The sequence below is a fragment of the Pseudomonas sp. GW822-FHT03F04 genome (assembly GCF_058801405.1).
Genome location: NZ_JBXANF010000004.1, coordinates 450174 through 507251 on the forward strand (window position 1 = coordinate 450174; position 57078 = coordinate 507251).

A 57078-nucleotide genomic window follows, 5' to 3' on the forward strand; every position below is an offset into this window, starting at 1 on the left:
CAGAGCAGCCCGGTGGTGGCGCCGCTGGCCAGGTCGAACGCCGGGGTCACCAGCACCAGGCCGACACTGACCAGCGCCACCAGAATGATTTCGTTGGCACGGATGCGTTCGCGGAAGATCAACCCTTCGAGGATGACCGTGAAGGCCGGGAAACTGGCGAAACCCAGGGTGGCCACCGCGACGCCGGCCACCTTCACGGCAATGAAGAAGCTCACCCAGTGACCGGCCAGCAGCACACCGCTCAGGGCCAGTCGTCGCCAGTCCACGGCTTGCAGTTTTTGCCAGCCGTGCTGGCTGGCGAAACGGGCAAAGAACGCCAGCGCAAGAACGGCAAAGGCGGCCCGTCCAAAGACGATGACCGCCGGCGTTGCGGCGGCGAGTTTGCCGAAGACGCCGGTCAGGCCGAACATCAATGCGCCGATATGCAGGGCGCCGAGGGCAGTGCGGGGAGTCATTGCAGTCCTTTTTTCAAACACCATTTCAGGCACACATTGAAGCGTGTAGCGGCCGAAAAGTCTGTCGGCAGACTATCGACTTTTGTCGTCAGCCTCGCGTCGCAATTGTGTAGGAGAGGTACCGAATTCACGCAGGACGGCGGCCGAGAACGCACTTTGCGATCCATAACCTACACGGCTGGCCACTTCCCCGATGGCTAGCGTGGTTTCCCGCAACAGCGTGACGGCCTTATGCAGCCGTCGACTGCGAATGTAATCCATGGGTGTCTGCCCGCATTCGGCGACGAACCGCGCATGCAATCGGGCGCTGGATAGTCCGGCGACACGCGCCAGATCCGCGACCTGCAGCGGGTAGGCCGCGTACTGCTCGATGTGCGCATCGAGGGCCGCGTAGGGCAGGCGACGGGCGCAGACCTCGGCAGGTTGCGCGTGATTCAGGCTCGCCAGCAACAGCACCGCACCCTGTTGCGCAATCAGCGGATCGTCCACCGGGCTGTTCGCCAGCCAATTGACCAGTTGGCCCTGGCCGGCATCCAGCGACAGCCGCGCGGCGTTGTCCAGCAGGCGGCGGCTGGCGTCGGCGTGATCGCCCAGTGAGCGTGACAACCATTGATCGTCCGGCACGTCCAGCACCAGACAACGGCTGCCCTTGGGGCTGCCGCACGCGTGATGCGCGCCGGAGGGAATCACCACGAAGCTCTGCTGCAATACCTGGCTGCCATGCCCTTCGACCTCGAAATCCAGTGCACCCGACAGGCCGAACACCAGTTGCGCGTGGTCGTGACTGTGGACGATCAGGTCGTGGGTGTAATGGCGCAGGGTCAGGATCGGTGGCATGGCGGTCTCCGGGCGAGCTGCCAGTCTACACCGGCGCAGGGGCGACGCGTTTGTCACAAGACTGACGCACGCCTGTCATGGTCGATTAACCGGGCTCGCGCACAGTGGCGAAAACATCGCAGAGGGTTGCCCATGACCAGCGCCGAGCTCGCCAGACCCAGCCGTAAACAAAGGGTTCGCACCTTGTGGATTTCCGACGTGCATCTGGGCACGCGGGATTGCCAGGCCGAGCATCTGTCGCAATTTCTCAAGGGCTATCACGCCGACAAGATCTACCTGGTCGGTGACATCATCGACGGCTGGAAACTGCGCGGCGGCATGTACTGGCCCCAGGCGCACACCAACGTGATCCGCCGCTTGCTGACCATGAGCAAGCGCGGCACCGAGGTGATCTACGTCACCGGCAACCATGACGAATTCCTGCGTCGCTATTCGAAACTGATCCTGGGCAACATCCAGTTGGTCGACGAAGCGGTGCACGTCACGGCCGATGGCCGGCATTTGCTGGTGATCCACGGCGACCAGTTCGACGTGATCACCCGTTATCACCGCTGGCTGGCGTTCCTTGGCGATTCGGCCTACGAATTCACCCTGACCCTCAATCGCTGGCTCAATCACTGGCGGGCGAAATACGGTTACGGCTATTGGTCGCTGTCGGCCTATCTCAAGCACAAGGTGAAGACCGCAGTGAGCTTCATCAGCGACTTCGAAGAAGCCATCGCTCACGAGTGCGTGAAGCGCGAATTGCACGGCGTGGTCTGCGGGCACATTCACCATGCCGAGATCCGCAAGGTCGGCGAGGTGGATTACCTCAATTGCGGTGACTGGGTGGAGTCGTGCACGGCGCTGATCGAACACTGGGACGGCACGATCGAGCTGTATCGCCTGGCGGATGCGCAGGCGCGGGAGGCCGAACTGAAAGCGGCCAAGGTTGCCGAGTTGGCCTGAGTTTTCAAATCAGCTCAGGCCGGGGCGTGTTCTTCCATCGCGGCCTTGTAGATGGAGTTCTTCGGCCGGGCGAACAGGCGCTCCATCATCGGTTCGAAGAAGCTCAGCGGCAGTGTGTCGTAATCCGGGTCGAATGCCGCCGCGTCGTATTTCGCGCAGAATTCCGCGGTCGCCTGATACTGCGGATGACCGCTGAACTGCTCGCGCAGGTGCCGATCCATGCCCAGGTGATGGAAGAAGTAGTAGCCCTGGAAGATCCCGTGCTTTTCCACCATCCACAGGTTCTCGGCGCTGACGAACGGCTTGAGAATGGCGGCGGCGATGTCCGGGTGATTGTAGGAGCCCAGCGTGTCGCCGATGTCGTGGAGCAGGGCGCAGACCACGTATTCCTCGTCACGCCCATCGCGCCAGGCGCGGGTGGCGGTTTGCAGCGAGTGGGTCAGGCGATCCACCGGAAACCCGCCGAAATCACCTTCGAGCAATTTCAGGTGCGCCATGATCCGGCCCGGCAGTTGACGGGCGTAGGCGCTGAAGTCCGCCGCGATGATCGCCCAGTCTTCCTGCGTGCCGTCCTTCATATGGGTGAAACGGGCATTGGCATTCATCGGCAATCCTCTTGGTCAGGGTTTCTAGAACGCCACGCGGCCCAGGATCATGTCGCGGTACATGACGAAATCCCCCAGCAGGCTGTAGAGCGGATGCTGGAATGTCGCCGGCCGGTTCTTCTCGAAAAAGAAATGGCCGACCCAGGCGAAGCTGTAGCCGGCCAGCGGCAGGGCCAGCAACAGCAGCCAGGCGCCCTTGGCGATGGTCATCGCGAGAATGAAGATCACCAGCGTCGTCCCGATGAAATGCAGGCGACGGCAGGTGCTGTTGCTGTGTTCGCTGAGGTAATACGGATAGAACTCGGCGAAGCTGTTGAAAGGCTTGATGGTTTCCACGACCGCGATCTCTGTGGTTATTGTTCTGATTGCAAGTTGTTCGGTGGGTAGCTTATTTGAGTCTAGAGTGATCATTGGCGTCGGCCAGTGACAATCGGCGCCACTTTACTATCCTTGGGAAATCGGCCGTAGTATGCGGCTCACCATGTCATCCAAGAAAAAACGCCATGAGCGAACGAACGACATCTGCAAGCTGGGCGATGGGGATTGTCAAAGCACTGGAAATGGACGGCCTGGATTGCCGGGTTCTGTTCAAACAGCTGGGGCTCGACTACGCGGCGCTGGAGGATCCGGACGCACGCTTCCCGCAGGATTCCATGACCCGACTCTGGCAACGGGCGGTCGAGCTGTCCGGCAATCCCGCCATCGGTCTGAACATGGGCAAGGTGGTGCGACCGGCGTCGTTCCATGTGGCGGGCTACGCGCTGATGTCCAGCAACACCCTGGCCGAAGGCTTTCAGCGACTGGTGCGTTATCAGCGGATCATTGCCGAAAGTGCCGACTTGAGTTTTCGCCTGCTCGACGAAGGTTATGCGCTGATTCTGACGGTGCACGGCGATCATCTGCCGCCGACCCGGCAAAGTGCCGAAGCCTCGCTGGCCTGCGCGCTGGCGCTGTGCGGCTGGCTGACCGGGCGCACGCTGCACCCGCGCAAAGTGCTGGTGCAGGGCGACGAACCCGATGATCTTCAACCCTACAAACAAGCCTTCCATGCTCCGCTGGTGTTCAACGCGCCGTATGACGCGCTGATCTTCGAACGCGCCGACATGGAGGCGCCGCTGCCCACCGCCAACGAGGCGATGGCGCTGCTGCACGACCGGTTTGCCGGGGAATATCTGGCGCGGTTTTCCGAAAGCCGCGTGACCCACAAAGCGCGCCAGGTGTTGTGCCGTCTGTTGCCTCAGGGCGAGCCCAAGCGCGATACGGTGGCGCAGACCCTGCACTTGTCGCAGCGCACCTTGCAACGGCGTTTGCAGGAGGAGGGCACCAGTTTTCAGCAGTTGCTCGACGACACGCGCCGAGAACTCGCCGAGCAATACCTGGCGCAGCCGAGCATGACCTTGCTGGAGATTGCCTATCTGCTGGGGTTTGCCGATCCGAGCAATTTCTTCCGTGCCTTCCGCCGCTGGTTCGACACCACGCCCGGCGATTACCGGGCGCGGTTGCTGGAGGCGCCAAACGCGATCAGTGACGCCAGAACGCCGGAATACACAGCACAAACACCGTAATGATCTCCAGTCGGCCGAGCAGCATGCCGAACGACAGAATCCACTTGGCCGCATCCGGCAGGCTGGCGAAGTTGCCGGCCGGGCCGATGGTTTCGCCCAGCCCCGGGCCGACGCCGGACACGGTGCTGGCGGCGCCGGTCAACGCGGTCATCCAGTCCACGCCCAGCAGCGACAGCAGCAGGGCGATCACGCAGATGGTGATGGCGAAGAAGAACGAGAACGTCAGGATCGACCGGACGATTTCCTCGTCGAGGCGATGTCCGTTGTACTTCTGCTTGATCACCGCCCGTGGGTGAATCAGTTGGTTAAGGTTGGCTTTCAGCAGGATGTAGGCGACCTGGAAACGGAAGATCTTGATCCCGCCCGCCGTCGAGCCGGAGCAGCCACCGACGAAGCCCAGGTAGAAGAACAGCATCAGCGAGAAATTGCCCCACAGGCTGTAATCCCCCAATGCGAATCCGGTGGTGGTGACCACTGACGTCACGTTCAGCGCCACATGGCGAAGGGCGTCCAGCCAATGCAGGTTGGTGGTCCACCAGTACCACGTGCCGAGCACCAGCCAGGTCACCAGCAACATGCCGAGCAAACCCTGCACCTGCTGATCCTTGATCAGCGCCCGACGGTTGCCGCGCAGCGTCGCCACGTACAGGGTGAACGGCAGGCTGCCGAGGATCATCACCACCACTGCCACCCAGTGCACCGCTGGTTGCGTCCACTTGGCCAGGGATTGGTCGGAGGTCGAGAAACCGCCGGTGGAGATCGCCGACATCGCGTGGTTGATCGCATCGAACGGGCTCATGCCCGCCCACCAGAACGCCAGACTGCCGAGAATGGTGATGCCCACGTAAGCCGCCACGATCAGCCGCGCCACCATGTGCGAGCGGGGCATGACCTTTTCCGAGCGGTCCGAGGATTCGGTCTGGAACAGGCGCATGCCGCCGATGCGCAGCAGCGGCAGAATCGCCACCGCCATGCCGATGAAGCCGATGCCGCCGAGCCAGTGCAGCAGCGAACGCCACATCAGGATGCCCGGGGACATGGTGTCCAGCCCGCTCAATACGGTCGAACCGGTGGCGGTGATGCCGGACATGCTTTCGAAGAACGAGTCGGTGTAGCTGATGTGCTGGGTCAGCAAAAACGGCAGCGCGGCGAAGATGCACACCACTAGCCAACTGGTGACGGTCAGCAGGTACATGTCGCGGGGACGCAGGTGAATGTGTTCCGGGCGCCCGGGAATTACCAGCGCAAGGCCGGCGAGGAAGGTGATCATGCTCGCCCAGAGGAACGACGGCAGATCGCCGGTGCGGTCGAAAATCACCAGGGTGGCCATGGGCACGACCATGGCGATGGCCAGGGTGATCAGGAAGATGCCGATGATGAAACCAATGATCCGTAAGGTCGGCAACGCCATGAAGTCCGCTCGGGCTGATGTGGGAAAGGCGCCATTCTACCTGCGGGGCAAGGCATGTAAACCGACGCGGCCGGATCACTTGCAGCTAGAATAGCCGGACATTTTTTTCAGGAGGTGGCCGATGCAGGCTCTCGACGCTTTGCTCAACCGTGTTTCCGTTCCACGACTGATCGATCCGGCCCCCACCGCCGAACAGCGCGAAGTGCTGTTTGCCGCCGCGACCCGTGCACCGGATCACGGGCATTTGCAGCCGTATCGCTTCCTGACCGTCGAAGGCGCGGCGCGTGAGCAGATGGGCGAGTTGCTGGCCGAAGCGGCGCAGATGCAGGAAGGCGAAGTCACCGAAGCGATGATCGACAAGGCGCGCAACGGCCCGCTGCGGGCGCCACTGGTGGTCGTGGTCATCGCCAAATTGCAGGATCACGTCAAATACCCGAAGGCCGAGCAGTTGCTGGCGGCGGGCTGTGCGGCGCACGGGATTCTGCTGGCGGCCTACGCGCAGGGGATTGGTGCGGTGTGGCGTACGGGTGATCTGGCGTACTCGAAGCATGTCGCCAAGGGTTTGGGGCTGACGGATGGCGAAGAGGTGATTGCGTTCCTGTACCTCGGCACCCCGCAGAAAGAACCGCGAGTGGCCGAGAAGGTTGATCTGGCGGAGTTTGTCAGTGCCTGGCCGGGTAAGGCCTGACACTGAGGATCATCAGGGCTGTACAACGGCCCCCGGTTCCAGCGGCAATTCAAGACTGGCCACAAACCCGCCCTGCGGGTGATTGGCCAGCACCAGCGTCCCGCCATGGCGTTCCGCCGCTCTCCGGGCGATCGCCAGGCCCAGGCCATGCCCGGCCGCAGTCTGCCCCGGTGCCCGATAAAACGGTTCGCCCAACTGATTCAAATGTTCGGCTTGCACCCCCGGCCCGTGGTCGCGCACGCTGACCACGATCCGCTCGCCCTGACGTGAAGCCTGCATTTCGATCGACTGCCCCACCGGGTTGAAGCGCTGGGCATTGCGCAGCAGGTTGTCCACGGCGCGCTCGATCATGGTCGGCCACCCCGTCATGTTGAGCTGCGGTTCGGCCTCCAGGCGGACGGTCTGCTCGGGCGAGCCGAGTTGTGCGTCCTTTTGCAGAGAGCCCAGCAGAGCATTCAGGTCCACGGCTTCGGCACTGGCGTTGTCGGCGTCGACCCGCGCCAGCACCAGGATTTCACTGATCAACGCTTCCAGCCGATCGCACTCGCGGGTCAGGCGTGGCCAGAGTTTTTCCCGTTCTTCCGGGCTCGCCCGTTCAGCCAGTGCCAGTGCGATGCGCAGACGCGCCAGCGGTGAGCGCAGCTCGTGGGACACGTCGCGCAGCAACTGGCGCTGACTGCCGATCAGGCTTTGCAGGCGTGCGCCCATGCGGTTGAAATCGTTGGCGAGCACGCCGAACTCATCGCGACGGTTGGCCAGTTTCGCCAGGCTGTTCTGCTGATAGGTGGTCTGCCCCAGATCGTGCACCGCGCCGCGCAAACGGCTGAGCGGACGGGTGATGGAGAAGGTCACCAGCAGGCTGAACAGGGTCAGCACCACCAATGCGATACCCAGCGCACTCAATGGCCAGAGCAGGCTTTCGCGGTGCCAGGCATCGAGTTCCGGGTGCGGGATGCGGTAGATAAAGAGGTAGGTGTCGCCGCTTTTTTCGCTGGTGAATTCATCGGTCAGCCGTCGCCATGGCAGGCGTCGGTCGTCGTTGTTCTGCCGTGCTTCGAAGGCGGCCGCGCGACGGGGGAAGGTGCCGCGCACCACCGGGTCGCCGCTTTCGTTCAGCACTTGCACGTCGATGTGATATTGGCGTTTGCGTTGTTCGAGGATGTCCTGGGCGGCGTCTTCGCCTTGGGTTTCGTAGGTCTGCGTCCAGTCGGCGGCCAGGGTGTTCAGGCCCGGATGGCGGCTGAGGATCCATGCGTCCTGGTTGAGCATGTGCCCCAGCAGAATGGAAAGCCCTGCAACCAGAGCGATGGCCAGCCAGAAGCTCGCGAGAATACGCCAGAACAATGAACGCACGGAAAGTCCTCAAACAAAGAAAACCCAACGGCGGTGAGCCGTTGGGTTGGGGCGTGACGCTAGAACATTATTGCGCCTTTTGCGGCTGTTGCGCTTTCCAGGCCTTGAATTCAGCCCATTCGGCGCGACGCTCGGCCTGTTTCTTCTGGATCTCGTCGAATTTCTTCTGTTGATCCGGCTTCAGCACGGCGCGGACATCGGATTCGGCTTTCTTGTGGTTGGCCGCCATCTCGTCCTTCATGGCTTTCTGGTCGGCTGGCGAGAGTTTCTCCAGGTATTTCTCGACCGTCTGCTTACGTTCGTGCATCTGTTCGCCCATGATCTTGCGGATCTGCTCGCGCTGTTCACGGGACAGGTCCAACTGGCTGTACGGGCCTTTGCCGTGCATGCCGTGCATCTGACCGCCGTGGCGCCAGCCACCGTCCGGCCCACCCATCGGGCCACCATCCTGCGGCACGGCCATGGCGACGGTTGGCAGAGCGGCAGCGAACATCAGAGCGATAAGAGTCTTGCGCATGGTGTATCTCCTTGTCTCGTTCCCGGTACGTTCCGGATGAGTCCAGATTACGGAGATCAAGGTCAGCGGCGGTCAGCGCTGGGTAAAGCTTGGGTAAAGACGCTTTGTCATCAAACTGACAAAGCGTCCGGGTGCGGGGATTCAGAGGCTGTAATAGTAGCCGCGGCTGCGCAGGGCGACGATGCGCGGGCGGCCGTCGGCGTGGGGGCCGATCTTCTTGCGCAGGTTGCTGACGTGCATGTCCAGGCTGCGGTCGTACAGAGTCAGCTTGCGGCCGAGGGCGATCTGCGCCAGTTCCTGTTTGTCCAGCGGCTCGCCGGGTTGCTTGAGCAGGGCTTCGAGCAGGCGGCTTTCGGAAACGGTGAGGGTGAATTCCTTCTCGTCGATGCTGACCACGCCACGCACCGGGCTGAAACTCAAATCACCCAACTCAAGTTGGGTCGAGACGGCGGCCGGGTGACTGCGGCGCAGCACAGCGCGCAGGCGCGCGGTGAGCTCGCGCGGGTCGCACGGTTTGGCCAGGTAATCGTCGGCACCCAGTTCCAGGCCGAGGATGCGATCCAGCGGCTCGCCGCGAGCCGAGAGCATCAGCACCGGCAGGTCGGGGTGGTCGTTGCGCAGTTGCTTGAGCAGTTCCAGACCGCTGCCGTCAGGCAGCATCACGTCCAGCACCACGGCGGCAGGCGCGGTCTCGGCCAGTGCCTTGCGGGCGCTCTGGCCGTCGTGACACGCACGGACCTGAAAGCCTTCCTGGCTCAGCCAACTGCTCAGGAGCTCACACAGCTCCTCGTCATCATCAATCAGTAACAGCTCGCTCATGACTCACTCAATTTAGCCATTGTCGACGTTTTCGACTTGCACCACTGGCAAAGATACCGCAGAGCAGGGCCAATAGCGCTACCCCGGCACCGGTGACGAACCATTGCTGCTGTTCGGTCAGCAGGCGCGGCAGCGGGCTGGCCTGGGCTTCCTTGAGTTGCAGCTTCAGGCGCTGGTTCTCTTGGCGCAACCGGGCAAGCTGGGCGCTTTCGCGGGTGTTGTCGGCATCTTGCAGTTGTTTGCTCAGTTCTTCCCGTTGCTGCTCGCTGGCCTTCAGGCGCTGCTGCAACTCGGTGATCTGGCTGCCGGCGCTCAACGAAAGCGGCGTGGAGTTGCCGCTTTCGGTGGTTTCTACACCATGGGCGGGCGCCACGATCGACAACGTGACCAACATCAGACACAACGGACCCTTGCGCATCGCGACTCCTGTTACCAAATGGATATTGGGCAGGTTGTCGGCCGGCAAACGAGAATAATGAGCGATTGAGAACACGATGAACCGACAAGGTTCATCGCGTGGGGACACGGTCGGGGGAAAGTTACGGCAGGACTTGCTTGAACGGCTTCACGACAACATTGGCGTAGACACCGGCGGCGATGTACGGATCGGCATCGGCCCAGGCTTGCGCAGCGCTCAGGGAGTCGAATTCGGCGACGATCAGGCTGCCGGTGAAACCCGCAGCGCCCGGATCATTGCTGTCGACGGCCGGGTGCGGGCCGGCCAGGACGATGCGGCCTTCGCCCTTGAGCACTTGCAGGCGTTCAAGGTGGGCCGGGCGGGCGGCGAGGCGCGCGTCCAGGGAGTTGGCGACGTCGGTGGCAATGATTGCGTAGAGCATGTCAGTCCTCGGTTTTTGGCGTTGTGGTATCGGCGTCGTGCAGGTGACGGGACAGGTAGATGCCCTGAGCGACCAGGAACAGCACGGTCAGGCCCAGGCTGCCGAACACCTTGAAGTCCACCCAATAGTCCTGGAAGGTGAACGCGACGAACAGGTTGGCGGCGCCGCAAAACAGGAAGAAGCCGATCCAGGCGATGTTCAGGCGCGTCCAGATCGGTTCCGGCAGCGTCACTGCGTGCCCCATGATGCGCTTGATCAGCAGGCGGTCACCGATGAAATGGCTGCCGAGGAAGGCCAGGGCGAACAGCCAGTTGACCACCGGGGCTTTCCACTTCAGGAAGGTTTCGCTGTGGAAGGCCAGGGTCAGGCTGCCGAACACGAGGCAGGCGATCAGGGTCAGCCACTGGCTCTTTTCCAGCTTGCGCTGCTTGATGAAGATCGCGCCATAGACCACCAGAGAGCTGATGATCAGCACGGCGGTGGCGCTGTAAATGCCGCCAACCGTCAACTCATGACCGGCGACGTCGACGGTGCGTGGATCGAGTTTGTAGACGATGAAGAACAGCAGAAGCGGGATGAAATCGATGAATTGTTTCACAGTGAGAGCCAGAAGCTGGATGTGGCGGCATAATAACAAACATATGGGCGCGCGATAGCGCCAGCTGATTTGAGGTTACACATCCCCGTGAATGTTGATTTGCACTGCCACAGCACGGCCTCCGATGGCGCCCTGGCGCCTGCGGCACTGGTTGCGCGTGCGTTCGAGAACGGCGTGCGAGTCCTGGCCCTGACCGATCACGATACCCTCGAAGGCCTGGCCGAGGCGCGCATCGCGGCCACGGAACTGGGGATGCAACTGGTCAACGGCGTCGAGCTTTCCTGCACCTGGGGCGGCGCGACCATTCATGTGCTGGGCTACGGTTTCGACGTCAACGCCGCGCCATTGGTCGAGGCGATTGCGAAGCTGCACGATGGCCGCTGGCTACGGTCTGAAGAAATAAGCCGCAAGCTCGCCCTCAAGGGCATGCCGAATGCGCTCGACGGCGCACGGCAGATCCAGCAGGAACTGGGCGACAGCGGCAACGCGCCGGCCCGTCCGCATTTCGCCGACTGGATGGTGCGTGAAGGTTTCGTCAAGGATCGCGCCGAGGCGTTCCGCAAATGGCTCGGCGCCGGCAAACTGGGGGACGTCAAGCAACACTGGCCGACCCTCGAAGACACCGTCGGCACGCTGCGTGCCGCCGGGGCGTGGGTCAGCCTGGCGCATCCCTGGCACTACGATTTCACTCGCAGCAAGCGCCGAAAGCTGATTGCCGACTATATTCAAGCGGGCGGGCATGCGATCGAAGTGGTCAACGGTCATCAGCCTGCGGAACAGGTGGGCAGCCTTGCAATCCTTGCCCGTGAGTTCGGTCTGCTGGTCAGCGCCGGCAGTGATTTCCATGGCCCTGGTGGCTGGTCCGAGATCGGCCAGTACCGGCCGGTGCCGGAGGACCTTCCACCCCTGTGGTGTCGGTTCAAACATGACACAGTTATTGCCGCCGTCTGAACAGGTAGAGAATGTGAGTCAATTTTTCCAGATCCATCCGGAAAACCCGCAAGCGCGCCTGATCAAACAGGCGGTCGAAATCATCCGCAAAGGCGGGGTGGTGGTCTATCCAACGGACTCTTCCTACGCAATCGGTTGCCAGATCGGCGACAAGAACGGCATCGAGCGCGTTCGACGCCTGCGTCAGCTCGACGAAAAGCACAACTTCGCGCTGATCTGCAGCGACCTGTCGCAACTGGGCAATTACGCCAAGATCGACACCGGCACCTTCCGTATTCTCAAGGCTCATTTGCCGGGGCCTTACACGTTCATTCTCAATGCCACCCGCGAAGTGCCACGGCTGTTGCTGCACCCGAAGAAGCGCACCATCGGCCTGCGGGTGCCGAGCCATCCGATCGCTTTGGCGTTGCTTGCCGAACTGGGCGAGCCGCTGATGAGCGTGACCCTGATCATGCCGGGCGATGAAGACCCGCTGAGCGATCCGTACGAAATGCGCCAGTTGCTCGAGCATCAAGTGGACCTGATCATCGACGGCGGTTTCGGCGGCATCAAGGCCTCCACCGTGATTGACCTGACCGGCGACGATCCGGAAGTGGTCCGCGTCGGTTGCGGCGATCCGGCTCCGTTCATGGTCGAGGCCTGAATGTCCGCAGTGGAAACCGTTGATCCCCAGGCCGGTGCCCAGCAGGAACTGCCGTTTGCCATGGTCTATGGCCAGGCCGTCACGGAAATGCCGCTGGACCTGTACATCCCGCCGGACGCCCTGGAAGTCTTCCTCGAAGCCTTCGAAGGCCCGCTCGATCTGCTGCTGTACCTGATCCGCAAACAGAACATCAACATCCTCGACATCCCGGTGGCGGAAATCACCCGCCAGTACATGGGCTATGTCGAGTTGATGCAGTCGGTGCGCCTGGAACTGGCCGCCGAGTATCTGGTGATGGCGGCGATGCTGGCCGAGATCAAGTCGCGGATGCTGCTGCCCCGGGTCGAAACCGTCGAAGAGGAAGAGGACGACCCGCGCGCCGAACTGATCCGTCGTCTGCAGGAATACGAACGCTTCAAGGCCGCTGCCGAAGGCATCGACGGCCTGAGCCGGGTCGGTCGCGATGTGATCGTGCCCAAGCTCGACGCCCCGGAAGCCCGGGCGCGCAAGCTGTTGCCGGACGTGGCGCTGGAAGAAATATTGATGTCCATGGCCGAAGTGCTGCGCCGTGGCGACATGTTCGAAAGCCATCAGGTCAGCCGCGAGGCACTGTCCACCCGCGAACGCATGAGCGACGTGCTGGAACGGCTCAAGGGTGCCGGATTTGTGCCGTTCGTCGAGCTGTTCACCGCCGAGGAAGGTCGGCTCGGTGTGGTGGTGACCTTCATGGCGATCCTTGAACTGGTCAAGGAATCCTTGGTCGAGCTGGTGCAGAATGAGCCGTTCGCCGCGATCCACGTGCGAGCCCGAGCCGAATAACGAGTCCCGATATGAACCTGAGTGAACCCCGCGAGCTGGCGCCCCTGCTTGAAGCCTTTCTGTTGGCCTCGGGAAAGCCGCAAACCCTTGAACGCCTGTACGAGTTGTTCGAGGAAGGCGAACGGCCGGAACCGCCGGTCTTCAAGAAGGCACTGACCCTGCTCGGCAAGTCCTGCGAGGGGCGGGCGTTCGAGCTCGTGGAGGTTGCCTCCGGCTATCGCCTGCAGATTCGCGAGAAGTTCGCGCCATGGGTCGGCCGCCTGTGGGAAGAGCGCCCGCAGCGTTATTCCCGGGCCCTGCTGGAAACCATGGCGTTGATTGCCTATCGCCAGCCGATCACCCGTGGCGAGATCGAAGACGTGCGTGGCGTGGCGGTCAACACCAACATCGTCAAGACGCTGATGGAGCGTGAGTGGATCCGCATCGTTGGTTACCGCGATGTGCCGGGCAAACCGGCGATGTTCGCCACCACCAAGCTGTTTCTCGATCACTTCAACCTCAAGAGCCTCGACGAGTTGCCACCGCTGGCCGAACTGCGCGAGATCGAGCCGGATCCGGTGCTCGACTTCGACGACGCTCCAGTGCCGCCGGGCTTGCAGGAACTGGCCGATGCCAGCGCCGAGCCGGAAGAGCCGAAGGAGGAAACCAGTTTCCACACGCTGCTGCTGGAACTGGACAGCATGGAGGAGGGGATCAAGACCGACTTCGACGATTTGCTGCGTGACGTCGCGGATGGCGAGTCGATGCCGTCGGGGTTTGAGTCCGACCTGATTGAACCGCCAGTCGATGTGGAGCCTGAGGTAGAGCCAGAGGACGATTTTGAGCCTGAATCGGAATTTGAGCCTGAGCCCGAGCAGGAAGACGATGTGCTCGGTGTTGCCGAAGCCCGGGAGAAACTGCTGGCCGCCGTCGCCCGGCTTGAACAGCCCGCTCCAGATCCGGAACCAGAACTGAGCGAAGAAGAAGCCGAAGCCCGCGCCCTGGCCGAAGCCATCGAAGCCGAGCGCCGCGAGTTCGAAGATTGAGCATGAGCTCAGCCAAGGACCCGTGCATCAGCCTCTGCAAGTTCAGCGACGACGTCTGCCTTGGCTGCGGTCGCAGCAAGCGCGAGATCAGGGCCTGGAAGAAACTCGACAAGGACGACAAGCGCACGGTGCTCGCCGAAGCTTCGCTGCGCCTGATCAAGCTCGGTGCCACCGGTCGGCGGAAAAAGAAATAACCTTGCCTCGATCGACTAGTCTCTGATGCGCGAACGAACACATCCGCGTATGATTCGCGACCCTTCGGCGATCCCTTCGCCCGAAAACCCAGATTTCAACGTTTCAGCGGGCTCAATCCTGAGCCGCTGAACAGACCACACCGGGAGGTGCCCAGATGAGTGACAACCAGAAAGACGACCAGGAAATCGGCCCAGCAGGCGAAAAACTGCAGAAAGTCCTCGCCCGTATCGGCGTCGGCTCGCGCCGTGACGTGGAAGCGTGGATCAGCCAGGGCCGGATCAAGGTCAACGGCAAAGACGCCACCCTCGGCCTGCGCGTCGACATGCACGATGCAATCACCATTGATGGCAAGGTCATCAAGCGTGAAGAGGCTGCCGAGTCGGTCCGCCGCGTGATCATGTACAACAAGCCCGATGGCGAGATCTGCACCCGTGACGACCCGGAAGGCCGTCCGACCGTGTTCGACAAGTTGCCGCGTCCGAAAGAAGGGCGCTGGATCAACATCGGTCGTCTCGACATCAACACCACCGGCCTGCTGATGTTCACCACCGACGGTGAGCTGGCCAACCGCCTGATGCACCCGTCCTACGAGATGGACCGTGAGTACGCGGTCCGTGTTCGCGGCGAAGTCGATGACGAGATGATTGAACGTCTGAAGGCCGGCGTTGTGCTGGAAGACGGCCCGGCGCGTTTCACCGACATCAAACAGGCACCGGGTGGCGAAGGCTTCAACCACTGGTATCACTGCGTGGTGATGGAAGGTCGCAACCGTGAAGTGCGTCGTCTGTGGGAATCCCAGGGTCTGGTGGTCAGCCGCCTGAAGCGCGTGCGTTTCGGTCCGGTGTTCCTCAACTCCGACCTGCCGATGGGCCGCTGGCGCGAAATGAGCCAGTACGAAGTCGATATTCTGAGTGCTGAAGTCGGCCTGACCCCGGTGGCCATGCCGCAACTGAACGCCAAGAGCAAAGACAAGCTCGACCGCATGCAGCGCAAGTCGTCGCGCCCGATGGCCCGTACCGAGCGCGTGCGCACCTTGCGTCCGGCCAATGGCGCACCGGCGGCTGCCGGCCCGCGTCAAGTGCGTGAGCCACAGATCGAAGGCGAGCGTCCAGGTCGCAAGCCTGCAGCACGTGACGGCGAGCGCGCTCCGCGTCCGGCCAATGGCCGTACCGAGCGTGGCGAGCGGGGTGCTCCGGCCGGTCGCGGTACGCCGGTGGCGGATCGTCCAGCCGACACCAAGCGCCCGGCCAAGCCGGCGCCGAAGCGTCCAGGCATCAAACTGGCTGATGATGACAAGCCGTCGGGCAAGCGCCGTGGCGCACCGGCCGGTTCCGGCCAGCGTCCGGGTTTCGGTCGCAAGAAGCCTGAATGATCGTTTTCAGCGCTGAATGAAAAAACGCCAACCTTCGGGTTGGCGTTTTTTTTTGGATTTTTTATTTCTTTTTTTCAGCGGTTTTTTCTTATTTGAAAACAAAAAACCTGAAGCACTTTCAAATAGTTAGCGAGCTAACAGCCACGGGCGGACCCCTTCTCGATTCGTCTGCTGTGGAAACTTTACGTTACGCGCTGTCAGCAAATATTTACGGAAAAAGCCCCGGAGTCCCGTGGATCGTGCGCCTTTGCAAGGCTGTAAGGAAAACCTGCCGAAGCCCTGTCGATATGGGCCGGCGCAGGGCTCTGGCGTGCTTGTTTCAGGCTCGTTTGAGAGGTGAGATGCGCCCCATGCCTGTCGTGCAGGTGCATAACAAGAAGGAGGCGCAATGAACGCCGATATCCATTTTCACTTCTCTACGTGGGACGGATTTTTCATCGTCCACGCCGATGGCCTGCAAAGGCCTGACTCAATTTTTGCAGCCGCCCGAGCCTCTCGGGGCGGACACACGCAATCCCGGCAACCGACACGCTGATCCAGCGGGGTCTGGCAGCAGGGGGTTAGCGGTGTACAATGCGCCGCGTTTTAACTGTGACCCTCTGCGTAATCGCGCATACCTCAAGGCTATCCGCCTTGTTCACTCCGTCGCGTCACGAGCGTGTCGGGTTCGATTTCGTCACAGATAAAAACAAACAGGTGACGCATGACCGTTGTAAAAAAGCTGAATTCCTGGTGCCTGCGCTGGGGTTTGATCAAGGTTGGTTGAAATCGCAACCTTGCAGCAACGTCTACTGAACATCATCAAACCTTGCGTGAGACCTTTTTCATGAGTGGACAAAACTCGCAATCAGGCGAGCTGAAACGCGGCCTGAAAAATCGCCATATTCAACTGATCGCCCTTGGTGGCGCGATCGGTACCGGATTGTTCCTCGGCTCGGCCGGGGTGCTGAAATCCGCCGGCCCGTCGATGATCCTCGGCTATGCCATCTGCGGCTTCATCGCTTTCATGATCATGCGCCAGCTCGGCGAGATGATCGTCGAAGAGCCGGTGGCCGGCTCCTTCAGCCACTTTGCGCACAAGTACTGGGGCGGCTTCGCCGGTTTTCTGTCGGGCTGGAACTGCTGGATCCTGTACATCCTGGTGGGCATGTCGGAGCTGACTGCGGTCGGCAAGTACATCCACTACTGGGCGCCGGAGATCCCGAGCTGGGTCACCGCCGCCGCGTTCTTCGTGCTGATCAACGCGATCAACCTGGCCAACGTCAAAGTCTTCGGTGAGGCCGAATTCTGGTTCGCGATCATCAAGGTCGTGGCGATCGTCGGCATGATTGCCCTGGGCAGCTATCTGCTGGTCAGCGGCCATGGCGGCCCGCAGGCTTCGGTCAGCAACCTGTGGTCCCACGGCGGCTTCTTCCCGAACGGCGTCAGCGGTCTGGTGATGGCCATGGCGATCATCATGTTCTCCTTCGGCGGCCTGGAAATGCTCGGTTTCACCGCCGCCGAAGCCGACAAGCCGAAAACCGTGATCCCGAAAGCGATCAATCAGGTGATCTACCGGATCCTGATTTTCTACATCGGCGCACTGGTGATCCTGCTGTCGCTGACCCCATGGGACAGCCTGCTGGAAACCCTCAATGCGTCGGGCGACTCCTACAGCGGCAGCCCGTTCGTGCAAGTGTTCTCGATGCTCGGCAGCAGCACCGCCGCGCACATCCTCAACTTCGTGGTGTTGACCGCCGCGCTGTCGGTGTACAACAGCGGCACCTACTGCAACAGCCGCATGTTGCTGGGCATGGCTGAGCAGGGCGATGCGCCGAAAGGCCTGGCGAAGATCGACAAGCGTGGCGTGCCGGTACGTTCGATCCTGGCGTCGGCGGCGGTAACGCTGGTGGCCGTGTTGCTCAACTACCTGATCCCGCAACACGCGCTGGAACTGCTGATGTCGCTGGTAGTTGCAACGCTGGTGATCAACTGGGCGATGATCAGCTTCTCGCACTTCAAGTTCCGCCAGCACATGAACAAGACCAACCAGAAGCCGCTGTTCAAGGCGCTGTGGTATCCGTACGGCAACTACATCTGCCTGGCGTTCGTCGCGTTCATTCTGGGTGTGATGTTGCTGATCCCGGGCATCCAGATCTCGGTGTATGCGATTCCGGTGTGGGTCGTGTTCATGTGGGTCTGCTACGTGATCAAGAACAAGCGTGGTGCGCAGCAAGCGCTGTCTGCAGCAGGCGCTTCCAAATAAGCGACTCTGCAGAAACAACAAACCCGGCCAAGTGCCGGGTTTTTTGTGTTTGCAGATTCTGGAGGCTTTTCCGAGTTACGAGCCACTCCAGCTGCTATGCGTAGTCAGCGATGGGATACAGCGTGCACAGCGCTTCGGTCTGTAGGCGGAATTGCTCCCTCAGCGTGGGCTCCAGCGTGTAGTCCTGCTCGCCGAGCGGCGTCACGTTGTCCAGAATCCGGCACATCAGATCGACAATCTGCCGGCATCCCCGGGCGTCGATGTGGCGTTGCGCGATGGAGCCGGTGCCGATGCGCAGCCCACTGGTCACGAGGGATGATCGGGTCTCGCCGGGGACGCGGTGTTTGTTGACGATGATCCCGCAGTGCTCCAGCACTGACTCCGCAATGGCGCCGGTGATACCGCTGCGCAACCGAAGCAGAATCGCGTGGTTCTCACTGCGCCCGCCCACGACCTCGTAGTCATGTGCTTGAAACGCACTGGCGAGTTCATCGGCCGTGCTCCGGATCCGCGCCATGTAGGCGTCGAACTCTGCCGACCTGGCATAGCCCAGTGCCGCCGCCTTGGCCGCGATCATGTTGACGGCCGGCGCGCCCTGCATTCCGGGAAACACGGCTTGATCAAGGGCACGACTGAAGGTCGTCCTCAGGCCGGGTACCTTGGTGTTCGCGTCCCGGCCGGAAAGGATCAGGCCGCCGCGGGGGCCCATGAGTTGCTTGTGCGTGCAGGTCGTGGTGACGTGTGCAACGTTGATCGGGCTCGGATGTCGCCCGGTGGCAACCAGTCCGGCGATGTGCGAAATATCAGCGAGCAGTATCGCTCCGGCCTCATCGGCAATCTCACGGAATCGTTCGAAGTCCACAACCTGTGAATAGGCGGTGGCGCAGCACATGATGATGCGCGGGCGGTGGTCGAGGGCCAGTCGGCGTACGTTGTCGTAATCGATCAGGCCGTCGGCGGTCGTGCCGTACTGGATCGCCTTGTAGTGGTCGCCCGAAAACGCGGCGGTGCTGCCGTGGGTGAGATGACCTCCGTGTTCGACGGCCATTCCCAGTAGCGTATCTCCCGGCTCAAGCAGGCCGGTGAGCACCTGGTAGTTGGCGTTCGACGCCGAGTGTGACTGCACGTTGGCGTACTGGGCGTCGAACAGCTCCCGGGCTCTTCGGATGGCCAGCGACTCGACCCGGGTGACGTTCTCACACCCGGCGTTATAGCGCCTGCCGGGCATGCCCTCGGCCGTCACGTTGACCAGCGCCGACGCCGATGCCACCAAGGTGCGAGGCTTGACTGCGCAAGAGGAGGAGACCAGCGAGAGAGTCCGGTGTTGACGCGTGACTTCAGCGTCGAGGATCTGTGCGAGTTCGGCGTCTTCCGCCCGAAGATCCGCCAGGCCACGTCGCAATAAGTCGGCCTGGTTCGTAAGCTGTTCGGTATTGACTGGCATTGTCTGTATTCCTTCCCTGTTTGTTGCGCGCAACGAACAACCGCGCGTCTTCCCTGGTCTTGCGTGTGCGTACCTGCATCCATGTTCTGCCAAGCGCCATACAGGCCGATCCGTGTTCTGGCGGCGATGCGCGCAAAACTAAAGCCTGTTTAAACAGCCGGTTTTCATGACATCTGCTCATAACCGTGAGGAGAGAATCGCCGGATGCATCATAGATTTTTTGCTTGGGAACGCCACAAGATTAATCAGAAAAATGAACATTGTTCAAATAAAATGATTCTTTTTGTCCCCCTGAAGGGTGTAAAACTGCAGCTCGGCAGGCGTGACTTTTCAGGTGTCACGGGTGACGACAAGGAGAACTAACAAGTCAGTACAGATTTTGCTGACCTGGACTATGCGGTGTCGTTTAGTCACTCAAGGAGGGAGGATGCTATGATCGCGCGCGGCTTTGATACGGATAAAACTGTAATGACCCACTTGACTTGAGTGATCCATGAGTGAGCGCTCGGGGTGTGATGTCAATTACAGTTATAAATGGATGGTAAGCACTTCATGCACAGAAGAGAAAGATCGGAGAATCTGAAAAACAACATCAAGTACTTGATTAAAAGTCGTGGGGAGACGCAGCTGTCCTTGTGCAACTCCAGTGGCCTGACCCGAACCACCATCTATAATATTCTCGAAGGGAAGGTGGTCAACGTACAGCAGTCCACGGTTCGCAAGATTTCTGATTTTTTCGGCGTTTCCTATGAGGAAATAGAAACGATCGATTTTGAAGAGAAGGAGATAATAGAAAGCAGTATTTCTCCGCAGGGCAATATGAACCCGGCGGCAGTGCCTATCATAAAAGAGAGCCTGGTTATCCAGAGTCTGGATAAAAGGATAGGCGAGTTGGCCACGATTTACCCGTTGACTTACTATTTCGGCACCTCCTTCAACTTGATAGGTGTGCTGCTGGAGAACGAGATCAATGGTTTACATGAGCCAGGCGATCTATTGATCGTGCAGAAAGGCTCGTCGACCGGCGACAGGGAAAAGCTGGTGTATGACAAGATCACAAACAAGCTGCTTATAACCAAAGAGATCAGCGTTGCTACGGATCGCATTTGTGTTGTCGGGGATATAATCGAGGAACGATTTAATGGGTTGTAGTGTTGAAATGGAAAACAGCAAGTACAAGCTATTGGGGTTTGAAAATGGAAAAAGCCTGGCCGTCATCATGGTCATCGCGACCGGCAAGATTATTAAAATAAAACTGAGTGAAGTGTTGAATAGTGAGATTATGGATAATCTGAACAAGATAGAAGTCAAAAACCTGTACAAGAAGTTTTATTCCCAGGGAGAGACGCTCACCGCCTATGATCTGAACGATCGTCATGAGAGTTCCTGGATGATCTATATCATTCTGAACCTCATGTTGTTTACGCTGTACATCTTTACCAGTATCGCCGCGACCAAACCGATCTATCTGGAATACTTTGACATTATCGTAACGCCGGGTACCTTTCTTTATCCGTTGACCTTTCTGATCGTCGATTTGTTGAATGAGACGTTCGGTCTCAGGCTTGCGCGAAAAGCGATACTTTTTGCTTTTATCAGCAACGCGGCCATCATCATTTTGCTGGCCATCACGACACATCTCCCCGGGCTGCCGGGCTGGAAGCTCGATGGGCCTTACAATGACGTTATCAGCCAGTTGTCTTCTGTCCTGGTAGCCTCTTCTGTTTCATTTCTGGTTTCCGAAAATATCAACTCGTATCTGTTGTGCAAAATCAAGGAGCTCACGAACTCCAGGTTCCTGTTTTTGCGCGTGTTTTTAAGTACGTTGTTTGCGGTGATCATCGACAGCTTTCTTTTCTGCTTCATCGCATTTTATGGCGCGATGGAAACCAGCGCGATACTGAACATGATCTACGTCCAGATTGCGATAAAGGTAGGCTTCGCTTTCTTTAATGTCTTGCCTGCCTACGGGGCAAGGGCATTGTTCAAAAAGTACCTGACTGGCGGTCAGACGCAATAATGCAGGATGGCGCTCACCGGGTGTGTTGTTGCTGTCATGCCGGGTGAGCGCTTGATGTGTCGTTATATACTCAGTTCAGATTCAGTTTTGCTTTCAGGCTGTGCGCAACCTGATCTTTGTTGTTCAGGAACTCGTTGAGGCCTTTGGCACGAAGATTACAGGCATCGCAATTGGAGCAGCCGTTACCTTTGATGCCGTTGTAGCAGGTCAGTGTCTGGTCGCGAATGAACTCCAGCCGGTTATGGTAATCGGCCAGCGCCCAGGTTTCCGCTTTGTTCAGCCACATCAGCGGAGTGTCCAGGGTCAATTTGTAATCCATACCCAGTTCAAGGGCTTTGTTCAGTGCCTTTACAAAGTCATCTCGGCAATCCGGGTAGCCAGAGAAGTCTGTTTCACAAACACCGGTAATGACGGTCTTGGCCTGAACCTGGTACGCATATATGGAAGCCAGGGTCAAAAACAGGATATTTCTGCCCGGCACAAATGTACTCGGCAGGCTTTCTCCTGAACTATTGATGGTCGGGACTGGAATGTTGTCGCGCGTCAGGCTGCTGATGGCCAGTTCATTCAGCAGCGACACGTCCATGGTCTTGTGTACGGTCACACCAAGTTCTTTTGCGAGTTGCTGTGCAACTTCAATTTCTGCACGATGGCGCTGGCCATAGTCAAACGTGATGCAGTGGATTTCATCGTAGTGGGTCAAGGCATGGATCAAACAGGTTGTTGAATCCTGCCCGCCGCTAAAAACGATAACTGCTTTATTGCTCATGGTTATGCTTCCTGCATTGATCGAGTAAGTGCAATGTTTAAACAATAATCGAGGAGGTTCTTGTCTCGGTTGCTCATTGCCGTGGCGATATTCTACGTAGTACGGCGCTCGTTGGCACTGATTAATGCCCCCATGTTGACGGGGCATTTCTCCCGGGTGTTTTCCCGTTTCGCCTCCCCGTGTCGCCTGATAGTCGCCGTGTATAGTGAAAGGGCGCGACACTGAAAGCACACCAAGGTCATGCTGACCGTAGCCGCTACAGGTACGGCGAAACAGGCTCTACGATGAGAATGCAATGCTGAAGATTTCCAATAACGTGCATCTGCCGGATGCCGAGATCGAACTGACTGCCATCCGCGCCCAAGGGGCCGGCGGGCAGAACGTCAACAAGGTCTCCAGCGCCGTGCACCTGCGCTTTGATATTCCCGCCTCGTCCTTGCCCGAGTTCTACAAGGAGCGGCTGTTGGCGCTTCGCGACACTCGCATCACCAGCGACGGCGTGTTGATCATCAAGGCTCAGCAATACCGCACGCAGGAACAGAATCGCGCCGATGCACTGGAGCGTCTGACCGAACTGATTCTCAGCGCCACCAAGATCGAAAAGAAGCGCCGTCCAACCAAGCCGACGCTGGGGTCGAAGAAGCGTCGGCTGGAGTCGAAGACCAAGCGCGGCAGCATCAAGGCCGGGCGCGGCAAGGTGGATTTCTAGTCTTCGCGGTACTTCGACGTGTGGCGGTACAGATAGACGCTCAACGCCAGGCCGCTCAGCGCGGCGATCGCGGCGAACAGGAAGATCGAGGCAAAACCGAAGCCCGCCGCAATCGCTCCGGCCAGCGGCCCGGTGATCCCCAACGACAAGTCGATGAACAGCGAGTAGGCGCCAACCGCCGCGCCACGGCTGGAAGCCGGCACCAGGTTCACCGCTTCCACGCCCAGCGCCGGGAACACCAGCGAGAAGCCGAAACCGCTCAGCGCCGCACCCGCCAATGCCCAGTGCGCATCCGGCGCCAGCCATAGCAATAGCAGCCCCAGTGTTTCCACCGACAGGCAGGCAATCGCCACGCGAAAACCGCCGAGACGGTTGATCAGGTTGCCGAACAGTAGTCGCGCGCCGATGAAGCTGGCACCGAACAGGCTCAGGCACAGCACCGCGTTATCCCAATGCTGGGTGGCGTAATACAACGTGATGAAGGTAGCGATGGTGCCGAAACCGATCGAGCCCAGCGCCAGTCCGCAGCCATGGGGAAAGACGCGACCCAGCACATGCATGAACGGCAAGCGCTCGCCAGCGACAATCGGCGCGGCGGTTTTCGGCCAGGCCAGCAGCAGGCCCAGCGCTGCAAGCAACAGAATGCTCACGCCCATGCTCCAGAGGCCGAAACGGCTGACCAGCCACACGCCCAGCGGCGCACCGATCGCCAGCGCGCCGTAACTGGCGATGCCGTTCCACGAGATGACTTTGGCGGTGTTGGCCGCCCCGACGCGGCCGATGCCCCAGCCGATGGATCCGGAGCCGACAAGACTTTCCGCGCTGCCGAGCACCAGACGGCCGATGAACAGGCTGATCAGGCTGATCACCGGCAGATTCGGGGTCCAGGCCGAAATCAGCATGAACACACCGCTCAAGCCACAACCAGCCAGACCAATCATCACCGCGCGTTTGCTGCCCTTGTTGTCGATGATCTTGCCGGCATACGGACGGCTGAGCAGGGTGGCGAGGTATTGCACGCTGATCACCAGGCCGGCGATGACCGCGCCGAAGCCCAGGTCGCTGTGCACGTAGCCGGGCAGCACGGCCAACGGAATGCCGATATTCAGGTAGCCGATGAAGGTGAACAGGACGATGGAAACGACTTGCAGCGTGACCGCCAGGGGGCGCTGGGGTTCTGGCATAGAGGACGACATGGGTAACGATCCACGGGGAGAGCAGAATAGATAGGCTGCTCATGATACCGGCGTGGACGATGCTGCGGCGGGGAAAAGTAAAACTATTTGGCCGGGGCGACCAGTTGCGTGGTGACCAGTGCGGCGAGGGCATTTTCTTCGCTGCCGAAACGGGCGAGCAGGGCGGCTTGCTTCTCGGGCGAGAGGCGGCTCCAGATCTCGATCATCTTCTCGGTGGCGCCGATGAGGATTTCAGCCTGTTGTTCGTTAAAGGATTCGTCGGTCATGGCAGGCTCGGGCTTCAGGCAGTGTGGAAAGCGCATGTTAGCGCTTTCCACACGGTCTGTACGGCGGGTGTTACTTACTCTTTGCTGTCGGCCGGACGGCTTTCGGCGGCTTCTTTCGGCTCGGGCTGTTGGGCACCGGCTTGTTGCGTGGTCGTCTGCTCAGGTACGTGCAGGCTTGGGAAGGGGAGATTGGGAATCTCGTGCATGGTTGCGCTCCTCGCTAAGTCTGTTGATAGATCTGGTAGATCCGCGCTTTCAGAAAGCCTGCGAAGGATACAGCAGTAAAAATGACAAACAGATTTTTAATTCCGCTTGTTGCGACGGGCGGGATTGTCTAGACAAGTGCGACAGGGTGACGCAGGGCAAATGCGGGAGCGGCGGTGTGCCCGCCGCCCCTGACATTCGTTTATTTGCAGACGCTAGCGATCGCTTCGGCCAGCAGATCCAGACGTGTCGCATCAATCCCGGCGACGTTGGCCCGGCCCGAGCTGACCATGTACACGCTGTGATGCTCGCGCAGGTTTTTCACTTGTTCCGGCGACAGGCCGGTGTAGGAAAACATCCCGCGTTGCACGCCAATGTGCGCAAAGCGCTCGCGCAGACCGTGCGGTTCCAGCGCTTCCACCAGACCGCTGCGCAACTGGGCGATGCGCAGACGCATGGCTTCCACTTCGTCGGCCCAGCGGCGTTTCAGCTCCGGGTCGGCGAGGATCGTGGCGACCACAGCCGCGCCGTGATCCGGCGGCGTCGACCACAGGTTGCGGGCGATGTGCGCCAGCTGGCTGCGGATGTCGATGAGCTTGTCAGCGGTTTTCGCGCAGACGATCAGCGCACCGGTACGGTCGCGGTACAGGCCGAAGTTCTTCGAGCAGGAACTGGTGATCAGCAGCTCAGGCAACTCGGCGGCGAACAACCGGGTTGACCATGCATCCTGCTCCAGACCGTCGCCAAAGCCCTGGTAGGCGAAGTCGATCAGCGGCAGCAGATTGCGGCTGCGCACCACGTCCAGCACCCGGTGCCAGTCGTCGTGACTCAGGTCGAAACCGGTCGGGTTGTGGCAGCACGCGTGCAGCAGCACCACATCGCCTTTCGGCACTTCGTTGAGCACGGCGAGCATCGCATCGACGTCGAGGCGGTTGTCGCTGCCGACGTACGGGTAATGACTGATTTTGACCCCGGCCGCCGCGAAAATCGTTTCGTGGATTGGCCAGGTCGGGTTGCTCAGCCATACGCCTTTGCCCGGCAGGCATTGCGCGATGAAATCCGCTGCCAGACGCAGGGCACCGGTGCCGCCCGGGGTCTGGGTAGCTCCGGCGCGTTGCTGGGTGATCAGTGCCGAATCGGCACCCAGCACCAGCTCATTGATGACCTTGCCGAACAGCGGATTGCCGTGACCACCGATGTAGGTCTTGGTGTCCTGGCTTTCGACCAGACGCGCCTCGGCGATTTTCACCGCTTCGGGAATCGGCGTCAGGCCCTGGGCGTCCTTGTAGACGCCCACGCCGAGGTCGAACTTGCGCGGGTTGGAATCCTGCGCGTAGGCCTCCATCAGGCCGAGGATCGGGTCGCCGGGCACCCGGCCGATGGCGTCGAAGTGCATTACTTGCGTCCTTCTGCGGTCTTGGCCACTTCGTCAGTGCGCGCGGCCATGATGAAGTCGTTGCGGTGCAGGCCTTTGATCGAGTGGCTCCACCAGGTCACGGTGACTTTGCCCCACTCGGTCAGCAGGCCCGGGTGATGACCTTCGGCCTCGGAGATCTCGCCGACGGCGTTAGTGAAGGCCAGCGCGTGCTTGAAATTCTTGAACAGGAAGACTTTTTCCAGCTGCATGATGCTGTCACGCACTTCGATGTTCCAGTCAGGGATCTGCTTGATCAGGATCGGCAGTTCTTCATCGCTGACTTGTGGGGCATCGGCACGGCACGCTTCGCAATGGGCTTGGTTCAAAGTGGACATGGTTTGATTCCTGAGATCGGATGTCTTTTTTATAAGAGCTGTTACGGTCGTCAATGTCGTCACGCTAAACCAAAGCCGCGACGACTGACAGACTCACTTGTAAGTAAAAGCCACGGTTCACGCAGCTTTTGGTTTCGGCGGAAATTTTGGCGCGTGCAGACCCAGCTGCATGCCTTGCTTGACCATGCCCATGATGTCTTCGTGGGCGAGGTCGAACAGGCGCTTGAGGTTCGGCAGGACAAAGTACAGCGGTTGCAGGATGTCGATGCGATACGGCGTGCGCATGGCTTCCAGCGGATCGAAGGCCTGATGTTCAGGTTCGTCCGACAGCGAGTAAACAGTTTCCTTCGGCGAGGACAGGATGCCGCCGCCGTAGATGCGTTTACCTTGCGGGGTGTCGACCAGGCCGAACTCGATGGTCATCCAGTACAGGCGCGCCAGATAAACGCGCTCTTCCTTGGTCGCTTGCAGGCCGAGCTTGCCGTAGGTGTGGGTGAATTCGGCGAACCACGGGTTGGTCAGCAGCGGGCAGTGACCAAAGATCTCGTGGAAAATGTCCGGCTCTTGCAGGTAGTCCAGTTCTTCACGGGTGCGAATGAATGTGGCCACCGGAAACTGCTTGCTGGCGAGCAATTCGAAAAAGGTCTGGAACGGAATCAGCGCCGGGACGCGGGCGACCTGCCAACCGGTGGTCTCGCCGAGCACCTTGTTGATCTCGCCCAGTTGCGGGATGCGGTCGTGGGGCAGACCGAGTTTTTCGATACCGTCCAGGTATTCCTGGCACGCCCGACCCTCGATCACTTTCAACTGGCGGGTGATCAGCGTGTTCCACACCGCGTGTTCTTCGGCGGGGTAGTCGATAAAACCTTGCGCATCGGGCTCGCGGGCCACGTATTGCGTCTGCTTCATACTGCTCTCCTGCGAGGGGAATTCGTTCTTGTTATGTCCTGCTATGGACTGAGAAATACCCCAGAGCGTGCCGTGTTGCAGCAGGTTGATGACCGGCCGAGTAGGAAAAGTCTCTTTAAATCGTAAAATTATCGTTACGCTTTGTGCGATAAGTCGTGATTACGGTGATTGGCGGGTTTGAAATGGCCGGTGTCTGTCACATAATCTTGACGACTATCTTGCGGGCGGCAGAGAAAAATCCGCCCCTCTACCTGTTTCGGGCCTTTATATGCGTATCAAAGTCCACTGCCAGAACCGCATCGGCATCCTGCGCGACATCCTCAATCTGCTGGTGGAGTACGGGATCAACGTTGCCCGCGGCGAGGTCGGCGGTGAGCATGGCAATGCGATCTATCTGCATTGCCCGAACCTGATCAATTTGCAGTTCCAGGCGTTGCGGCCCAAATTCGAAGCCATCGCCGGGGTGTTCGGCGTCAAGCGGGTAGGGCTGATGCCCAGCGAACGCCGACACATGGAACTGAATGCGTTGCTCGGTGCGTTGGAGTTTCCGGTGCTGTCGATCGACATGGGCGGCTCGATCGTTGCCGCCAACCGTGCGGCGGCGCAGTTGCTCGGCGTGCGGGTCGACGAAGTGCCGGGGATTCCACTGTCGCGTTACGCCGAGGATTTCGACTTGCCGGAACTGGTGCGCGCCAACAAATCGCGAATCAACGGCATGCGGGTCAAGGTCAAGGGCGACATCTTTCTGGCCGACATCGCGCCGCTGCAATCGGAGCACGACGACAGCGAGGCCATGGCCGGTGCGGTACTGACGCTGCATCGGGCGGATCGGGTCGGCGAGCGCATCTACAACGTGCGCAAGCAGGAGTTGCGTGGCTTCGACAGTATCTTTCAAAGCTCGAAAGTGATGGCGGCGGTGGTGCGTGAAGCCCGGCGCATGGCGCCGCTCGATGCGCCTCTTCTAATTGAAGGCGAAACCGGCACCGGTAAAGAGTTGCTGGCTCGGGCTTGTCACCTGGCGAGTCCGCGCGGCCAGTCGCCATTGATGGCGCTCAACTGCGCGGGGCTGCCGGAATCGATGGCCGAGACCGAGTTGTTCGGCTACGGCCCCGGGGCCTTCGAAGGGGCGCGGGCTGAAGGCAAGCTCGGGCTGCTGGAGCTGACGGCGGGCGGCACGTTGTTCCTCGATGGTGTCGGCGAAATGAGCCCACGCTTACAGGTGAAATTGCTGCGCTTCCTGCAGGACGGTTGCTTCCGTCGTGTGGGCAGTGATGAAGAGGTTTACCTGGATGTGCGCGTGATCTGCGCCACCCAGGTCGACCTGTCCGAGTTGTGCGCCCGTGGCGAGTTTCGCCAGGATTTGTACCATCGCTTAAACGTGCTTTCGTTGCACATCCCGCCACTGCGCGAATGCCTCGACGGTTTGACGCCGTTGGTGGAGCACTTCCTCGATCAGGCCAGTCGGCAGATCGGTTGCCCGTTGCCGAAGCTGGCGCCGGCGGCGATGGATCGGCTCAGTCATTACCACTGGCCGGGCAACGTGCGACAACTGGAGAACGTGCTGTTCCAGGCGGTTTCGCTGTGTGATGGCGGGACGGTCAAGGCCGAGCATATTCGTCTGCCGGACTATGGCGTGCGTCAGCCGCTTGGCGATTTCTCGCTGGAGGGCGGGCTCGACGAGATTGTCGGGCGCTTCGAGAAAGCAGTGCTTGAGCGACTGTATTCCGAACATCCGAGCAGTCGGCAGCTGGGCAAGCGACTGGGCGTCTCGCACACCACGATTGCCAACAAGCTGCGTGAGTATGAGGTGGGCAAGACCGAGTCTTGATCCCTGCGCGATCACTCCTGCGCAAGGCACGGGGTGATCGCGCCTCACCATTGCCGCCAAGCGGCATGACACCGCCGGTTTTTCGACTTCGATACATTTCCCCAAACCCTGCTGAATCCCTCAAGTCCTTTGTTTATCGGGTCCTCGACCGCCAGAAAAAAGTTGGTCTGCAAATTGCTTGTGGCTCAGCAGTACAGCGGTGGGCGGCAAACGTCCGGCATGCAGAGGAAAGAGTGTGGACAAGTACCTTTATGTGGCAATGACCGGCGCCAGCCAGAACGCACTGGCGCAAAAGGCTCATGCCAACAACCTGGCGAACATCTCCACCAATGGTTTTCAGCGCGACCTGGAACAGGCGCGTTCGATGCCGGTGTTCGGTGACAGCTTTCCGGCGCGTGCGTTTGCCATGAGCGAACGGCCCGCCACCGACTTCACCGCAGGTTCCCTGGTGGAGACCGGTCGCGACCTCGACGTCGCCGTGACCGGCAACGGTTTCATTGCCGTGCAGAACCCCAATGGCGGCGAAAGCTACGTGCGCACCGGCAGCCTCAATATCGACGCCCTGGGCGTGCTGCGTGCCGGTAACGGCATGCCGGTCATGGGCAACGGCGGGCCGATTGCCGTGCCGCCGCAGCAGCAGGTGGAAGTCGGTGAAGACGGCACCATCAGTATTCGTGCGATGGGCGAAGGCCCGCGCGTCATGGCCGAAGTCGACCGGATCAAACTGGTCAATCCGGACATCAAGAACATGAACAAGGGCCTGGACGGTTCGATCTACACCAAGGACGGCCAGCCTGCGCCGGCCGATGCCAACGTCAAACTGGTGTCGGGTTTCCTGGAGTCGAGCAACGTCAATGCCGTGGAAGAAATGACGTCGGTGCTGGCCCTGGCCAAGCAGTTCGAGTTGCACGTCAAGATGATGAACACCGCCAAAGACGACGACCAGGCCATGGCTCGGGTCTTGCAGATCAGCTAATTATCAGAACGTCGCGCCGTAAAACAGGCGCACGAGGAGAATCGAATGCTTCCGGCTCTATGGGTTGCCAAAACCGGTCTGTCCGCCCAGGACACCAACCTGACCACCATTTCCAACAACCTGGCGAACGTGTCGACCACGGGTTTCAAACGTGACCGCGCCGAGTTCCAGGACCTGCTGTATCAGATCAAGCGTCAGCCTGGCGCCCAGTCGACCCAGGACAGCGAACTGCCGTCGGGTCTGCAAGTGGGTACCGGTGTGCGCATCGTCGGCACCCAGAAGAACTTCACCGCCGGTAGCCTGCAAACCACCGAGCAGCCGCTGGACATGGCCCTCGACGGCCGTGGTTTCTTCCAGATCCTGCAACCGGACGGCACCACGTCCTACACCCGTGACGGTACTTTCCACCTCGACTCCAATGGCCAGATCGTCAACGCCAGCGGTTTCGCTCTGGAGCCGGCGATTGTCATCCCGAACAATGCCCAGACCTTCACCGTCGGCCGTGACGGCACCGTGTCGATCACCGTTGCCGGCAACGCCGCCTCGCAAGTGATCGGCAACCTGCAAACCGCCGACTTCATCAACCCGGCCGGTCTGCAAGCCGTGGGCAACAACCTGTTCCTGGAAACCGCCGCTTCCGGCGCGCCGCAAATCGGCACTCCGGGCCTGAACGGTTTCGGCACCACCCTGCAGAACACTCTGGAAACCTCCAACGTCAGCACCGTGGAAGAGATGGTCAACATGATCACCACTCAGCGCGCTTACGAGATGAACTCCAAGGTGATCTCCACCGCCGACCAGATGCTCTCGTTCGTAACGCAGAATCTGTAATCAAGTCTATGAGGCGGCCATGAGGCCGCCTGCAACACCGTGAGGTAAGGGTCATGAAACGCTTCGTATCTGTTCTGGCATTGGGTGGGGTGGTCTCGCTCGCGGGCTGCGTCGCTCCGACGCCCAAGCCCAATGACCCTTACTACGCCCCGGTGTTGCCGCGGACGCCGTTGCCGGCGGCCGCCAACAACGGCTCGATCTATCAGGCCGGTTTCGAACAGAACCTGTACAGCGACCGCAAGGCGTTCCGGGTCGGTGACATCATCACCATCACCCTGAACGAGAAGACTCAGGCCAGCAAGAACGCCAACTCGCAAGTGGCCAAGAACAGCAAGACCGGCATCGGCCTGACTTCGTTGTTCGGCGGCAGCGGCACCACCAACAACCCGTTGGGCGGTAACGATCTGAGCCTGGACGTCGGCTACAGCGGCGACCGTGCGACCAAGGGCGACAGCAAGGCGGCCCAGGGCAACACCCTGACCGGTTCGATCACCGTGACCGTCGCCGACGTGCTGCCCAACGGCATCATCGCTGTGCGCGGCGAGAAGTGGATGACCCTCAACACCGGTGATGAGCTGGTGCGGATCGCCGGTCTTGTTCGTGCCGATGACATCGCCACCGACAACACCGTGTCGTCGACCCGGGTCGCCGATGCGCGCATCACCTACTCGGGCACCGGTTCGTTCGCCGATGCGAGTCAGCCAGGCTGGTTCGACCGTTTCTTCCTCAGCCCGCTGTTCCCTTTCTAGGTGGCTACGTTGAATTTCAAGAGCCTCATGCTCGCTGCGGCGTTGATGTCCGCAGCCTTTGGTGCCCACGCCGAGCGGCTGAAAGATATCGCCAGCATCTCTGGCGTGCGTTCCAACCAGTTGATCGGCTACGGCCTGGTGGTCGGGCTTAACGGCACCGGCGACCAGACGACGCAAACCCCGTTCACCCTGCAGACCTTCAACAACATGCTCTCGCAGTTCGGCATCAAAGTGCCGCCGGGATCGGGCAACGTGCAGTTGAAAAACGTCGCGGCGGTATCGGTGAGTGCCGATCTGCCGGCGTTCGCCAAACCGGGTCAGCAGGTCGACATCACCGTTTCGTCCATCGGTAACTCCAAGAGCCTGCGTGGCGGCACCCTGTTGCTGACCCCGCTCAAGGGTATCGACGGCAACGTCTACGCCATCGCTCAGGGCAACCTGGTGGTGGGTGGTTTCGATGCTGAAGGTCGTGACGGTTCGAAGATCACCGTCAACGTTCCGTCGGCCGGTCGCATCCCGGGTGGTGCTTCGGTCGAGCGTTCGGTGCCGAGCGGCTTCAACCAAGGCAACAGCCTGACGCTGAACCTCAACCGTTCCGACTTCACCACCGCCAAGCGCATCGTCGACAAGATCAACGACATGCTCGGCCCTGGCGTTGCCCAGGCCATCGACGGTGGTTCGATCCGCGTCACTGCGCCGCTCGATCCGAGCCAGCGTGTCGACTATCTGTCGATCCTGGAAAACCTCGAAGTCGACCCGGGCCAGGCCGTGGCGAAAGTCATCATCAACTCGCGTACCGGCACCATCGTCATCGGCCAGAACGTGAAAGTTTCGCCGGCCGCCGTGACCCACGGCAGCTTGACCGTGACCATTACCGAAGACCCGATCGTCAGCCAGCCGGGCCCGCTGTCCAATGGTCAGACAGCCGTGGTGCCGCGCTCGCGGGTGAATGCTCAGCAGGAAGCCAAGCCGATGTTCAAGTTCGGCCCGGGCACCACCCTCGACGAAATCGTGCGTGCGGTGAACCAGGTCGGCGCGGCGCCGGGTGACCTGATGGCCATTCTCGAAGCACTGAAGCAGGCCGGCGCGTTGCAAGCCGACCTGATCGTGATCTGAGGACGGCACTCATGGATATGCGCAAAAGCGGTCTGGTCAGCAGCAGCGATTCGGGTTCGTACTCCGACCTCAATCGTCTGAACCAGCTCAAGGTCGGCGACAAGAACAGCGACGGGAACATGCGCAAGGTGGCGCAGGAATTCGAATCGCTGTTCCTCGGTGAAATGCTCAAGTCGATGCGCTCGGCCACTGAAGCGCTGGGTCAGGACAACCCGCTCAACACGCCGGCAGCCAAGCAATATCAGGAAATGTACGACCAGCAACTGGCGGTGTCTCTGTCCCGCGAGGGCGGTGGTATCGGTCTGGCTGACGTGCTGATGAAGCAGATGTCGAAGAACAAACCGATGGCACCGGGCGAGGCCGCCGCCGCGTCCGCTGCCAAGCAGCAGGAAGCCCTGGCCAAGGCCGCTGCGGTGGAAACGCCGATTGCCGCCGGCACCTTGGCTACCAACGGTCCGCTGTCGCGCCTCAATGGCGAACGTCCGTTGTGGGCCTCGCGTTCGGTGCATGCGCCGAACACCCAGCTGACCCATCGCAACGACATGGAAATGATCAACCAGCGTCGCCTGGCACTGCCGCCGAAACTGGCTGATCGTTTGCTCGCCGGTCTGGTGCCTTCGGCCACGCCGACGGCGGCCACTCAATTGCCGCAACGCGCCGCGACGGCCGCTGCCACCGGTTCCGGTCCGCTGTACAACGGCGACTGGCTGGCCCGCGCCGAGGCGGACAAGGCCTCTGGCGGGCAGATGCAGATTTACGGTCGCGCCATGGCGCAGATTCCGCTGGCGCCAGCGAAGAAGGCGTTCAGCAACGCCGACGAATTCGTCAATACGATGCTGCCGATGGCCAAGGAAGCGGCGGCGCGCATCGGTGTCGATCCGCGTTACCTGGTGGCTCAGGCCGCACTCGAAACCGGCTATGGCAAGTCGGTCATGCGCGCCCAGGACGGCACTAGCAGTCACAACCTGTTCGGCATCAAGGCCAGCAGCAACTGGCAGGGCGATTCGGCCCGTGCGATCACCAGCGAGTTCCGCAACGGGCAGATGGTCAAGGAGACGGCGGAGTTCCGTTCCTACGCCTCGTACAAGGACAGCTTCCACGATCTGGTGACTTTGCTGCAGAGCAATAATCGCTATCAAGATGTGCTGAAGTCGGCCGATAACCCAGAACAGTTTGTACGCGAGTTGCAAAAGGCCGGTTACGCAACCGACCCGAACTACGCAAGCAAGATTTCGCAGATTGCCAGGCAGATGACGGTAAATCAGAACTACGCTGCGGCCGGCGTTTCAACAACGCCTTTATAAACACAAGGTAAGGTTTGAATCATGAGTTTGCTCAATATCGGGATGTCGGGGTTGGCCGCGAGTTCGTCCTCTCTGGCTGTGACAGGTAACAACATTGCCAACGTCGACACCGCCGGTTATTCACGCCAGCAAACCGTGCAGGGCACCAAGTCCTCGCAGCAGTTCGGCAACGTCTTCATCGGCACGGGCACGACCCTGGCCGACGTGCGCCGGGTGTACAACTCTTACCTCGAAACACAACTGCACACCGCCACCTCGCTCAACAGCGAAGCGGCCGCGTACGGTGCCCAGGCGACCGCGCTGGACGCCTCGCTGTCCGACACCAACACGGGCCTGACCGGTGTGCTGCAGAAATTCTTCACCTCGATGCAGGGTGTAGCGACCTCGGCGACCGACGACACTTCCCGTCAGTCGGTACTGACCGGTGCGCAGGCCCTGACCAGCCGCTTCAACGCGCTGGCCAAACAGCTGAACGATCAGAACACCACGATCAACGGCAACCTGTCGGACATGACGTCCCAGGTGAACAAGCTGGCCACCGCGATTGCCAACCTGAACCAGAAGATCGGTGAGGTTTCCACCAGCGGCGGCCAGCCGAACGATCTGCTCGACAGCCGTAACGAAGCCGTGCGTCAGCTCTCCGAGTTGACCGGTGCGCAAGTCGTCGAGCGCGGCAGCAGTTTCGACGTCTACGTCGGCAGCGGTCAGCCACTGGTCATCGGCAACACCACCAACACCCTGAGCACCGTGCCGAGCAAGGACGACCCTTCGCGCATGGGCATCCAGATGGATCGCGGCTCAAGCACCCTCGACATCACCTCGGTGATGAGCGGCGGTGAAATCGGTGGTCTGCTGACCTATCGCAATGAAGTGCTCAACCCTTCGCTCAACGAGCTGGGCCGTGTAGCACTGGTCATTGCCGACCAGATGAATCGCCAGCAAGCCCAGGGCATCGACAAGAACGGTGACTTCGGCGCGGCCATTTTCAACGACATCAACAGTGCCGCACTGATCAGCCAGCGCAGCATTGCCCAGTCGACCAACAGTGCAGGTTCCGGCAACCTTGATGTCACCATCAAGGACACCGGCAAGCTGACCACCAGCGACTACCAGGTCACCTTCACCAGCGCGACCAACTACTCGGTCAAGCGCTCGGACGGTACCGACATGGGTTCGTTCAGCACCACGACCACGCCACCGCCAGTGATCGACGGCTTCACCCTGGCCCTCAATGGCGGTGCGTTGAGCGCCGGCGACACCTTCAAGGTGACCCCGACCCGTAACGCCGGCAGCACCATCCAGACCGTGCTCACCGATCCGAAGAAAATCGCGGCGGCAGCACCGTTGACCGGTGTGGCCAGTGCCAACAATTCCGGCACCTACACGCAGCCGACGCTGATCGACACCCTCGACATCACCAACCCGGCCTCCCAGGCCGAGCTGCAGAATGCGCTCAAGTACTCGACGCCGGTCAAACTGGTCATGGGTGCGGTCGCCAGTGGCAGCCAGTCGTACAACATGGTCGATGCCAAGGGCAACACCATCGGTTCCGGCACCATCGTGCCGGGGCAGGCCAACACCCTGAACCTCAAGATCGGCATGGTCGATTCCACCGGTGCTCCGGTGATGGATACCTCGGTCACGCCGAACGTGCAGAAAACCTTTACCGTGCAGACCACCGTGGGCGCGACGCCGAAGCCAGGCGAAACCTTCACGATCAACCTGACCGGCGCGGCTTCTTCGGACAACCGCAACGCGCAGGCGCTGGTTGGCTTGCAGACCAAACAGACCGTGGATACCGGCACGGCGAGCAAGGGCATCAGCCTGACTGACGCCTACAACAAGCTGGTGACCAACGTCGGTACCAAGGCTGCTCAGAGCAAGTCCGACAGCGCCGCCACCACGGTGATTCTGGATCAGGCACAGGGTGCGCGCGATTCGCTGTCCCAGGTCAACCTGGACGAAGAAACCGGCAACCTGGTCAAGTATCAGCAGTACTACACCGCCTCTTCGCAAATCATCAAGGCTGCGCAGGAAACCTTCGCAACGCTGATCAACAGTCTTTAAGGAGCCGTAATTCATGCGCATTTCCACCGCCCAGTATTACGCGACACAAGCTGCTCAATATCAGCGCAACTACAGCAAGACTGTCGCGACCGCCAACGAGGCGAGCAGCCTGCAGCGCATCAACACCGCTGCCGACGATCCGATCGGCGCCGGGCGTCTGCTCAAGCTGGGTCAGCAGGCCTCGATGCTCGAGCAGTATCAGGGCAACATCGATACCACCAAGAGTGCGCTGACCGTGCAGGAGTCCACGTTGAACTCCATCACCACGGCCTTGCAGCGCGCCAAGGAAATCGGCCTGGCCGCCAACAACGGCATCGCCACTGACACTGACCGCAAGGCCTACGCGGCCGAGCTGAGCCAGATCCAGCAACAAGTGCTGGGCCTGATGAACTCCAAGGACGCCAACGGCAATTACCTGTTTTCCGGTTCCAAGACCGATACCGCGCCGTACTCGCAAAATGCCGATGGCACTTACACCTACAATGGTGACCAGACCCAGATCAACCTGGGCATTGGCGACGGTCTTTCGGTGGCCTCCAATACCACTGGCTGGGATGCGTTCCAGCAGACCATCAACACCAGCCGCACCACGACCAGCATGACCGCGCCAACCCCCGATGATGGCCGCGTGGTACTGACCAACGGTATCGTTGGCACCGCCGCGACGTACAACGCCAAGTTCGCGGCCGGTCAGCCGTACACCGTGGATTTCATCAGCAGCACTCAGTTGAAAATCACCGATGCCCTGGGCAACGACGTGACGACCGAAGCCAGCCAGAACGGCGCGATCACCAACAGCAACGGCGCCAACCAGACCGTCAGCTTCCGTGGCGTCGATCTGAAGTTGAACATCAACCTCAAGCCTGGCGACACCAACCCGGATGCGGTCATTGCCGGCCACAGCTTTCAGCTGGCGGCCACGCCTGACTCGTTCACCACCTCGCGCAGCGCGGGCAATGCGTCGACGGCGGTCATCACCGGCTCCGGCGTGACCAACCAGGCGGCCTACGACGCGGCATTCCCGTCGGGCGGCGGTGCGATCCTGAAGTTCACCAGCGCCACCAACTTCGACCTGTATGCAGCGCCAGTGACAGCTGACAGCAAGCCAGTGTCGTCGGGCACCATGGTCGGCGCCAACGCCACGGCCGCGGGTGTGACCTTCACATTCGGCGGTACGCCGGGTGCGGGTGATCAGTTCTCGATCCAGTCCAACAACCACCAGACCCAGAACGTGCTCGACACCCTGGGCCAGATGGTCACGGCGCTGAATGCGCCGATCGACGGGAATCCGGTGGCCAAGCAGAAATTCCAGGGTGCCATGGAGTCGGCGCTGGGCAACATCGACAGCGCGGCCAATCAGATTGGTTCGGCGGTGACTTCGATCGGTGCTCGCGGACAGTCGCTGGATGACCAGAACACCACCAACCAGAGCCTGACTCAGGCGAATACCACCACTCAGGGTTCGATCCGTGATTCGGATCCTGCCGAAGTGATGACCCGCCTGACCTTGCAGCAGACCATGCTGCAGGCCTCGCAACTGGCATTCAGCAAAATCAGCCAGCTGGGTCTGTTCAACAAGATCTGACGGTAGCCGGGCGCGCTGGCGCCCGTTCTGCCCTGTCCCTTCAATAGTCAATGTCTTTAGCGGTTTCAAGGGCTCGCTTTTCTGAGCGGGCTCGCACCGCCTGTGAGCCCGCCGTGAATTCACTTCCTCTCGTCAGCCTGGTCATTCCTGCCTTCAATCCACGTTTCTTCGAACGGGCATTGCTCAGTGCGGTGAGCCAGGGCTATGGCAATCTTGAAGTCATTGTCTGCGACGACAGTCGCGGCAACGAGATTGAAACCACCGTCGCCTCGGTGATCGAGAGTTCCGGCGTGGCCGTGCGCTACGTGCGCAATGCGCGCACGCTCGGGCTGGTCGGCAATCTGCATGCGTGCCTTGAGCAGGCGCAGGGCGAGTTCATCAAGTTTCTGTGTGATGACGACCAATTGTTCGGCACGTGCATCGAGCGCCAGGCACAGGTTCTCATCGATCAGCAGGACGTCAATCTGGTGCTCGCCCAGCGTCTGTTCTGGGATGCCGACGACCGCCCGTTGCCTTCACGCCTGGAAAATACCCCGTTGTCGCCGGTGTGCGGACTGTTCAAGGGGGATGACCTGCTGGCGATTTTCGAGAATTTCCCGGTCAACATTCTCGGCGGTTTCAGCAATGCACTGTTTCGCCGGGCCGATGTCCTGGAGCTTCTCCCGGCCTTGACCACTCCCGAAACCTGCTTTGTCGCGACCCTGGATTTTGCGTTGTACGTCTGCCTGTTGCGTCGCGGCAACCTGGTGGTTTCGAATCACGTCCTGAGTGTCGAGCGCCTGTACGCCGAGCGCTTGAGTGGCCAACAGGCAATGCGCGATGCTGCGTACACCGAACGCCAGTGGTTGTCGCAGATGCTCAAGGCGCGCAGTGGCGAATCGGCCCCGGCGCCGGGCTGGGTGCGTTATGTGTCGATCACCAAGGCGCAGGAAACGCCACGGGTCTGGGAAGAGTTGCCGCTGAGCCGGACGCTGGGCACCAAACAGACCACCCAGGATTGGCATGTCGGCGTTTCCAGTGTCAGTTTTGCCGAGTTGTATGCGCAGTGGCTGGCATGCCGCAACCTGACCGAAGGCCAGCGCGAACTGCTGCCGGATACGCTCGCGGCATGGCCGCGCGTGCCGAAAATCGTACCGCTGATCATTGACGAGCAGGGCAGTCGCTCGGCGCTGGATCTCACCCTGCAATCGCTCGAGGCACAGGAGTACCTGCCCGAGTTGACCCTTGTGTTGTCCGCCTCCTGCACCGAGACGCAGCTCGAAGAGCGCGTCTTGCGCATGCCGTTGCAGGAGGACTGGCAACAGCAGATCAACGAACTCTTGCCGCAGCTGGAAGGTGCCGACTGGTTCTACCTGCTGCGTGCCGGTGATCGTCTGGTGGTGCCGGCGCTGCTGGTGATGGCCGAGCGCATTGCGCTCTCGCGAACCGTTACCTGCCTTTACAGCGATGAAGGTGGTTTGAGCGAGGGCGAGTCGACCGAGCCGGTGTTCAAGCCGGACTTCAACCTGGACCTGATGCGCAGCTACCCCTATGTGGGCCGGGCCCTGGCGTTCGAGCGCGAACGGTTCCTGGCACTCGGCGGTTTCGATTCCGCGTTTGGCGAGCTGGCGCCCCACGATGTGTTGTGGCGCATGGTCGAGAACGACGGCACGCAGGTCATTGGCCATATTTCCGAAGTGCTGCTGGAGTCGGCATTCGACCTCGCCAAGTGGTTGTCGGAACCGCAAATGGCTGACGGCAATTCGCAGTTGATCTCGGCGCACCTTGACCGTCTGGGCATTGCCCATGAAATCCGCAACGGCGCCTCGGCGCTGCTGAACCGCGTGGATTACCACCATGGCCGGCAACCGTTGGTGTCGATCGTCATTGTCAGCAAGGATCAGACGGCCGCCGTGCAGCGCTGTGTCGAGAGCCTGCTGGAGAAGACCGCCTACGCCGAGTACGAGTTGCTGCTGGTCGACAACGGCAGTCAGGGCGTCGAGGCGCAGACCTGGTTTGACGGCATGGCGCAATTGGGCAGCGAGCGGATTCGTGTCCTCGATTGCCCGCAGCAAGACAACATGGCCGCCGTGCGCAATCTCGCGGTGAGCCAGGCGCGGGGCGAATACGTCTTGCTGCTCAACCCTTACGCCGTGATCACCCATGGCGACTGGCTGGCGGAAATGCTCAATCACGCCCAGCGCCCCGAAGTCGGCGTGGTGGGGGCCAAACTGTTCAACCCGGACGGGCGGGTCTTGCATGCCGGTCTGATCCTCGGCCTGCAAGGGCCGGCCGGTGTACCGTTTTACGGCGAGTCGTTGCAGGCGACGGGTTACATGTACCGGCTATTGGTCGCTCACGACCTGAGCGCCGTCGGCAGTGATTGCCTGATGGTGCGCAAGGCTGTGTTCGATTCGGTCAACGGGCTCGATGAGCAGGCGCTGGCGCAGTCGCTCAACGAAGTGGATCTGTGCCTGCGTGTTGGCCAGGAAGGTTACCTGGTGGTGTGGACGCCTTACGCGCAGCTGGCGTTGGGTGCGCAACCGGCGCAAGCCCCGAAGGAAGGCGAGGAGGCAGCGCTCGGCCAGGAGCAGGAAGTGTTCTACAAGCGCTGGTTGCCGATCGTTGCGCGGGATCCGGCCTACAACGCCAACCTGTCGCTGAACGGTCTGGGGGGCTCGAGCTTCAGTCTCGACCCGGGCCTGCGTACCGGCTGGAGTCCGTTTTCGCAGCCGCAATTGCCCAAGATTCTCGCATTGCCGGTCAACGCATCGGCGATCGGTCACTACCGTGTGACTCAGCCCCTGATCGAGCTGGAAGCGGCGGGCAGGGCACTGGGACGGATTCATTACAACCTGCCGACCATCATCGAAGTCGAACGCCAGTCTCCTGACGTGATCATTCTGCAGGGACGTTATGCCGAAGCACCGATCAATGAAATTCCAAGCCTGCAGAAGTACTCGAGTGCCCGGCGGATCTACGAACTCGATGACTACGTAATCGACGTTCCCCATCGCAATGCGCACATCCGCAACATGCCGAACAAGGACGAGATGGAAAAACTGGTCCGGCGTGCGATCGGCATGTGTGACCGGGTCGTGGTGTCCACGGCGCCGTTGGGTAACGCACTGTCGAGCATGCACAGCGACATCCGCGTGGTCCCGAACATGCTGGCCAAAAACATGTGGAGCGATCTGCGCAGCCAGCGCCGTACCTCGAAAAAACCTCGGGTCGGCTGGGGCGGTGGCACCAGCCACCACGGTGACCTGGCGGTGATCGCCGATGTGGTGCGCGAATTGGCCAATGAAGTCGACTGGGTGTTTTTCGGCATGTGCCCGGACGATCTGCGGCCGTACATGCATGAGTTCCACGGCGTGATCGGCCTCGATGTGTACCCGGCGAAACTGGCCAGTCTCAATCTGGATCTGGCGCTGGCACCGCTGGAGTTCCACATCTTCAACGACTGCAAGAGCAACCTGCGTCTGTTGGAGTACGGCGCCTGTGGCTACCCGGTGATCTGCACCGACACCGAGGCCTATCGCGGTTACCTGCCGTGCACCCGGATCAAGACCAACACCACGGATGAGTGGCTGCAGGCGATCCGCATGCACCTGGCCGATCCGGACGCCAGCTACCGCATGGGCGACGAGTTGCGCGAGGTCGTGTTGCGCGACTACGTCTTGCGCGGCGACAACCTGCGTTACTGGGAAAACGGCTGGCTGGCGGACTGACCGGTCCACGGACGCTACCCCCCAAAAAAACAGGCGACTTTTGCAGTCGCCTTTTTTTCACCTCGAAATTCGTATTTGTATCAACTCGGATACTTTTTTTGCCCGGCACCTCAAGCCGCCGCAATTCTCTGTCGATACCCCTTGATAGCCGGTCTCGGACGATTGACGCAGAGGGGGCGAGCGGTGCCCGGGATTGCAGGTTTCCAGCCTCAACAACAACGCAAGGAAGAAGCAAATGTCAGTAGTAAATGGAACGAGTGATGTGGATTACCTGATGGGCACCGATGGTAATGACGAACTCTATGGACTGGAGTCGGATGACCAGTTGATCGGCAGTGGCGGATCGGACGTGCTGGATGGGGGTGAGGGGTTTGATACGGCGGACTATCGCGTGCTGTCTTCGGCAGTCAATGTCGAGATCGGCAATGACGCGTGGACTGTCACTGGCGCCGAGGGCAAGCGCGATACCTTGCTCAATGTCGAGAAAGTCATCGGTACATCTTTCAACGACACCTTCACCGGCAACGTTGCCGGTGTGACGCTGGACGGTAGCTGGGGTGACGATGTGTACATCGTCGGCAGTGAAGGCGTGACCATCATCGAAGAAAGCTACGGCGGTTACGACGAACTTCGCACCAGTCTCAACACCATCAAGATGGACCCCTTCATCGAGAAACTGACCTTCACCGGTACAGGTGATTTCAAGGCCTACGGCAGTGACACCGACAACGAAATCATCGGCGGTGCCGGCAACGACTGGCTGTGGGGCGGTGACGGGGCGGATCACTTCGTGGGTGGCGAGGGTTTCGATACCGTCAGCTACAGCGACAGTCTCGAAGGGGTGAGAGTCGGGGACTGGAGCAACTATGACTGGTTGACCATTGCCTACGGAGATACCTTCACCGGTATCGAAGCCATTGAAGGTTCGAAGTTCGATGATCTGATCTATCGCTCCGAAGGGTCGATGATCATTGACGGTTCCGATGGCTACGACACGGTGAGCTATTTCCAGACCGCGGGGCCGGTCACCATCGAGATCGGCAGTGGTATCAATGCAGTGGGCGACACCTTTCGCAATGTCGAAAAGATCATTGGCACCAACAATGCGGATCAGTTCACCGCCAACATCGGTGGCGTGACCCTGGCCGGTGGCGATTGGAACGATGTGTACATCATCAACAGCACCGGTGTGACCATCGAAGAAGTCGAGGGCTTCATGGGCGGCACCGATCAGGTGTACACCACGCTGTCTGTGATGCACCTGGATCCGTTCGTTGAAAACCTCACGTACACCGGGACCGGCGACTTCACCGGCTACGGCAATGACACCTGGAACACGATCGTCGGCGGCAGTGGCAACGACGTGCTGTTTGGCGGTGCCAAGGGTGACTCCTTCGACGGTGGCGACGGTATCGATGTGCTCAGCTACGGCGACAGCACGGTGGCCATGACGCTGAACTGGGCAACCCGGGAGTTTTCGGGGATCGCTGACGGCGATACGTTCCAGAACATCGAGATCATCCGTGGCAGTGACTTCAACGACACCTTTTACGCGACCGGCATGCCCTGGTATTTCGGCCTGGATGGCGGGCAAGGGCAGGATCTGCTCAGTTTCAAATACGCCACCATGCCGATGGCGATCGACCTGAGCGGTGCCGCCTACAAGCCCTGGGACCCGATGCCTGAATACACCAGCATCGAATTGATCGAGGGCAGTCAGTATTTTGATGACTTCATCGGTTCGGCCGGCAACGAAACGTTCATCGGTGGTGGTGGCGGTGATGCAATCGATGGCCGCGATGGCATCGATAATGTCTGGTACCTCACCAGCGCCTCGGCGGTAGAGATTAATCTGCAGACCGGCATCAACCTGGGTGGTGATGCGCAGGGCGATACGCTGACCAATGTCGAAGGCGTGATGGGCAGCCATTTCGACGACACCTTGACCGGCAACGAAGCGGACAACTACCTGGAAGGCGGGCGCGGCAGCGATCTGATCAATGGCGGTGACGGCAACGACGTTATCTACGGCGGCCTGGTGTCCGACATCGGACCGTTCAGCCTCGAAGGTGTGGCCGATAATGCGCAGGCCGATCAGTTGTATGGCGGGTTGGGCGACGATGTGATTGTCAGTGCCGAAAACGATCTGGGTACCAATGCATTCGGTGAGGACGGCAATGACACCGTGACAGTGTTCAACGGCAGCGCCATCGGCGGTATCGGCGACGATGTATTGACCGGCAAGGGCAGCGCCTACTCGTTGTTCGGTGGCGAGGGTGACGACCGGTTGATTCTCAATCTGGCCGGCCAGCAGGCCTCCGGTGGTTTCGCCAATGGCGGTGAAGGTGATGACACTTACGTGGTGAACACCTCCGGTCTGGTGGTGATTCAGGACGGCGGCACCAGCCTGAACGACACCCTGATCCTGAACACTATTGCCAATGCCAGCCAGTTGAACGTGACCCGTATCGGCGACGACGCCTATTTGCACAGCGCCAATGACGGCAGCGTCGGTGCGCCGACCAGTGGTGTGAAACTGGCAGGCTGGTATGCGGGTTTCAACAGCATCGAGCACATCCAGACCGCGGACGGCCAGGCCTACAGCCTGCCAACCGCTGCCGACGGGTTTGCCCTGTTCGGTTGATCCGGTCGATTCACTGAAACCGCTCGATGAAAGGGATGGGTCCGGCAACGGACTCATCCCTTTTTTCATGCCCGTGTCCCCATCGACGCAGCGTCGGCGGAGCTGGCGCGTTTCCTGCAAGTCCCCCTCAAATCGCCATAAAACGAGCGCTCGCGGTCATTGCACCTGCGCCCGGACCGGCAGAAAGGTTTAGCCAGAAGGCCGCAAAGCTCATAAAGCCGCGCGCAGCCCTGTGACGAACGAGAGGGGAGACCATGAAGGCAGTTATTTTGGCGGGTGGCCTGGGCACTCGCATCAGTGAAGAGTCGCACCTCAAGCCCAAACCGATGATCGAAATCGGCGGCAAGCCAATTCTCTGGCACATCATGAAACAGTATTCCGCACACGGAATTCATGACTTCGTGATTTGCCTTGGCTACAAGGGCTACGCGATCAAGGACTTCTTCGCCAACTACTTCCTGCACACCTCCGACGTGACGTTCGACATGCGTGAAAACCGCATGGACGTTCACCAGAACTACAGCGAGCCGTGGCGCGTGACGCTGATCGACACCGGCGAAGAAACCATGACCGGTGGCCGTCTGCGCCGCGCCGCACGCTATCTGGAAAACGAAAAAGCCTTCTGCTTCACCTATGGCGACGGTGTCTCGGACCTGAACATCAGCTCGTTGGTGGATTTCCACCTGACCCACGGCAAGTTGGCGACCGTCACCGCCGTACAGCCGCCGGGACGTTACGGCGCGCTGAACCGTGAAGGCGACCGCGTACTGGGGTTCACTGAAAAACCCCGTGGCGACGGTGGCTGGATCAACGGTGGATTCTTTGTGTTGTCGCCGAAAGTCCTGCCGCTGATCGAAGGCGACGAGACGTCGTGGGAGTCCGGTCCGCTGGATGGCCTGGCCGAGCGTGGCGAGCTGATGGCTTATCAGCACGACGGTTTCTGGCAACCGATGGATACCCTGCGTGACAAGAATCACCTCGAAGCGCTGTGGCAGACCGGGGAGGCCCCATGGAAGCAATGGGACTGAGTCCGGAATTCTGGCGCGGCAAGCGGGTTCTGGTCACCGGTCACACCGGTTTCAAGGGCAGCTGGCTGACCCTGTGGCTGCAAAGCCTCGGCGCGCAAGTCAGCGGTTTTTCCCTCGACCCGTCGACCGAGCCGAGCCTGTTCGAACTGGCGCGGGTGCACGAAGGCATCAATGATCAGCGCGGCGACCTGCGTGACCTCGGCGCCTTGCTCGAGATCATCGCCGACACCGAGCCTGAGATCGTCCTGCACCTGGCGGCCCAGCCGCTGGTGCGCGAAGGTTATCGCGATCCGCTCGGCACGTATTCCAGCAACGTCATGGGCACCCTGAACCTGCTCGAAGCGATTCGTCAGGTCGGTTGTGTGCGGGCCTGTGTGCTGGTGACCACCGACAAGGTCTACGCCAACAAGGAATGGCTGTGGCCCTACCGCGAAGACGAAGCCCTCGGTGGGCACGACCCTTACAGCAGCAGCAAGGCCTGCTGCGAGTTGTTGGCGCAGTCTTATGCCGCGTCGTTCTTCCCGGCCGACAAGTACGCCGAACACGGTCTGGCCCTGGCCACCGCGCGAGCCGGCAACGTGCTGGGTGGCGGTGACTTCGCCCCAGAGCGCCTGATTCCCGACGTACTGAAAGCCTGGTCGGCCGACGAGCCGGTGACCCTGCGTTACCCGCAAGCCGTGCGCCCATGGCAACACGCGCTGGAGCCGCTGGCCGGCTACCTGCAGCTGGCCGCCGGGCTCTACGAAGAGGGCCCGGAATATGCCGGGGCGTGGAACTTCGGCCCGGGCGAAACGGACATGTGCAGCGTCGGCGAAGTGGTCGAACTGCTCGCCAATCGCTGGCCACAGGCCCGTGGTCTGCGCATCGAGCCGAGCGAACTGCACGAGGCCGGTCTGCTGCGCCTGGACAGCAGCCGCGCCCGTCAGGTCCTTGGCTGGCAACCGCGCTGGTCGCTGCAGCAATGCCTGACCCAGACCCTCGACTGGCACCTGGCGTGGCAGAACGGCGACGACATGCGCACCGTCACTCTCGGTCAACTGAACCTGTACCGGGGCGCGCTGTGAGCGAGTTTTCCTTGAAACAGTTGCCGCTGGCCGGGTTGTTCAGCGTCCAGCACAAACGCTTCGAAGATCAGCGCGGGCACTTCGCCCGGCTGTTCTGCGAGGGCAGTCTGAGTGCGTTCGGCGCCGAGTTTCACATCCGCCAGATCAACCATTCCTGCACTCGCGAAAAGGGCAGCGTGCGTGGTCTGCATTACCAGAACGCCAATGCGCCGGAAGCCAAGCTGATCACCTGCCTGCGCGGTGAAGTGTGGGACGTGGCGGTGGACCTGCGCCCGGACTCCGAAACCTTCCTGCACTGGCACGCCGAGCACCTGAAGGCCGGCGACGGTCGCAGCCTGTTGATTCCGGCCGGCTTCGCCCATGGCTTCCAGACCCTCACCGAGGATGCCGAGCTGCTTTACCTGCACAGCGCCGATTACGCGCCGGAGCACGAGGCCGGCCTGTCGGTGAACGATCCACGGCTGGCGATTGCCTGGCCGTTGCCTGTCAATAATTTGTCAGCGCGTGATTCCAGCCATCCCGCGCTCGATCAACACTTTGCTGGAGTGCGTCTATGAACTGCCGTGGGTGCGCCGCACCGCTGAGCCTGCCGCTGATCGACCTCGGCACCTCGCCACCGTCCAACGCCTACGTGCACGCCGATCGGCTGGAACAGGCCGAACAATGGGTGCCCTTGAAGGTCGCCGTGTGCCAGCAATGCTGGCTGGTCCAGACCGAGGATTACACCAGCGCCGACAGCCTGTTCGATGCCGAGTACGCCTACTTCAGTTCGTTCTCCAGCACCTGGCTGGCCCATGCCGAGCGTTATGTGGCCGAGATGGTCGAGCGCTTTGGCCTGTCGGCTGACAGTCGCGTGGTGGAAGTCGCCGCCAACGACGGTTACCTGCTGCAGTACGTGGCCGGTCGCGGCATTCAGTGCCTGGGCGTCGAGCCGACTCGCAGCACCGCGCAGGCAGCGCGGGAAAAAGGCCTGGAGATTCGTGAACTGTTCTTCGGTCGCGACACCGCAGCACAGTTGAAAAGCGAAGGCTGGGGCGCCGATCTGATGGCCGCCAACAACGTGCTGGCCCACGTGCCGGACATCAACGACTTCCTCGGTGGTTTCGCCGCGCTGCTCAAGCCGACCGGCGTTGCCACGTTCGAATTCCCGCAACTGCTGACGCTGATGGCCGGCGCGCAGTTCGACACGCTGTACCACGAGCACTATTCCTACCTGTCCCTGACCGCCGTGCAAACGCTGTGCGAGCGCAACGGTCTGGAAGTGTTCGACGTCAGCCCGTTGACCACCCATGGCGGCTCGCTGCGGGTGTTCGTGCAGCGCAAGGATGGCGAGCGCCGTGCTGTGCAACCGGCGGTGCAGCAGCAGTTGCAGGCCGAACTCGATGCCGGCGTGAAAACCGCCGGGTACTACGCGACGCTGGCGCCGGCCGCCGAAAACATCAAGCACCAGCTGCTGCGCTTCCTGTTGCAGGCCAAGGCCGAGGGCAAGCGTGTGGTCGGTTATGGCGCGGCAGCCAAGGGCAACACCTTGCTCAACTACGCCGGCGTGAGAGCGGATCTGTTGGCGTGGGTCGCCGATGCCAACCCGCACAAGCAGGGCAAGTTCCTGCCGGGCAGCCGCATTCCGATCGTGGCACCCGAGCGCATTGCGCAAGAGCGGCCGGACTACATTCTGGTTCTGCCCTGGAACCTGTTGAGCGAAGTGACGCAACAACTGGCCGAAGCCAAAACATGGGGTGCACGCTTTGTCGTCGCCGTTCCGGAGTTGAGCATTCAATGAGCAGAATCCACTACACCAAACCGAGTGTCGGCGAACTCGAAGCGCAATATGCCCTGGATGCCGTGCAGAACGGCTGGGGCGCACGTTGCTACGAATACCTGACCCGCTTCGAGCACGGCTTCGCCGAGCATCTGGGTGCGACCTATGCAATCGCCACCTCCAGTTGCACCGGGGCCTTGCACATGGGCATGGCGGCATTGGGTGTTGGCGCCGGCGATGAAGTGATCCTGGCCAATACCAACTGGATCGCTTCGGCAGCGCCGATCACCTACCTGGGGGCGACCCCGGTCTTTGTCGATGTGCTGGCCGATAGCTGGTGCCTGGATCCGCAACAGGTCAGAAACGCGATCAGCCCGCGCACCAAAGCCATTCTGGCAGTTCACCTCTACGGCAATCTTTGCGACATGGATGCCTTGCTGGCCATCGGCAAGGAGTTCGGCATTCCCGTGATCGAGGACGCGGCTGAAGCCATCGGCTCGCAATGGCGTGGCAAGGCGGCGGGTTCGATCGGTGCATTCGGCGCCTTTTCGTTCCACGGCACCAAGACCATGACCACTGGCGAAGGCGGCATGTTCGTCACCTCGGACAAAGCTTTGTACGAGCGTGTGCTGACCCTGTCCAACCATGGCCGGGTCGCGGGAAGCACCAAGCAGTTCTGGCCGGAATTCGTCGGCTTCAAATACAAGATGAGCAACCTGCAGGCGGCGGTTGGCTGCGCTCAGGTTGAACGCATCGAAGAGTTGATCGAGCGCAAGCGGGCGATTTTCGCCAACTATGCGCAGGCGCTTGAAGGTGTGCCGGGCGTATCGCTCAATCCGGAACCGGCCCATGGGCGCAATGGTTACTGGATGCCGACCGTGGTGTTCGATGCCGACACCGGCATCCATCGCGATCAGTTGATTGCGGCTTTCCAGGCGGCGGATATCGACGCCCGGGTGTTTTTCTGGCCGCTGTCGTCGCTGCCGATGTTCAGCGAATACGTGGTCGACACCCCGCTGGCGTTCGCGTTGCCCGAGCGTGCCTTCAACCTGCCGAGTTATCACGAAATGACTGACGCCGATCAGCAGCGCGTGGTGCAAGTGGTGCTCGACTTGCTGGCCAGCAGGAAAGCACCGTGAAGATGTATCTGTTGGGCGCCGCCAACCCGGAAGCGGTGCGCATGCTGCAGGCCGTCAAGCGCAGTACGCCGAACATCGAGTTTGCGTTTCTCGACAACGATCCGCGCAAGCACGGCACGCTGTTTTATGGCGTGCCGGTGGTCGGCGGTTCGGAGCGGGTGGCCGAACTCAATGGGCCGGACGTGCGCTTCGTCAATCTGATCACCGGCAGTACCCGTTTACGCTACGAAACCACCTGCCAGTTGGTCGAGGCCGGTGCGCGACTGGGTCAGTTCATCCACCCCGGCATCGACCTGAGCATGATTCGCATGGGGCAGGGCAGTTACCTGCAGGAAGGCGTGTTGATGCAGGCCGAGGTCGAACTCGGCGACAACACCAGCATCAGTGCCGGCAGTGTGGTGGGGCACGAGGGACGGATCGGCCACTCGGTGTTCATGGCGCCCGGCGTCTGTATCGCCGGCTGCGTGGAGATCGGTGACGGCACCTTCATCGGTACCAACGCCACGATCCTGCCGCGCCTGCGCATCGGTCGCTGGGTGACCATCGGCGCCGGTGCCGTGGTGACGAAAGATGTCCCGGATTTTTCGGTCGTGGTGGGCAATCCCGCCAGGATCATCAAGAACAACACGGTGCCTTACCCGGACGCCAAGGTGTTCAAGTAAGCCGTTTCCCGAATTTTTGGAGAGTTGCAATGAATCCACATGAGCAGTTTCGCGAAGAAGTAAAAGCCAACATCGAAGGCCTGCAGGAAGACAAGGCACTGCAAACCGAGTCCCTGGACTGGGTCGCCACCACTGCCAAGCACAAATACACCTACAACTTCAGCTGGATGGGCCGGCCGATCATTCAGTTCCCGCAGGACATGGTCGCCATGCAGGAAATCATCTGGAACCTGCGTCCGGACGTGATCGTTGAAACCGGTATTGCCCACGGCGGTTCGCTGGTGTTCTACGCCTCGATCCTGGAACTGATCGGTCACGGCGAAGTGCTGGGTGTCGACATCGATATCCGTCAGCACAACCGCGAAGCCATCGAGTCGCACCCGATGTTCAAGCGGATCAGCATGATCCAGGGTTCGAGCATCGACACCGCGATTGTCGACCAGGTGCGTGAACGCGTGCAGGGCAAGAAAGTGCTGGTGGTGCTGGACTCCAACCACACCCACGAGCACGTCCTCGAAGAGCTGCGCCTGTACGCACCGATGGTTTCGGTGGGCAGCTACTGCGTGGTCATGGACACCGTGGTCGAAGACATGCCGGAAGACGCGTTCCCGGATCGTCCGTGGGGCAAGGGTGACAACCCGAAAACCGCCGTGTGGGCGTACCTGGAAGAGAACCGTGATTTCGAAATCGATCAGGCCATACACAGCAAGTTGCTGATCACAGTCGCGCCGGATGGTTATCTGCGCCGCGTACGTTAATCGACAAACAACGTAGAGTTTTCGGCGACTCGCCGCTTGTGGGGAATATATGCAAGGCAAGAACAGTTCTGGACACGGTTTGGCACTCAACGAACAGTTGACCGTTGTGCTGATATCTCACGAACGCCCGGCGTTTCTGCGCAGGGCCGTGCGTTTCTACAGCACCCTGCCGTGCAGGATTCTGGTGCTGGACTCGTCCGCCGAGGCATTGCCGGGTGTGGCCGGGCAATTTGCCAACGTGGATTATCAGCACCTGCCGCAGTTCGGCTATTGGGGCATTCGCGCCAAACTGGCCTACGGTATTGAGCAGTTGCAGACCCCTTACATGGTGTTCGCCGCCGACGATGACTTCCTGGTGCACGATGCCTTGCACGAAGCCGTTGCCTTCATGGACGCCAACCCCGATTACAGCATGTGCCACGGCTACAGCATGATGTACCTGGCACTGGCCAACGGCGTCAGTTACTACCGTCGTGACAAGAAAGTCTGCGAGGACTACTCGGCCGATCTGGCCCAGGATCGTCTGGTGGATTACATGTACCAGTACCTGCCACCGTTCTACGCGGTGCAGCGCTCCGACATCATGCGCGACTGGTACAAGGCGATGCCCGAAGACACGATCTTCCAGTGGCAGGAAGTCGGTCACACGTACTACATGCTGGCGCGGGGCAAGGCACGGATTCTGCCGATCCCTTACGTTGTGCGTGAAATCAACTATCAGCACTCCGACCACAGCACCGAAATTTTCCACTCGCTGGCGTACACCGACGCCAAGTCCGTCGCCGAGCGCGAGGCCTTTGCCGAGTTTCTGGCCGGCCTGCCGACGCAAGTCCGGCATGAAAGCCCGGAGCAAGGCAAAGCCTTTGTCCTGAAGAGTTTCGAAGCGCTGGCCGACAGCCTGCGCACCGGTCGCGCACTGACCGCCGAGCTGATTCTGGAATCGGCGTGGACCAACATCGAGGCCGGCCCGCAGCGCCGCTTCGGCCCGAAACAGTACGTCGAAATGCCGTTCTACAATCAGGCGTTTTTCGATCAACTGACCCACTTCGAGTTTCTGTTGCACGCCATGCCGGCCGGGCGCATTCAGTTGCAAGGGCTGGAGGGCATCTGGGCCCGTCAGGAGAACCTGATGCTGGCCCGCAACAACGACACGCCGGAAAGCGTGGTGGACCGTTTGTGGCAAGCCCACGACAGCAACGTGTTCAACCGCACCGTGATCAAACGTCTGGTGGCGCAGTTGCAACTGCTGGGTGAAGACGAGGACGCCGAAAAACTGCGTGAGTGGAATGCGCGTCTGGAAGCGGCATCGCTGGAAGGCAATCAGGCGACATTCAGCAAAATGCGCACCGGCCGGTTGCTCAAATGGCTCGATGCGCGTCAGCCCGATGACGAACAGGCCGGGGCGATTGCCCGCGACCTGGCAGCCAATGGCGGTGGTCCGCAGTTCGGTATTTTCCTGCTCGATCTGGATAACGACATCGACAAGTTGCAGGTCACCCTGGACAGCTTGCTCGAAGGTCACAGCAAGGCGTTCAAAGTGGTGGTGTTCACCACGGGCGAACCGCCGGCGGCGACCACCGCGCAGAACACCCTGCACTTTGTGCGGGTCTCGTCCGGCAACTTCGTCGACAAGCTGAACCAGAGCGTTCGTCAGTCGCCGTGCGACTGGCTGCTGCTGGCCGAAGCGGGCGACGAGTTCACCGCTGGCGGTCTGCTGCGCGCCGGTCTGGAACTGGCGTCGGCCGAAGGTTGCCGCGCGGTGGCCACCGATGAAATCCAGCGCAACGCCGAAGGCGCCCTGGTGGATGTGTTCCGTCCGGGCTTCAACCTCGACCTGCTGCAAAGCCTGCCGGCGCTGATGGCGCGGCACTGGCTGATCCGTCGCGAGGTGCTGATCGAGGCGGGCGGTTATCAGGCGGACTTCAGCAAGGCGCTGGAATTCGATCTGCTGCTGCGCATCATCGAACAGGGTGGCCTGGGCGGTCTGGCGCACCTCGACGAGCCGCTGCTGATCACTCGCAGTTCGGTCCTGGAAGAAAACGCCGACGAGCGTCAGGCCCTGCTGCGTCACCTGGGCAATCGTGGCTACAAGGCCAAGATCACCTCGAAGGAACCGGGCACCTATCAGATCGATTATCGCCATGCCGAACAGCCACTGGTGTCGATCATCCTGCCGGCCAGCGATGATCTGCCGGCCCTGCAACGCTGCCTGGACGGTGTGCTGCTGAGAACCCGCTACACCCGCTATGAAGTGTTGCTCGCAGCCCGACCGAATCAGTCGGCGGCCGTCAACGACTGGCTGGGCACCCTGAACCACGCCAAGGTCCGCGTTCTGCACGCCGATCAGCCGCTTGGCGATGCGGCCCTGTGCAACGCTGCCAGCCAAGAGGCGCAGGGTGAATACCTGGTGCTGATGGCGGCCGACAGTGAGGTGGTCAACCCGAACTGGATCGAGTCCTTGCTCAACCATGCCCAGCGTCCTGAAGTCGGTATCGTCGGGCCGAAACTGGTCGATCGCGACGGGAAAATTTCCCAGGCCGGTCTGATTCTCGGCAAGGAAGGCACCGTCGGTTCGGCCTTCATTGGCGAGAAGCACGACGCCGAAGGTTACATGCACCGTCTGCAGGTTGATCAGAACTACTCGGCCGTATCGGGCGTGTGCCTGATGGTGAACAAAGAGTTGTTCGACGCCCTGGGCGGCCTGGACACCGAAAGCTTCGGCGACGGTTTCAGCGATGTCGACCTGTGCCTCAAGGCCGGTCAGGCCGGTTACCTCACCGTGTGGACGCCGCTGGTACAGGTGCTTCATGGCGGGCAGTTGCCACAAGCGCCACAGGCGCTGGAAGCACTGGCTGAAAAATGGTCCTCCGTCTTCGCTCAGGACCCGGCCGGCAACCCGAACCTGATCCTGAACGGCAAAGACTTTGCTCTGAACGAGCGTGCTGCGGTGAACTGGGCGCAGTGGCTCGGCTGACGCCTTGAGGCACAGGAAACAGGACTCTAGACATGTTCAACGGTAAATCGATTTTCATCTCCGGTGGCACCGGCTCGTTCGGGCGCAAGTTCATTGCGCGCCTGCTCGAGCAATACCAGCCCAAGCGGGTGGTGGTGTTCTCCCGGGATGAACTCAAACAGTACGAGATGCAGCAGACGTTCAACGCGCCGTGCATGCGTTACTTCCTCGGTGACGTGCGCGACGCCGAGCGTCTGCGCCAGGCCATGCGCGGCATCGATTACGTGGTGCACGCCGCGGCGTTGAAACAGGTGCCGGCGGCGGAATACAACCCGACCGAGTGCATTCGCACCAACGTCAATGGCGCGGAGAACATCATCGCCGCCGCCATTGATAACGGCGTGAAGAAAGTCGTCGCGCTGTCCACCGACAAGGCGGCGAGCCCGATCAACCTGTACGGCGCCACCAAGTTGCTGTCGGACAAATTGTTCGTCGCCGCCAACAACATTGCCGGTGAGCAACAGACGCGTTTTTCCGTGGTTCGCTACGGCAACGTAGCGGGCTCGCGCGGGTCAGTGGTGCCGTTTTTCAGCAAGCTGATTGCCGATGGCGCGACAGAGCTGCCGATCACCGACGAGCGCATGACCCGTTTCTGGATCACCCTCGATCACGGCGTACAGTTCGTGCTCGACAGCTTTGCGCGGATGCACGGTGGTGAAGTGTTTGTGCCGAAGATCCCGTCGATCCGTGTGGTCGATCTGGCTCGCGGCATGGCCGAGCATCTGCCGCACAAGAACGTCGGCATCCGTCCGGGCGAGAAGCTGCACGAACTGATGGTGCCGTTGGACGATGCGCGGATGACCCTGGAGTTCGCCGATCACTACACCATCCAGCCGTCGATTCGTTTCACCAGCGTCGATGTGGATTTCGCCGAGGACAAACTCGGCGAGCGTGGTGTGCCGGTCGGTGAAGATTTCGAATACCGCTCCGACACCAACCCGCATTTCCTCTCGGTGGGGCAGATCGCCGACCTGCACGCGAAGCTGTCGGTATGATTCCCTACGGTCGGCAAAGCCTCGACCAGACGGACATCGACGCGGTCGTCGAGGTGTTGCAGTCCGACTGGTTGACTCAAGGGCCGACCATCGAGCGCTTCGAGCAGGCGATGGCCGAGCGTTGCCAGGCCGATTTCGCGGTCGCGGTGTGCAACGCCACGGCGGCGCTGCACATTGCCTGCCTGGCGGCGGGGCTGGGAGCGGGCGACCGTTTGTGGACCACACCGAACACCTTTCTCGCGTCGGCCAACTGCGGCCGTTACTGCGGCGCCGACGTTGACTTCGTGGACATCGATCCGCTGACCTGGAACCTCGATGCCGAGGTGCTGGCCAGCAAACTCGACGCCGCCGAGCGCGACGGCAGCTTGCCCAAAGTGCTGGTGGCAGTGGCGTTTTCCGGGCAGAGCTGCGACATGCGGCGAATCGCCGAACTGGCCGAACGCTACAACTTCACCGTGATCGAAGACGCTTCTCACGCCGTCGGCGCAAGCTACGCCGGGCGCCCGGTGGGTTGCGGTGAGTTCGCGGCGATGACCGTGTTCAGTTTCCATCCGGTGAAGATCATCACCAGCGGCGAAGGCGGCATGGTGCTGACCAATCGCCCGGAGCTGGCCGAGCGTTTGCAACGCCTGCGCAGCCACGGTATGACCCGCGATCCGCAGCAGATGACCGAGCCCAGTCACGGGCCGTGGTACTACCAACAGGTCGAGTTGGGGTTCAATTATCGGATCACCGATCTGCAAGCCGCGCTGGGCCTGTCACAGCTGAGCAAGCTGGACGAATTCATCGCCCGTCGCCGGGAACTGGCCGCGCGATACGAGCGCTTGCTGGCGTATTTGCCGGTCACCGTGCCGAGCATCCAGCCGGACGCCGAATCGGCCTGGCACCTGTACGTGGTGCGCTTGCAGACCGATCGCATCAACCTCAGCCACCGTCAGGTGTTCGAAGGCTTGCGCGCGGCCGGCATCGGCGTGAACCTGCACTACATTCCGGTGCATCTGCAGCCGTACTATCGTGAACTGGGTTTCGCCGAGGGAGACTTTCCCGAGGCCGAGCGTTATTACGCCGAAGCGATCAGCCTGCCGCTGTTTCCGTTGCTGAGCGATCAGCAGCAGGATTACGTGGTCGAGCAATTGCGTCGGTTGACTGAATGAGTGCCGCTGCGGCGGTGGATGGAAAACGGCAATGCGTGATCTGAGCGAGCAGGAACAATTCTGGCAGGGCGAGTTCGGCAACCAGTACGTCGACCGCAATGTCGGGCAACCGCTGGTGGCGGCCAATCTGGCGTTGTTCGCCAAAGCGCTGAGCCGGGCCGGACGGATCGACAGCCTGCTGGAGCTGGGCACCAACGCCGGCAACAACTTGCAGGCGCTGCGGCAGCTGTTGCCGTGCTGTGAGTTGTTCGGCGTCGAGATCAATGCCAGCGCCTGTGCCCAGGCGCGTGCGCTGGAGATTGCGAACATCTGGCACGGCTCGCTGTTCGATTTCCCCCGCGAGCGCCGCTACGACCTGACGCTCAGCAAAGGCGTGCTGATTCATCTGGCCCCGGAGCTGTTGCCGACCGCCTATGCGCAATTGTACGAGCTGAGCCAGCGCTACATCCTGATCGCCGAATACTACAATCCGTCGCCGATGGAAGTGTCCTATCGCGGCAACAGCGGCAAGTTGTTCAAGCGCGATTTCGCCGGGGAAATGCTCGATCGCTATCCCGATCTGCAACTGCTGGATTACGGCTTCGGTTATCACCGCGATCCACAATTCCCGCTGGACGACGTCACCTGGTTCCTGCTGGAAAAACGCCCTTGAGCAACGTCGCAATCATCCCGGCCCGCGGCGGAAGCAAACGCATTCCGCGCAAGAACCTCAAACCGTTCGACGGTGTGCCGATGATTGCCCGTTCCATTCGCACAGCGCTGGATTCGGGGTTGTTCGACCAGGTGGTGGTCAGCACCGATGACGAAGAGATCGCCGAACTGGCGCAGGCTCATGGTGCGCAGGTGCCGTTCTTGCGTCCGGCGGAGCTGGCCGATGATTTCACCGGCACGGCTGCGGTGATCGTGCATGCCTTGCAGCAACTGCCTGCCTTCGATTACGCCTGCTGCGTGTACGCCACGGCGCCGTTGTTGCAGGCGCGGTTTCTGCGCCAGGGGCTTGAGTTACTGGAGCAGCATCCCGACAAGTCCTTTGCTTTTTCGGTCACCGATTTCGGCTTTCCGGTGCAGCGTGCCTTGACCCTCGACGGGCAGGGCGCGCTGACGGCGTTGTACCCCGAGTTTCGCAATACCCGTTCGCAGGATCTGCCGGCTGCCTTTCAGGATGCCGGCCAGTTCTACTGGGGGCGCAGCGAGGCCTGGCTGCTTGGCGAGATTCTGTATTCGCCAGCCAGCCTGCCGGTGATCCTGCCCCGGCATCTGGTGCAGGACATCGACACCGCTGAAGACTGGAAGCGCGCCGAATACCTCTACGCTGCACTCAAGGCCGGCGGAGAGCTGCGATGAGAGTACTGATCCGCGCCGATGCTTCGCCGACCATCGGCAGCGGCCATATCGCCCGTTGCCTGACGCTGGCGCGGGTGTTGCGCGCCCAGGGCAGTCACGTCGCGTTTGCCTGTCGTCGCTTGCCGGGCCATCGGCTCGATGCGTTGCAGGGCGAAGGCTTCGAGACGTTCGCCTTGCCGGATCGATACACCGACGAGG

At 60.8% G+C, this 57078-nt stretch carries 55 protein-coding genes (2 of these 55 running past the window's edge); 36 read left to right on the forward strand and 19 right to left on the reverse strand.

Going from position 1 to position 57078, the window contains the following annotated elements; all coding sequences use genetic code 11:
- On the reverse strand, positions 1-455 hold the 5' portion of the coding sequence (locus AC1RMX_RS11715; protein ID WP_493071967.1) for a DMT family transporter. Its footprint begins 439 nt before the window's first position; 455 of the gene's 894 nt are visible here — the first part of the coding sequence; its start codon is at positions 453-455; the stop codon falls past the left edge of the window.
- Between the two features lie 72 nt (positions 456-527).
- A complete protein-coding gene (locus AC1RMX_RS11720; RefSeq protein WP_096822235.1) occupies positions 528-1292 on the reverse strand; it encodes a helix-turn-helix transcriptional regulator in 765 nt (254 codons plus the stop codon).
- 132 nt (positions 1293-1424) lie between these two features.
- Here AC1RMX_RS11720 and AC1RMX_RS11725 point away from each other — a divergent pair, with 132 nt between their 5' ends.
- Positions 1425-2240 carry a UDP-2,3-diacylglucosamine diphosphatase gene (locus tag AC1RMX_RS11725; protein ID WP_007958385.1) on the forward strand — a complete coding sequence of 272 codons (816 nt, stop codon included), beginning with the start codon at positions 1425-1427 and terminating at the stop codon, positions 2238-2240.
- A gap of 14 nt (positions 2241-2254) precedes the next feature.
- Here the strand turns inward: AC1RMX_RS11725 and AC1RMX_RS11730 are convergent, their stop codons facing one another.
- Positions 2255-2845 (reverse strand): HD domain-containing protein, encoded by a 591-nt coding sequence (locus tag AC1RMX_RS11730; RefSeq protein ID WP_192560072.1) that lies wholly within the window; start codon positions 2843-2845, stop codon positions 2255-2257.
- A gap of 24 nt (positions 2846-2869) precedes the next feature.
- A complete protein-coding gene (locus AC1RMX_RS11735) occupies positions 2870-3181 on the reverse strand; it encodes an Mpo1-like protein (RefSeq protein ID WP_102620314.1) in 312 nt (103 codons plus the stop codon).
- 167 nt (positions 3182-3348) lie between these two features.
- On the opposite strand from AC1RMX_RS11735, the gene AC1RMX_RS11740 reads away from it, so the two are divergent.
- Entirely contained in the window at positions 3349-4410 is a 1062-nt protein-coding gene (locus tag AC1RMX_RS11740) for an AraC family transcriptional regulator (protein WP_217993314.1), read from the forward strand.
- Here the strand turns inward: AC1RMX_RS11740 and AC1RMX_RS11745 are convergent.
- Positions 4367-5821 (reverse strand): TrkH family potassium uptake protein, encoded by a 1455-nt coding sequence (locus AC1RMX_RS11745; protein ID WP_096822231.1) that lies wholly within the window; start codon positions 5819-5821, stop codon positions 4367-4369. The genes AC1RMX_RS11740 and AC1RMX_RS11745 overlap by 44 nt on opposite strands.
- Positions 5822-5942: 121 nt before the next feature.
- Here AC1RMX_RS11745 and AC1RMX_RS11750 point away from each other — a divergent pair, with 121 nt between their 5' ends.
- The gene (locus tag AC1RMX_RS11750) at positions 5943-6509 is read left to right on the forward strand and encodes a nitroreductase family protein (RefSeq protein ID WP_493071973.1); all 567 of its coding nucleotides are present in this window, start codon (positions 5943-5945) and stop codon (positions 6507-6509) included.
- 12 nt (positions 6510-6521) lie between these two features.
- Here the strand turns inward: AC1RMX_RS11750 and AC1RMX_RS11755 are convergent, their stop codons facing one another.
- The 6 genes from AC1RMX_RS11755 to AC1RMX_RS11780 form a co-directional block, all read right to left on the reverse strand.
- Positions 6522-7862: a sensor histidine kinase gene (locus AC1RMX_RS11755; protein WP_102620316.1), complete on the reverse strand. Its 1341-nt coding sequence runs from the start codon at positions 7860-7862 to the stop codon at positions 6522-6524.
- 67 nt (positions 7863-7929) lie between these two features.
- Positions 7930-8379: a Spy/CpxP family protein refolding chaperone gene (locus AC1RMX_RS11760; RefSeq protein ID WP_085733794.1), complete on the reverse strand. Its 450-nt coding sequence runs from the start codon at positions 8377-8379 to the stop codon at positions 7930-7932.
- 141 nt (positions 8380-8520) lie between these two features.
- Complete coding sequence (locus AC1RMX_RS11765; protein WP_096822228.1) at positions 8521-9198, reverse strand: response regulator transcription factor; 678 nt, start codon at positions 9196-9198, stop codon at positions 8521-8523.
- A gap of 7 nt (positions 9199-9205) precedes the next feature.
- Positions 9206-9616 (reverse strand): SH3 domain-containing protein, encoded by a 411-nt coding sequence (locus AC1RMX_RS11770; RefSeq protein ID WP_096822227.1) that lies wholly within the window; start codon positions 9614-9616, stop codon positions 9206-9208.
- 121 nt (positions 9617-9737) lie between these two features.
- Positions 9738-10037, reverse strand: coding sequence for a YciI family protein (locus tag AC1RMX_RS11775; RefSeq protein ID WP_096822226.1), 300 nt, complete (start codon positions 10035-10037; stop codon positions 9738-9740).
- Position 10038: 1 nt separating this feature from the next.
- The gene (locus AC1RMX_RS11780) at positions 10039-10635 is read right to left on the reverse strand and encodes a septation protein A (RefSeq protein WP_493071976.1); all 597 of its coding nucleotides are present in this window, start codon (positions 10633-10635) and stop codon (positions 10039-10041) included.
- Between the two features lie 87 nt (positions 10636-10722).
- Between AC1RMX_RS11780 and AC1RMX_RS11785 the strand changes: the two genes are divergently transcribed.
- The 7 genes from AC1RMX_RS11785 (at position 10723) to AC1RMX_RS11815 (ending at position 17885) form a co-directional block, all read left to right on the forward strand.
- Complete coding sequence (locus AC1RMX_RS11785) at positions 10723-11586, forward strand: PHP domain-containing protein (RefSeq protein WP_096822224.1); 864 nt, start codon at positions 10723-10725, stop codon at positions 11584-11586.
- Positions 11587-11599: 13 nt separating this feature from the next.
- The gene (locus AC1RMX_RS11790; protein ID WP_096822250.1) at positions 11600-12229 is read left to right on the forward strand and encodes an L-threonylcarbamoyladenylate synthase; all 630 of its coding nucleotides are present in this window, start codon (positions 11600-11602) and stop codon (positions 12227-12229) included.
- A complete protein-coding gene (locus AC1RMX_RS11795; protein WP_493071978.1) occupies positions 12230-13048 on the forward strand; it encodes a segregation and condensation protein A in 819 nt (272 codons plus the stop codon).
- An 11-nt stretch (positions 13049-13059) separates the two neighbouring features.
- Entirely contained in the window at positions 13060-14073 is a 1014-nt protein-coding gene (gene scpB, locus AC1RMX_RS11800; RefSeq protein ID WP_096822222.1) for an SMC-Scp complex subunit ScpB, read from the forward strand.
- 2 nt (positions 14074-14075) lie between these two features.
- Positions 14076-14267, forward strand: a complete 192-nt coding sequence (locus tag AC1RMX_RS11805; RefSeq protein ID WP_102620320.1) for a DUF1289 domain-containing protein — start codon at positions 14076-14078, stop codon at positions 14265-14267.
- Positions 14268-14422: 155 nt separating this feature from the next.
- Positions 14423-15640, forward strand: coding sequence for a 23S rRNA pseudouridine(2605) synthase RluB (gene rluB, locus AC1RMX_RS11810; protein ID WP_096822221.1), 1218 nt, complete (start codon positions 14423-14425; stop codon positions 15638-15640).
- An 826-nt stretch (positions 15641-16466) separates the two neighbouring features.
- Entirely contained in the window at positions 16467-17885 is a 1419-nt protein-coding gene (locus AC1RMX_RS11815) for an amino acid permease (RefSeq protein ID WP_096822220.1), read from the forward strand.
- A 94-nt stretch (positions 17886-17979) separates the two neighbouring features.
- Here the strand turns inward: AC1RMX_RS11815 and glyA are convergent, their stop codons facing one another.
- Positions 17980-19329 (reverse strand): serine hydroxymethyltransferase, encoded by a 1350-nt coding sequence (glyA, locus tag AC1RMX_RS11820; RefSeq protein WP_493071983.1) that lies wholly within the window; start codon positions 19327-19329, stop codon positions 17980-17982.
- Positions 19330-19881: 552 nt separating this feature from the next.
- Here glyA and AC1RMX_RS11825 point away from each other — a divergent pair.
- Positions 19882-20481 (forward strand): helix-turn-helix transcriptional regulator, encoded by a 600-nt coding sequence (locus AC1RMX_RS11825; RefSeq protein ID WP_493071985.1) that lies wholly within the window; start codon positions 19882-19884, stop codon positions 20479-20481.
- On the forward strand, positions 20471-21349 hold the full coding sequence (locus tag AC1RMX_RS11830) for a queuosine precursor transporter (RefSeq protein ID WP_096822218.1): 879 nt from the start codon (positions 20471-20473) through the stop codon (positions 21347-21349). Before AC1RMX_RS11825 ends, AC1RMX_RS11830 begins: the two co-directional genes overlap by 11 nt.
- A 70-nt stretch (positions 21350-21419) precedes the next feature.
- On the opposite strand, the gene queC is transcribed toward AC1RMX_RS11830, so the two are convergent.
- Entirely contained in the window at positions 21420-22118 is a 699-nt protein-coding gene (queC, locus tag AC1RMX_RS11835) for a 7-cyano-7-deazaguanine synthase QueC (RefSeq protein ID WP_273540085.1), read from the reverse strand.
- Positions 22119-22413: 295 nt separating this feature from the next.
- Here queC and arfB point away from each other — a divergent pair, with 295 nt between their 5' ends.
- Positions 22414-22827 carry an alternative ribosome rescue aminoacyl-tRNA hydrolase ArfB gene (gene arfB / locus AC1RMX_RS11840; RefSeq protein ID WP_096822216.1) on the forward strand — a complete coding sequence of 138 codons (414 nt, stop codon included), beginning with the start codon at positions 22414-22416 and terminating at the stop codon, positions 22825-22827.
- Here the strand turns inward: arfB and AC1RMX_RS11845 are convergent.
- The 6 genes from AC1RMX_RS11845 to phhA all read right to left on the reverse strand — a co-directional run bounded on the left by AC1RMX_RS11845 (position 22824) and on the right by phhA (position 27199).
- A complete protein-coding gene (locus AC1RMX_RS11845; protein WP_493072062.1) occupies positions 22824-24011 on the reverse strand; it encodes an MFS transporter in 1188 nt (395 codons plus the stop codon). The two genes, arfB and AC1RMX_RS11845, sit on opposite strands and share 4 nt — an antisense overlap.
- Before the next feature lie 95 nt (positions 24012-24106).
- The gene (locus tag AC1RMX_RS11850; protein ID WP_096822214.1) at positions 24107-24325 is read right to left on the reverse strand and encodes a hypothetical protein; all 219 of its coding nucleotides are present in this window, start codon (positions 24323-24325) and stop codon (positions 24107-24109) included.
- A gap of 38 nt (positions 24326-24363) precedes the next feature.
- The gene (locus AC1RMX_RS11855) at positions 24364-24495 is read right to left on the reverse strand and encodes a hypothetical protein (protein WP_255261961.1); all 132 of its coding nucleotides are present in this window, start codon (positions 24493-24495) and stop codon (positions 24364-24366) included.
- A 200-nt stretch (positions 24496-24695) separates the two neighbouring features.
- Positions 24696-25889, reverse strand: coding sequence for an amino acid aminotransferase (locus tag AC1RMX_RS11860; RefSeq protein WP_493071987.1), 1194 nt, complete (start codon positions 25887-25889; stop codon positions 24696-24698).
- Positions 25889-26245, reverse strand: coding sequence for a 4a-hydroxytetrahydrobiopterin dehydratase (locus tag AC1RMX_RS11865; RefSeq protein WP_003222798.1), 357 nt, complete (start codon positions 26243-26245; stop codon positions 25889-25891). Before AC1RMX_RS11865 ends, AC1RMX_RS11860 begins: the two co-directional genes overlap by 1 nt.
- 117 nt (positions 26246-26362) lie before the next feature.
- The gene (gene phhA, locus AC1RMX_RS11870) at positions 26363-27199 is read right to left on the reverse strand and encodes a phenylalanine 4-monooxygenase (protein ID WP_225739972.1); all 837 of its coding nucleotides are present in this window, start codon (positions 27197-27199) and stop codon (positions 26363-26365) included.
- A 223-nt stretch (positions 27200-27422) separates the two neighbouring features.
- On the opposite strand from phhA, the gene AC1RMX_RS11875 reads away from it, so the two are divergent.
- From AC1RMX_RS11875 to pseG, 23 genes are all read left to right on the forward strand, one after another.
- Entirely contained in the window at positions 27423-28982 is a 1560-nt protein-coding gene (locus AC1RMX_RS11875) for a sigma-54-dependent transcriptional regulator (RefSeq protein WP_096822212.1), read from the forward strand.
- Between the two features lie 235 nt (positions 28983-29217).
- Positions 29218-29958, forward strand: a complete 741-nt coding sequence (locus AC1RMX_RS11880) for a flagellar basal body rod protein FlgF (protein ID WP_096822211.1) — start codon at positions 29218-29220, stop codon at positions 29956-29958.
- 45 nt (positions 29959-30003) lie between these two features.
- A complete protein-coding gene (gene flgG / locus AC1RMX_RS11885; protein WP_096822210.1) occupies positions 30004-30789 on the forward strand; it encodes a flagellar basal-body rod protein FlgG in 786 nt (261 codons plus the stop codon).
- Positions 30790-30842: 53 nt separating this feature from the next.
- Complete coding sequence (gene flgH, locus AC1RMX_RS11890) at positions 30843-31538, forward strand: flagellar basal body L-ring protein FlgH (protein WP_007965503.1); 696 nt, start codon at positions 30843-30845, stop codon at positions 31536-31538.
- A gap of 27 nt (positions 31539-31565) precedes the next feature.
- Positions 31566-32654 (forward strand): flagellar basal body P-ring protein FlgI, encoded by a 1089-nt coding sequence (locus AC1RMX_RS11895; RefSeq protein WP_080593281.1) that lies wholly within the window; start codon positions 31566-31568, stop codon positions 32652-32654.
- 11 nt (positions 32655-32665) lie between these two features.
- Positions 32666-33958 carry a flagellar assembly peptidoglycan hydrolase FlgJ gene (gene flgJ, locus AC1RMX_RS11900; protein ID WP_493071989.1) on the forward strand — a complete coding sequence of 431 codons (1293 nt, stop codon included), beginning with the start codon at positions 32666-32668 and terminating at the stop codon, positions 33956-33958.
- A 21-nt stretch (positions 33959-33979) separates the two neighbouring features.
- Positions 33980-36025, forward strand: a complete 2046-nt coding sequence (gene flgK, locus AC1RMX_RS11905; protein ID WP_096822208.1) for a flagellar hook-associated protein FlgK — start codon at positions 33980-33982, stop codon at positions 36023-36025.
- A 13-nt stretch (positions 36026-36038) separates the two neighbouring features.
- Positions 36039-37610 (forward strand): flagellar hook-associated protein 3, encoded by a 1572-nt coding sequence (locus AC1RMX_RS11910; RefSeq protein WP_096822207.1) that lies wholly within the window; start codon positions 36039-36041, stop codon positions 37608-37610.
- A gap of 113 nt (positions 37611-37723) precedes the next feature.
- A complete protein-coding gene (locus AC1RMX_RS11915; protein WP_493071991.1) occupies positions 37724-41320 on the forward strand; it encodes a glycosyltransferase in 3597 nt (1198 codons plus the stop codon).
- Positions 41321-41555: 235 nt separating this feature from the next.
- Entirely contained in the window at positions 41556-43964 is a 2409-nt protein-coding gene (locus AC1RMX_RS11920) for a calcium-binding protein (RefSeq protein WP_493071993.1), read from the forward strand.
- Between the two features lie 254 nt (positions 43965-44218).
- Entirely contained in the window at positions 44219-44992 is a 774-nt protein-coding gene (gene rfbF / locus AC1RMX_RS11925) for a glucose-1-phosphate cytidylyltransferase (protein ID WP_096822205.1), read from the forward strand.
- Positions 44974-46056 (forward strand): CDP-glucose 4,6-dehydratase, encoded by a 1083-nt coding sequence (gene rfbG / locus AC1RMX_RS11930; RefSeq protein ID WP_096822204.1) that lies wholly within the window; start codon positions 44974-44976, stop codon positions 46054-46056. The genes rfbF and rfbG overlap by 19 nt, the downstream gene beginning before the upstream one ends.
- Complete coding sequence (gene rfbC, locus AC1RMX_RS11935) at positions 46053-46613, forward strand: dTDP-4-dehydrorhamnose 3,5-epimerase (protein ID WP_096822203.1); 561 nt, start codon at positions 46053-46055, stop codon at positions 46611-46613. Before rfbG ends, rfbC begins: the two co-directional genes overlap by 4 nt.
- Entirely contained in the window at positions 46610-47836 is a 1227-nt protein-coding gene (locus AC1RMX_RS11940; protein WP_493071995.1) for a methyltransferase domain-containing protein, read from the forward strand. Before rfbC ends, AC1RMX_RS11940 begins: the two co-directional genes overlap by 4 nt.
- Positions 47833-48954 carry a DegT/DnrJ/EryC1/StrS family aminotransferase gene (locus AC1RMX_RS11945; RefSeq protein ID WP_493071997.1) on the forward strand — a complete coding sequence of 374 codons (1122 nt, stop codon included), beginning with the start codon at positions 47833-47835 and terminating at the stop codon, positions 48952-48954. The genes AC1RMX_RS11940 and AC1RMX_RS11945 overlap by 4 nt, the downstream gene beginning before the upstream one ends.
- A complete protein-coding gene (locus tag AC1RMX_RS11950) occupies positions 48951-49616 on the forward strand; it encodes an acetyltransferase (protein WP_096822200.1) in 666 nt (221 codons plus the stop codon). Before AC1RMX_RS11945 ends, AC1RMX_RS11950 begins: the two co-directional genes overlap by 4 nt.
- A 29-nt stretch (positions 49617-49645) precedes the next feature.
- Positions 49646-50374, forward strand: a complete 729-nt coding sequence (locus tag AC1RMX_RS11955) for a cephalosporin hydroxylase family protein (RefSeq protein WP_096822199.1) — start codon at positions 49646-49648, stop codon at positions 50372-50374.
- Positions 50375-50423: 49 nt separating this feature from the next.
- Complete coding sequence (locus tag AC1RMX_RS11960) at positions 50424-53348, forward strand: glycosyltransferase family 2 protein (RefSeq protein ID WP_096822198.1); 2925 nt, start codon at positions 50424-50426, stop codon at positions 53346-53348.
- A 32-nt stretch (positions 53349-53380) separates the two neighbouring features.
- Positions 53381-54382 (forward strand): UDP-N-acetylglucosamine 4,6-dehydratase (inverting), encoded by a 1002-nt coding sequence (gene pseB / locus AC1RMX_RS11965; protein WP_493072001.1) that lies wholly within the window; start codon positions 53381-53383, stop codon positions 54380-54382.
- Positions 54379-55536 carry a UDP-4-amino-4,6-dideoxy-N-acetyl-beta-L-altrosamine transaminase gene (gene pseC, locus AC1RMX_RS11970; RefSeq protein ID WP_493072003.1) on the forward strand — a complete coding sequence of 386 codons (1158 nt, stop codon included), beginning with the start codon at positions 54379-54381 and terminating at the stop codon, positions 55534-55536. Before pseB ends, pseC begins: the two co-directional genes overlap by 4 nt.
- 31 nt (positions 55537-55567) lie before the next feature.
- Positions 55568-56188: a pseudaminic acid biosynthesis-associated methylase gene (locus tag AC1RMX_RS11975; RefSeq protein ID WP_493072005.1), complete on the forward strand. Its 621-nt coding sequence runs from the start codon at positions 55568-55570 to the stop codon at positions 56186-56188.
- Entirely contained in the window at positions 56185-56880 is a 696-nt protein-coding gene (pseF, locus tag AC1RMX_RS11980) for a pseudaminic acid cytidylyltransferase (protein ID WP_493072007.1), read from the forward strand. The genes AC1RMX_RS11975 and pseF overlap by 4 nt, the downstream gene beginning before the upstream one ends.
- Positions 56877-57078 carry the 5' portion of a UDP-2,4-diacetamido-2,4,6-trideoxy-beta-L-altropyranose hydrolase gene (gene pseG, locus AC1RMX_RS11985; RefSeq protein ID WP_192560090.1) on the forward strand. Its footprint extends 1301 nt past the window's final position, so only the first 202 of its 1503 coding nucleotides appear in the window; the start codon lies at positions 56877-56879; the stop codon falls past the right edge of the window. The genes pseF and pseG overlap by 4 nt, the downstream gene beginning before the upstream one ends.

What these genes read in the sequence shown, in the direction of transcription:
- AC1RMX_RS11740 (WP_217993314.1), top strand. Translation starts at nt 3,349, where the DNA reads ATGAGCGAACGAACGACATCTGCAAGCTGGGCGATGGGGATTGTCAAA.
- AC1RMX_RS11945 (WP_493071997.1), top strand. Translation starts at nt 47,833, where the DNA reads ATGAGCAGAATCCACTACACCAAACCGAGTGTCGGCGAACTCGAAGCG.
- pseC (WP_493072003.1), top strand. Translation starts at nt 54,379, where the DNA reads ATGATTCCCTACGGTCGGCAAAGCCTCGACCAGACGGACATCGACGCG.
- flgG (WP_096822210.1), top strand. Translation starts at nt 30,004, where the DNA reads ATGCTTCCGGCTCTATGGGTTGCCAAAACCGGTCTGTCCGCCCAGGAC.
- AC1RMX_RS11770 (WP_096822227.1), bottom strand. Translation starts at nt 9,616, where the DNA reads ATGCGCAAGGGTCCGTTGTGTCTGATGTTGGTCACGTTGTCGATCGTG.
- AC1RMX_RS11850 (WP_096822214.1), bottom strand. Translation starts at nt 24,325, where the DNA reads ATGCGCTTTCCACACTGCCTGAAGCCCGAGCCTGCCATGACCGACGAA.
- AC1RMX_RS11830 (WP_096822218.1), top strand. Translation starts at nt 20,471, where the DNA reads ATGGGTTGTAGTGTTGAAATGGAAAACAGCAAGTACAAGCTATTGGGG.
- AC1RMX_RS11895 (WP_080593281.1), top strand. Translation starts at nt 31,566, where the DNA reads ATGCTCGCTGCGGCGTTGATGTCCGCAGCCTTTGGTGCCCACGCCGAG.
- arfB (WP_096822216.1), top strand. Translation starts at nt 22,414, where the DNA reads ATGCTGAAGATTTCCAATAACGTGCATCTGCCGGATGCCGAGATCGAA.
- AC1RMX_RS11745 (WP_096822231.1), bottom strand. Translation starts at nt 5,821, where the DNA reads ATGGCGTTGCCGACCTTACGGATCATTGGTTTCATCATCGGCATCTTC.
- AC1RMX_RS11910 (WP_096822207.1), top strand. Translation starts at nt 36,039, where the DNA reads ATGCGCATTTCCACCGCCCAGTATTACGCGACACAAGCTGCTCAATAT.
- AC1RMX_RS11975 (WP_493072005.1), top strand. Translation starts at nt 55,568, where the DNA reads ATGCGTGATCTGAGCGAGCAGGAACAATTCTGGCAGGGCGAGTTCGGC.
- AC1RMX_RS11920 (WP_493071993.1), top strand. Translation starts at nt 41,556, where the DNA reads ATGTCAGTAGTAAATGGAACGAGTGATGTGGATTACCTGATGGGCACC.
- AC1RMX_RS11765 (WP_096822228.1), bottom strand. Translation starts at nt 9,198, where the DNA reads ATGAGCGAGCTGTTACTGATTGATGATGACGAGGAGCTGTGTGAGCTC.
- AC1RMX_RS11775 (WP_096822226.1), bottom strand. Translation starts at nt 10,037, where the DNA reads ATGCTCTACGCAATCATTGCCACCGACGTCGCCAACTCCCTGGACGCG.
- AC1RMX_RS11955 (WP_096822199.1), top strand. Translation starts at nt 49,646, where the DNA reads ATGAATCCACATGAGCAGTTTCGCGAAGAAGTAAAAGCCAACATCGAA.
- AC1RMX_RS11845 (WP_493072062.1), bottom strand. Translation starts at nt 24,011, where the DNA reads ATGCCAGAACCCCAGCGCCCCCTGGCGGTCACGCTGCAAGTCGTTTCC.
- AC1RMX_RS11815 (WP_096822220.1), top strand. Translation starts at nt 16,467, where the DNA reads ATGAGTGGACAAAACTCGCAATCAGGCGAGCTGAAACGCGGCCTGAAA.
- AC1RMX_RS11730 (WP_192560072.1), bottom strand. Translation starts at nt 2,845, where the DNA reads ATGAATGCCAATGCCCGTTTCACCCATATGAAGGACGGCACGCAGGAA.
- AC1RMX_RS11760 (WP_085733794.1), bottom strand. Translation starts at nt 8,379, where the DNA reads ATGCGCAAGACTCTTATCGCTCTGATGTTCGCTGCCGCTCTGCCAACC.
- AC1RMX_RS11795 (WP_493071978.1), top strand. Translation starts at nt 12,230, where the DNA reads ATGTCCGCAGTGGAAACCGTTGATCCCCAGGCCGGTGCCCAGCAGGAA.
- AC1RMX_RS11960 (WP_096822198.1), top strand. Translation starts at nt 50,424, where the DNA reads ATGCAAGGCAAGAACAGTTCTGGACACGGTTTGGCACTCAACGAACAG.
- AC1RMX_RS11875 (WP_096822212.1), top strand. Translation starts at nt 27,423, where the DNA reads ATGCGTATCAAAGTCCACTGCCAGAACCGCATCGGCATCCTGCGCGAC.
- AC1RMX_RS11855 (WP_255261961.1), bottom strand. Translation starts at nt 24,495, where the DNA reads ATGCACGAGATTCCCAATCTCCCCTTCCCAAGCCTGCACGTACCTGAG.
- queC (WP_273540085.1), bottom strand. Translation starts at nt 22,118, where the DNA reads ATGAGCAATAAAGCAGTTATCGTTTTTAGCGGCGGGCAGGATTCAACA.
- flgJ (WP_493071989.1), top strand. Translation starts at nt 32,666, where the DNA reads ATGGATATGCGCAAAAGCGGTCTGGTCAGCAGCAGCGATTCGGGTTCG.
- AC1RMX_RS11720 (WP_096822235.1), bottom strand. Translation starts at nt 1,292, where the DNA reads ATGCCACCGATCCTGACCCTGCGCCATTACACCCACGACCTGATCGTC.
- AC1RMX_RS11865 (WP_003222798.1), bottom strand. Translation starts at nt 26,245, where the DNA reads ATGTCCACTTTGAACCAAGCCCATTGCGAAGCGTGCCGTGCCGATGCC.
- glyA (WP_493071983.1), bottom strand. Translation starts at nt 19,329, where the DNA reads ATGCCAGTCAATACCGAACAGCTTACGAACCAGGCCGACTTATTGCGA.
- pseB (WP_493072001.1), top strand. Translation starts at nt 53,381, where the DNA reads ATGTTCAACGGTAAATCGATTTTCATCTCCGGTGGCACCGGCTCGTTC.
- rluB (WP_096822221.1), top strand. Translation starts at nt 14,423, where the DNA reads ATGAGTGACAACCAGAAAGACGACCAGGAAATCGGCCCAGCAGGCGAA.
- AC1RMX_RS11805 (WP_102620320.1), top strand. Translation starts at nt 14,076, where the DNA reads ATGAGCTCAGCCAAGGACCCGTGCATCAGCCTCTGCAAGTTCAGCGAC.
- flgH (WP_007965503.1), top strand. Translation starts at nt 30,843, where the DNA reads ATGAAACGCTTCGTATCTGTTCTGGCATTGGGTGGGGTGGTCTCGCTC.
- scpB (WP_096822222.1), top strand. Translation starts at nt 13,060, where the DNA reads ATGAACCTGAGTGAACCCCGCGAGCTGGCGCCCCTGCTTGAAGCCTTT.
- AC1RMX_RS11860 (WP_493071987.1), bottom strand. Translation starts at nt 25,889, where the DNA reads ATGCACTTCGACGCCATCGGCCGGGTGCCCGGCGACCCGATCCTCGGC.
- AC1RMX_RS11750 (WP_493071973.1), top strand. Translation starts at nt 5,943, where the DNA reads ATGCAGGCTCTCGACGCTTTGCTCAACCGTGTTTCCGTTCCACGACTG.
- rfbF (WP_096822205.1), top strand. Translation starts at nt 44,219, where the DNA reads ATGAAGGCAGTTATTTTGGCGGGTGGCCTGGGCACTCGCATCAGTGAA.
- flgK (WP_096822208.1), top strand. Translation starts at nt 33,980, where the DNA reads ATGAGTTTGCTCAATATCGGGATGTCGGGGTTGGCCGCGAGTTCGTCC.
- AC1RMX_RS11940 (WP_493071995.1), top strand. Translation starts at nt 46,610, where the DNA reads ATGAACTGCCGTGGGTGCGCCGCACCGCTGAGCCTGCCGCTGATCGAC.
- rfbG (WP_096822204.1), top strand. Translation starts at nt 44,974, where the DNA reads ATGGAAGCAATGGGACTGAGTCCGGAATTCTGGCGCGGCAAGCGGGTT.
- AC1RMX_RS11825 (WP_493071985.1), top strand. Translation starts at nt 19,882, where the DNA reads ATGCACAGAAGAGAAAGATCGGAGAATCTGAAAAACAACATCAAGTAC.
- AC1RMX_RS11725 (WP_007958385.1), top strand. Translation starts at nt 1,425, where the DNA reads ATGACCAGCGCCGAGCTCGCCAGACCCAGCCGTAAACAAAGGGTTCGC.